The organism is Nonomuraea sp. NPDC004186 (assembly GCF_053603495.1).
The window spans coordinates 1-53,802 of sequence record NZ_JBSGFQ010000023.1 but is presented as its reverse complement, the minus strand read 5'-3'; the positions used below and the strand labels follow the sequence as shown (position 1 = coordinate 53,802).

At 69.3% G+C, this 53,802-nt stretch carries 59 protein-coding genes and 1 pseudogene (1 of these 60 only partly in view); 31 read left to right on the top strand and 29 right to left on the bottom strand.

Going from position 1 to position 53,802, the window contains the following annotated elements; translation table 11 throughout:
* Both ACWEPL_RS20590 and ACWEPL_RS20585 read right to left on the bottom strand, forming a co-directional pair.
* Positions 1 to 105, bottom strand: the 5' end (the start) of a protein-coding gene (locus ACWEPL_RS20590) for a DUF1048 domain-containing protein (RefSeq protein WP_363983696.1). It extends 297 nt beyond the left edge of the window; 105 of the gene's 402 nt are visible here — the first part of the coding sequence; its start codon is at positions 103 to 105; its stop codon lies off the left edge, out of view.
* Positions 106 to 107: 2 nt separating this feature from the next.
* Positions 108 to 437: a PadR family transcriptional regulator gene (locus ACWEPL_RS20585; RefSeq protein WP_350737154.1), complete on the bottom strand. Its 330-nt coding sequence runs from the start codon at positions 435 to 437 to the stop codon at positions 108 to 110.
* Between the two features lie 390 nt (positions 438 to 827).
* Between ACWEPL_RS20585 and ACWEPL_RS20580 the strand changes: the two genes are divergently transcribed.
* On the top strand, positions 828 to 2,774 hold the full coding sequence (locus tag ACWEPL_RS20580; RefSeq protein WP_452437126.1) for a potassium transporter Kup: 1,947 nt from the start codon (positions 828 to 830) through the stop codon (positions 2,772 to 2,774).
* Between the two features lie 35 nt (positions 2,775 to 2,809).
* Here ACWEPL_RS20580 and ACWEPL_RS20575 read toward each other — a convergent pair whose 3' ends face one another.
* Complete coding sequence (locus tag ACWEPL_RS20575) at positions 2,810 to 4,138, bottom strand: erythromycin esterase family protein (protein WP_452437125.1); 1,329 nt, start codon at positions 4,136 to 4,138, stop codon at positions 2,810 to 2,812.
* Positions 4,139 to 4,200: 62 nt separating this feature from the next.
* On the opposite strand from ACWEPL_RS20575, the gene ACWEPL_RS20570 reads away from it, so the two are divergent.
* Both ACWEPL_RS20570 and ACWEPL_RS20565 read left to right on the top strand, forming a co-directional pair.
* On the top strand, positions 4,201 to 4,752 hold the full coding sequence (locus tag ACWEPL_RS20570) for a helix-turn-helix domain-containing protein (RefSeq protein WP_363983703.1): 552 nt from the start codon (positions 4,201 to 4,203) through the stop codon (positions 4,750 to 4,752).
* Positions 4,753 to 5,327: 575 nt separating this feature from the next.
* A complete protein-coding gene (locus tag ACWEPL_RS20565; protein ID WP_452437124.1) occupies positions 5,328 to 5,474 on the top strand; it encodes a hypothetical protein in 147 nt (48 codons plus the stop codon).
* A 202-nt stretch (positions 5,475 to 5,676) separates the two neighbouring features.
* Here ACWEPL_RS20565 and ACWEPL_RS20560 read toward each other — a convergent pair whose 3' ends face one another.
* On the bottom strand, positions 5,677 to 5,907 hold the full coding sequence (locus ACWEPL_RS20560) for a hypothetical protein (RefSeq protein ID WP_363983709.1): 231 nt from the start codon (positions 5,905 to 5,907) through the stop codon (positions 5,677 to 5,679).
* Positions 5,908 to 6,042: 135 nt separating this feature from the next.
* Between ACWEPL_RS20560 and ACWEPL_RS20555 the strand changes: the two genes are divergently transcribed.
* From ACWEPL_RS20555 to ACWEPL_RS20545, 3 genes are all read left to right on the top strand, one after another.
* A complete protein-coding gene (locus tag ACWEPL_RS20555) occupies positions 6,043 to 6,297 on the top strand; it encodes a hypothetical protein (RefSeq protein ID WP_452437123.1) in 255 nt (84 codons plus the stop codon).
* Positions 6,298 to 6,310: 13 nt separating this feature from the next.
* Positions 6,311 to 6,958: a nitroreductase family protein gene (locus tag ACWEPL_RS20550; RefSeq protein ID WP_452437122.1), complete on the top strand. Its 648-nt coding sequence runs from the start codon at positions 6,311 to 6,313 to the stop codon at positions 6,956 to 6,958.
* A 213-nt stretch (positions 6,959 to 7,171) separates the two neighbouring features.
* Positions 7,172 to 8,515 (top strand): sensor histidine kinase, encoded by a 1,344-nt coding sequence (locus ACWEPL_RS20545; protein ID WP_363983715.1) that lies wholly within the window; start codon positions 7,172 to 7,174, stop codon positions 8,513 to 8,515.
* 102 nt (positions 8,516 to 8,617) lie between these two features.
* On the opposite strand, the gene ACWEPL_RS20540 is transcribed toward ACWEPL_RS20545, so the two are convergent.
* A complete protein-coding gene (locus ACWEPL_RS20540) occupies positions 8,618 to 10,651 on the bottom strand; it encodes a heavy metal translocating P-type ATPase (RefSeq protein ID WP_452437121.1) in 2,034 nt (677 codons plus the stop codon).
* Between the two features lie 65 nt (positions 10,652 to 10,716).
* On the opposite strand from ACWEPL_RS20540, the gene ACWEPL_RS20535 reads away from it, so the two are divergent.
* A complete protein-coding gene (locus ACWEPL_RS20535; protein ID WP_363983717.1) occupies positions 10,717 to 11,118 on the top strand; it encodes an ArsR/SmtB family transcription factor in 402 nt (133 codons plus the stop codon).
* Positions 11,119 to 11,232: 114 nt separating this feature from the next.
* Here ACWEPL_RS20535 and ACWEPL_RS20530 read toward each other — a convergent pair whose 3' ends face one another.
* On the bottom strand, positions 11,233 to 12,024 hold the full coding sequence (locus ACWEPL_RS20530) for a hypothetical protein (RefSeq protein WP_452437120.1): 792 nt from the start codon (positions 12,022 to 12,024) through the stop codon (positions 11,233 to 11,235).
* Between ACWEPL_RS20530 and ACWEPL_RS20525 the strand changes: the two genes are divergently transcribed.
* Positions 12,023 to 12,433 carry a hypothetical protein gene (locus ACWEPL_RS20525; RefSeq protein ID WP_363983721.1) on the top strand — a complete coding sequence of 137 codons (411 nt, stop codon included), beginning with the start codon at positions 12,023 to 12,025 and terminating at the stop codon, positions 12,431 to 12,433. The two genes, ACWEPL_RS20530 and ACWEPL_RS20525, sit on opposite strands and share 2 nt — an antisense overlap.
* A gap of 103 nt (positions 12,434 to 12,536) precedes the next feature.
* Positions 12,537 to 13,754 carry a phage baseplate protein gene (locus ACWEPL_RS20520; protein WP_452437119.1) on the top strand — a complete coding sequence of 406 codons (1,218 nt, stop codon included), beginning with the start codon at positions 12,537 to 12,539 and terminating at the stop codon, positions 13,752 to 13,754.
* On the opposite strand, the gene ACWEPL_RS20515 is transcribed toward ACWEPL_RS20520, so the two are convergent.
* Genes ACWEPL_RS20515 through ACWEPL_RS20500 form a run of 4 tightly spaced genes read right to left on the bottom strand, consistent with a single transcriptional unit; the run spans position 13,744 to position 17,509 of the window.
* Complete coding sequence (locus ACWEPL_RS20515; protein WP_452437118.1) at positions 13,744 to 14,868, bottom strand: LLM class flavin-dependent oxidoreductase; 1,125 nt, start codon at positions 14,866 to 14,868, stop codon at positions 13,744 to 13,746. The two genes, ACWEPL_RS20520 and ACWEPL_RS20515, sit on opposite strands and share 11 nt — an antisense overlap.
* The gene (locus ACWEPL_RS20510; RefSeq protein ID WP_452437117.1) at positions 14,868 to 15,695 is read right to left on the bottom strand and encodes an ABC transporter ATP-binding protein; all 828 of its coding nucleotides are present in this window, start codon (positions 15,693 to 15,695) and stop codon (positions 14,868 to 14,870) included. Before ACWEPL_RS20510 ends, ACWEPL_RS20515 begins: the two co-directional genes overlap by 1 nt.
* On the bottom strand, positions 15,679 to 16,713 hold the full coding sequence (locus tag ACWEPL_RS20505) for a taurine ABC transporter substrate-binding protein (RefSeq protein ID WP_452437116.1): 1,035 nt from the start codon (positions 16,711 to 16,713) through the stop codon (positions 15,679 to 15,681). The genes ACWEPL_RS20510 and ACWEPL_RS20505 overlap by 17 nt, the downstream gene beginning before the upstream one ends.
* A 16-nt stretch (positions 16,714 to 16,729) precedes the next feature.
* Entirely contained in the window at positions 16,730 to 17,509 is a 780-nt protein-coding gene (locus ACWEPL_RS20500; RefSeq protein ID WP_452437115.1) for an ABC transporter permease, read from the bottom strand.
* Positions 17,510 to 17,852: 343 nt separating this feature from the next.
* Here ACWEPL_RS20500 and ACWEPL_RS20495 point away from each other — a divergent pair, with 343 nt between their 5' ends.
* Positions 17,853 to 19,142 (top strand): dicarboxylate/amino acid:cation symporter, encoded by a 1,290-nt coding sequence (locus tag ACWEPL_RS20495; protein ID WP_363983733.1) that lies wholly within the window; start codon positions 17,853 to 17,855, stop codon positions 19,140 to 19,142.
* Positions 19,143 to 19,225: 83 nt separating this feature from the next.
* Here ACWEPL_RS20495 and ACWEPL_RS20490 read toward each other — a convergent pair whose 3' ends face one another.
* On the bottom strand, positions 19,226 to 20,131 hold the full coding sequence (locus ACWEPL_RS20490) for a TIGR03564 family F420-dependent LLM class oxidoreductase (protein WP_452437114.1): 906 nt from the start codon (positions 20,129 to 20,131) through the stop codon (positions 19,226 to 19,228).
* A 90-nt stretch (positions 20,132 to 20,221) separates the two neighbouring features.
* Here ACWEPL_RS20490 and ACWEPL_RS20485 point away from each other — a divergent pair, with 90 nt between their 5' ends.
* The 6 genes from ACWEPL_RS20485 (at position 20,222) to ACWEPL_RS20460 (ending at position 24,681) form a co-directional block, all read left to right on the top strand.
* Complete coding sequence (locus ACWEPL_RS20485) at positions 20,222 to 20,746, top strand: TetR/AcrR family transcriptional regulator (protein ID WP_363983737.1); 525 nt, start codon at positions 20,222 to 20,224, stop codon at positions 20,744 to 20,746.
* Positions 20,747 to 20,975: 229 nt separating this feature from the next.
* On the top strand, positions 20,976 to 21,452 hold the full coding sequence (locus tag ACWEPL_RS20480; RefSeq protein ID WP_350737102.1) for a Chromate resistance protein ChrB: 477 nt from the start codon (positions 20,976 to 20,978) through the stop codon (positions 21,450 to 21,452).
* The gene (locus ACWEPL_RS20475) at positions 21,449 to 21,880 is read left to right on the top strand and encodes a chromate resistance protein ChrB domain-containing protein (RefSeq protein WP_452437113.1); all 432 of its coding nucleotides are present in this window, start codon (positions 21,449 to 21,451) and stop codon (positions 21,878 to 21,880) included. The genes ACWEPL_RS20480 and ACWEPL_RS20475 overlap by 4 nt, the downstream gene beginning before the upstream one ends.
* A complete protein-coding gene (locus ACWEPL_RS20470) occupies positions 21,877 to 23,058 on the top strand; it encodes an MFS transporter (protein WP_452437112.1) in 1,182 nt (393 codons plus the stop codon). Before ACWEPL_RS20475 ends, ACWEPL_RS20470 begins: the two co-directional genes overlap by 4 nt.
* A 170-nt stretch (positions 23,059 to 23,228) precedes the next feature.
* Positions 23,229 to 23,501, top strand: coding sequence for a hypothetical protein (locus tag ACWEPL_RS20465; RefSeq protein ID WP_452437111.1), 273 nt, complete (start codon positions 23,229 to 23,231; stop codon positions 23,499 to 23,501).
* Between the two features lie 136 nt (positions 23,502 to 23,637).
* Positions 23,638 to 24,681, top strand: coding sequence for a cupin domain-containing protein (locus ACWEPL_RS20460; RefSeq protein ID WP_363983744.1), 1,044 nt, complete (start codon positions 23,638 to 23,640; stop codon positions 24,679 to 24,681).
* A 13-nt stretch (positions 24,682 to 24,694) separates the two neighbouring features.
* On the opposite strand, the gene ACWEPL_RS20455 is transcribed toward ACWEPL_RS20460, so the two are convergent.
* The 8 genes from ACWEPL_RS20455 to ACWEPL_RS20420 all read right to left on the bottom strand — a co-directional run bounded on the left by ACWEPL_RS20455 (position 24,695) and on the right by ACWEPL_RS20420 (position 32,806).
* Positions 24,695 to 24,952 (bottom strand): hypothetical protein, encoded by a 258-nt coding sequence (locus tag ACWEPL_RS20455; protein WP_452437110.1) that lies wholly within the window; start codon positions 24,950 to 24,952, stop codon positions 24,695 to 24,697.
* A 20-nt stretch (positions 24,953 to 24,972) separates the two neighbouring features.
* A complete protein-coding gene (locus tag ACWEPL_RS20450; RefSeq protein WP_452437109.1) occupies positions 24,973 to 26,166 on the bottom strand; it encodes an Nramp family divalent metal transporter in 1,194 nt (397 codons plus the stop codon).
* Positions 26,167 to 26,521: 355 nt separating this feature from the next.
* Positions 26,522 to 27,094 carry a DUF6506 family protein gene (locus ACWEPL_RS20445; protein WP_452437108.1) on the bottom strand — a complete coding sequence of 191 codons (573 nt, stop codon included), beginning with the start codon at positions 27,092 to 27,094 and terminating at the stop codon, positions 26,522 to 26,524.
* Positions 27,095 to 27,264: 170 nt separating this feature from the next.
* Positions 27,265 to 28,353 carry a mandelate racemase/muconate lactonizing enzyme family protein gene (locus tag ACWEPL_RS20440; RefSeq protein ID WP_397373110.1) on the bottom strand — a complete coding sequence of 363 codons (1,089 nt, stop codon included), beginning with the start codon at positions 28,351 to 28,353 and terminating at the stop codon, positions 27,265 to 27,267.
* 14 nt (positions 28,354 to 28,367) lie between these two features.
* Complete coding sequence (locus tag ACWEPL_RS20435; protein ID WP_452437107.1) at positions 28,368 to 29,258, bottom strand: carbohydrate ABC transporter permease; 891 nt, start codon at positions 29,256 to 29,258, stop codon at positions 28,368 to 28,370.
* The gene (locus ACWEPL_RS20430; RefSeq protein ID WP_397373108.1) at positions 29,255 to 30,178 is read right to left on the bottom strand and encodes a carbohydrate ABC transporter permease; all 924 of its coding nucleotides are present in this window, start codon (positions 30,176 to 30,178) and stop codon (positions 29,255 to 29,257) included. The genes ACWEPL_RS20435 and ACWEPL_RS20430 overlap by 4 nt, the downstream gene beginning before the upstream one ends.
* Positions 30,178 to 31,530 (bottom strand): ABC transporter substrate-binding protein, encoded by a 1,353-nt coding sequence (locus ACWEPL_RS20425; protein WP_452437106.1) that lies wholly within the window; start codon positions 31,528 to 31,530, stop codon positions 30,178 to 30,180. The genes ACWEPL_RS20430 and ACWEPL_RS20425 overlap by 1 nt, the downstream gene beginning before the upstream one ends.
* Positions 31,517 to 32,806 (bottom strand): alpha-L-fucosidase, encoded by a 1,290-nt coding sequence (locus tag ACWEPL_RS20420; RefSeq protein WP_452437105.1) that lies wholly within the window; start codon positions 32,804 to 32,806, stop codon positions 31,517 to 31,519. Before ACWEPL_RS20420 ends, ACWEPL_RS20425 begins: the two co-directional genes overlap by 14 nt.
* A 133-nt stretch (positions 32,807 to 32,939) precedes the next feature.
* On the opposite strand from ACWEPL_RS20420, the gene ACWEPL_RS20415 reads away from it, so the two are divergent.
* Positions 32,940 to 33,641 (top strand): GntR family transcriptional regulator, encoded by a 702-nt coding sequence (locus ACWEPL_RS20415; RefSeq protein ID WP_363983762.1) that lies wholly within the window; start codon positions 32,940 to 32,942, stop codon positions 33,639 to 33,641.
* Between the two features lie 83 nt (positions 33,642 to 33,724).
* The gene (locus tag ACWEPL_RS20410; protein WP_452437104.1) at positions 33,725 to 34,255 is read left to right on the top strand and encodes a GNAT family N-acetyltransferase; all 531 of its coding nucleotides are present in this window, start codon (positions 33,725 to 33,727) and stop codon (positions 34,253 to 34,255) included.
* A 142-nt stretch (positions 34,256 to 34,397) separates the two neighbouring features.
* On the opposite strand, the gene ACWEPL_RS20405 is transcribed toward ACWEPL_RS20410, so the two are convergent.
* The 4 genes from ACWEPL_RS20405 to ACWEPL_RS20390 all read right to left on the bottom strand — a co-directional run bounded on the left by ACWEPL_RS20405 (position 34,398) and on the right by ACWEPL_RS20390 (position 36,819).
* Positions 34,398 to 34,703 carry an ATP-binding cassette domain-containing protein gene (locus tag ACWEPL_RS20405; RefSeq protein WP_452437103.1) on the bottom strand — a complete coding sequence of 102 codons (306 nt, stop codon included), beginning with the start codon at positions 34,701 to 34,703 and terminating at the stop codon, positions 34,398 to 34,400.
* A gap of 54 nt (positions 34,704 to 34,757) precedes the next feature.
* Entirely contained in the window at positions 34,758 to 35,411 is a 654-nt protein-coding gene (locus ACWEPL_RS20400; RefSeq protein WP_452437102.1) for a response regulator, read from the bottom strand.
* A complete protein-coding gene (locus ACWEPL_RS20395) occupies positions 35,404 to 36,108 on the bottom strand; it encodes a sensor histidine kinase (protein WP_452437101.1) in 705 nt (234 codons plus the stop codon). The genes ACWEPL_RS20400 and ACWEPL_RS20395 overlap by 8 nt, the downstream gene beginning before the upstream one ends.
* 63 nt (positions 36,109 to 36,171) lie before the next feature.
* Positions 36,172 to 36,819, bottom strand: coding sequence for a class I SAM-dependent methyltransferase (locus ACWEPL_RS20390; protein WP_363983768.1), 648 nt, complete (start codon positions 36,817 to 36,819; stop codon positions 36,172 to 36,174).
* A 115-nt stretch (positions 36,820 to 36,934) separates the two neighbouring features.
* Here ACWEPL_RS20390 and ACWEPL_RS20385 point away from each other — a divergent pair, with 115 nt between their 5' ends.
* The gene (locus ACWEPL_RS20385; RefSeq protein ID WP_363983770.1) at positions 36,935 to 37,489 is read left to right on the top strand and encodes a TetR/AcrR family transcriptional regulator; all 555 of its coding nucleotides are present in this window, start codon (positions 36,935 to 36,937) and stop codon (positions 37,487 to 37,489) included.
* On the opposite strand, the gene ACWEPL_RS20380 is transcribed toward ACWEPL_RS20385, so the two are convergent.
* Positions 37,480 to 38,601 carry an MFS transporter gene (locus ACWEPL_RS20380; RefSeq protein WP_452437166.1) on the bottom strand — a complete coding sequence of 374 codons (1,122 nt, stop codon included), beginning with the start codon at positions 38,599 to 38,601 and terminating at the stop codon, positions 37,480 to 37,482. The genes ACWEPL_RS20385 and ACWEPL_RS20380 overlap by 10 nt on opposite strands.
* 103 nt (positions 38,602 to 38,704) lie before the next feature.
* Between ACWEPL_RS20380 and ACWEPL_RS20375 the strand changes: the two genes are divergently transcribed.
* Positions 38,705 to 39,907, top strand: coding sequence for an acyltransferase family protein (locus tag ACWEPL_RS20375; RefSeq protein WP_452437100.1), 1,203 nt, complete (start codon positions 38,705 to 38,707; stop codon positions 39,905 to 39,907).
* 166 nt (positions 39,908 to 40,073) lie between these two features.
* Here ACWEPL_RS20375 and ACWEPL_RS20370 read toward each other — a convergent pair whose 3' ends face one another.
* The 4 genes from ACWEPL_RS20370 to ACWEPL_RS20355 all read right to left on the bottom strand — a co-directional run bounded on the left by ACWEPL_RS20370 (position 40,074) and on the right by ACWEPL_RS20355 (position 42,720).
* Positions 40,074 to 40,247 (bottom strand): hypothetical protein, encoded by a 174-nt coding sequence (locus ACWEPL_RS20370; RefSeq protein WP_452437099.1) that lies wholly within the window; start codon positions 40,245 to 40,247, stop codon positions 40,074 to 40,076.
* Between the two features lie 88 nt (positions 40,248 to 40,335).
* A complete protein-coding gene (locus ACWEPL_RS20365) occupies positions 40,336 to 40,902 on the bottom strand; it encodes a gluconokinase (protein ID WP_452437098.1) in 567 nt (188 codons plus the stop codon).
* On the bottom strand, positions 40,902 to 41,996 hold the full coding sequence (locus ACWEPL_RS20360; RefSeq protein ID WP_452437097.1) for a D-2-hydroxyacid dehydrogenase: 1,095 nt from the start codon (positions 41,994 to 41,996) through the stop codon (positions 40,902 to 40,904). The genes ACWEPL_RS20365 and ACWEPL_RS20360 overlap by 1 nt, the downstream gene beginning before the upstream one ends.
* Before the next feature lie 7 nt (positions 41,997 to 42,003).
* Complete coding sequence (locus tag ACWEPL_RS20355) at positions 42,004 to 42,720, bottom strand: FadR/GntR family transcriptional regulator (protein WP_357754311.1); 717 nt, start codon at positions 42,718 to 42,720, stop codon at positions 42,004 to 42,006.
* A 259-nt stretch (positions 42,721 to 42,979) separates the two neighbouring features.
* Between ACWEPL_RS20355 and ACWEPL_RS20350 the strand changes: the two genes are divergently transcribed.
* From ACWEPL_RS20350 to ACWEPL_RS20330, 5 genes are all read left to right on the top strand, one after another.
* Positions 42,980 to 44,146 (top strand): ABC transporter substrate-binding protein, encoded by a 1,167-nt coding sequence (locus ACWEPL_RS20350; protein WP_363983782.1) that lies wholly within the window; start codon positions 42,980 to 42,982, stop codon positions 44,144 to 44,146.
* Positions 44,147 to 44,238: 92 nt separating this feature from the next.
* Positions 44,239 to 45,075, top strand: coding sequence for a carbohydrate ABC transporter permease (locus ACWEPL_RS20345; RefSeq protein WP_452437096.1), 837 nt, complete (start codon positions 44,239 to 44,241; stop codon positions 45,073 to 45,075).
* Entirely contained in the window at positions 45,072 to 45,950 is an 879-nt protein-coding gene (locus ACWEPL_RS20340; protein WP_363983786.1) for a carbohydrate ABC transporter permease, read from the top strand. Before ACWEPL_RS20345 ends, ACWEPL_RS20340 begins: the two co-directional genes overlap by 4 nt.
* Entirely contained in the window at positions 45,947 to 47,554 is a 1,608-nt protein-coding gene (locus tag ACWEPL_RS20335; protein WP_452437095.1) for an alpha-amylase family glycosyl hydrolase, read from the top strand. The genes ACWEPL_RS20340 and ACWEPL_RS20335 overlap by 4 nt, the downstream gene beginning before the upstream one ends.
* A 100-nt stretch (positions 47,555 to 47,654) precedes the next feature.
* The gene (locus ACWEPL_RS20330; protein ID WP_452437094.1) at positions 47,655 to 48,233 is read left to right on the top strand and encodes a TetR/AcrR family transcriptional regulator; all 579 of its coding nucleotides are present in this window, start codon (positions 47,655 to 47,657) and stop codon (positions 48,231 to 48,233) included.
* Positions 48,234 to 48,252: 19 nt separating this feature from the next.
* On the opposite strand, the gene ACWEPL_RS20325 is transcribed toward ACWEPL_RS20330, so the two are convergent.
* Entirely contained in the window at positions 48,253 to 48,849 is a 597-nt protein-coding gene (locus tag ACWEPL_RS20325; RefSeq protein ID WP_452437093.1) for a DUF2218 domain-containing protein, read from the bottom strand.
* A 179-nt stretch (positions 48,850 to 49,028) separates the two neighbouring features.
* On the opposite strand from ACWEPL_RS20325, the gene ACWEPL_RS20320 reads away from it, so the two are divergent.
* The 6 genes and pseudogenes from ACWEPL_RS20320 to ACWEPL_RS20295 all read left to right on the top strand — a co-directional run bounded on the left by ACWEPL_RS20320 (position 49,029) and on the right by ACWEPL_RS20295 (position 53,641).
* On the top strand, positions 49,029 to 49,811 hold the full coding sequence (locus ACWEPL_RS20320; protein ID WP_452437092.1) for an alpha/beta fold hydrolase: 783 nt from the start codon (positions 49,029 to 49,031) through the stop codon (positions 49,809 to 49,811).
* Between the two features lie 99 nt (positions 49,812 to 49,910).
* Positions 49,911 to 50,682, top strand: a pseudogene (locus tag ACWEPL_RS20315) (SPFH domain-containing protein).
* 5 nt (positions 50,683 to 50,687) lie between these two features.
* The gene (locus ACWEPL_RS20310) at positions 50,688 to 50,942 is read left to right on the top strand and encodes a hypothetical protein (RefSeq protein ID WP_452437091.1); all 255 of its coding nucleotides are present in this window, start codon (positions 50,688 to 50,690) and stop codon (positions 50,940 to 50,942) included.
* Positions 50,917 to 51,573: a GPP34 family phosphoprotein gene (locus ACWEPL_RS20305; protein ID WP_452437090.1), complete on the top strand. Its 657-nt coding sequence runs from the start codon at positions 50,917 to 50,919 to the stop codon at positions 51,571 to 51,573. Before ACWEPL_RS20310 ends, ACWEPL_RS20305 begins: the two co-directional genes overlap by 26 nt.
* A gap of 65 nt (positions 51,574 to 51,638) precedes the next feature.
* Positions 51,639 to 52,535, top strand: coding sequence for an ABC transporter ATP-binding protein (locus ACWEPL_RS20300; RefSeq protein ID WP_452437089.1), 897 nt, complete (start codon positions 51,639 to 51,641; stop codon positions 52,533 to 52,535).
* Entirely contained in the window at positions 52,532 to 53,641 is a 1,110-nt protein-coding gene (locus ACWEPL_RS20295) for an ABC transporter permease (protein WP_452437088.1), read from the top strand. The genes ACWEPL_RS20300 and ACWEPL_RS20295 overlap by 4 nt, the downstream gene beginning before the upstream one ends.
* Positions 53,642 to 53,802: the final 161 nt, after the last annotated feature.

The following is a 53,802-nucleotide window of genomic DNA, read 5'->3' as shown; positions in this document are numbered from 1 at the left end:
GCGCGCCTTGTACTGGCGGTAGCGCCGCTTCTCCTCGAGCGACCCTGTGACCACCTCCAGGTACTGCAGGTAGCGACTCTTCTGCTCGTTCGGCTCTGTGGCCATGCCTACTTACCTCCTTCGTGGAGCTGTTCGAGCCGTTCTGCGAGGAAGCTCCAGGTCCTCCAGAACTCCTCCAGGTACGCCTGTCCCTGAGCGTTGAGGGAGTACACCTTGCGCGGCGGCCCCTTCTCGGACGGGACCTTCTCCACGTCGACGAAGCCGCGCTGCTCGATCCTGACCAGCAGGGCGTAGATGGTGCCCTCGGCGATGTCGGAGAAGCCCTGATCCCGCAGCCACGCCGTGATCTCGTAGCCGTACGCGGGCCGACCGGACAGGATCGCCAGGACGATGCCCTCCAGCACGCCCTTGAGCATCTCCGTCATCTGCTTGCCCATGGAACATCCTTCAGCTACTCGGTAATGCTAGCTACTGGTACATAGTAACGCTGAATAGCTGAAAGGCAAGCCGGGATGTCGATCCCCGGATTCGCCGGCGCGGGTGCTCATGGCGTCCACCATCGCCTGCCGCGCTGACATGAGGCCGTTGCCGTGCTGACATGGAACCTGGGGCGATGACGTTCGTGAGTTCCATGGCGGGCTGGAGGAGGTGGATGCGGCTGCTCAGGCCCGGGGGTCGAGGAAGCAGCGCGGTCGAACGCCTCGGGGGTGATCGTCTCGACCGAGTCGGCGGATGCATGGTGTCGACATGGTCGGTGCGGGTGATCTGGGCTACCGGCGGTTATGTTGAGGCATCGGTATCGTCCGGTCGCGCGATGGGGGAGCGTTGTGAGCGATCGCCGGCACGTGCCCGCGCCGGAGGCGGCTCGTGGTCCGGGCGCGCATGACGCGGTGCGGCTCGCGTTGGTGGTCGGTGCCCTCGGCGTGGTGTTCGGCGACATCGGGACCAGCCCCATCTACACCCTGCAGACGGTGTTCAACCCGAGCGACCCGCATCCCGTTCCGGTGAGCACGGAGAACGTGTTCGGGGTGGTGTCGCTGGTCTTCTGGTCAGTGATGATCATCGTCACGGTCACGTACGTGTTGCTGGCGATGCGCGCCGACAACGACGGTGAGGGCGGCATCATGGCGCTGATCACGCTGGTGCGGCGGTGGAGCACGCAGCGGGGCCGGCGGACCGTCGCCGTGCTGGCGGCGCTGGGCATCTTCGGCGCTTCACTGTTCTTCGGGGACAGCATGATCACCCCGGCGATCTCGGTGCTGTCCGCGGTCGAAGGGCTCAAGGTCGTGGAGCCGTCACTGGAAGGGCTCGTCGTGCCGATCACCGCGTTGATCATCGTGCTGCTGTTCCTGGTGCAGCGCCGGGGGACCGCGGCCGTCGGCCGGGTGTTCGGGCCCGTGATGATCGTCTGGTTCGTGACCATCGGCGCGTGCGGCGTGGCCGGCATCGCCGAGCACCCGGACATCCTCAAGGCGCTGTCGCCGACGTACGCGATCGGCTTCCTGACCGGTCATTTCGGCGTCGCCTTCTTCTCCCTGGCGGCGGTCGTGCTCGCCGTGACCGGCGCCGAGGCGTTGTACGCCGACATGGGCCACTTCGGCCGCCGGTCGATCAACCGCGCCTGGCTGATCCTCGTGTTCCCCGCGTGCGTTCTCAGCTATCTCGGCCAGGGCGCGCTGATCCTCGCCGATCCGGCCAACATCAGCAGCCCGTTCTTCCTGCTCGTTCCCGGCTGGGGGCGGCTGCCGATGGTCCTGCTGGCCACGGCGGCGACCGTGATCGCGTCCCAGGCGGTGATCACGGGCGCGTACTCGGTCGCATCCCAGGCCGCACGACTCGGCTACCTGCCGCGGCTGCGGATCGCGCACACCTCCGAGTCCACCATGGGCCAGATCTACGTCCCCTGGATCAACTGGCTGCTGATGGTCTCGGTGCTCACCCTGGTCTTCGCCTTCCGCAGCTCCACGGCGCTGGCCTTCGCGTTCGGCATGGCGGTGACCGGGACGATCACCATCACCACCCTGCTGTTCTTCTACGTGGCCCGCGCGAAGTGGGGCACACCGGTCTGGATCATCGGCCTCGGCGCGACCGTGTTGTTGTCGGTGGACCTGCTGTTCGTCGCGGCCAACCTGACCAAGCTCGTCCACGGCGCGTGGCTGCCGCTGCTGATCGGCCTCACCGCGTTCACCGTCATGACCACCTGGCAACGGGGCCGCGAGATCATCACCGCGGAGCGCGAACGGCGCGAAGGCTCGCTGCGCGAGTTCGTCGGCCGGCTGCGCACCGGGAAGGCGGCGACGCGGCGGGTCCCGGGCACGGCCGTCTTCCTCAACCGGGGCAAGGAGACCGCGCCGCTGGCCATGCGCGCCAACGTCGAGCACAACCACGTGCGGCACGACCACGTCCTGATCATGTCCATCGAGACGGAGCCCGTGCCCCGCGTTCCGGCCGATCGGCGCATCGCCGTCGACGACCTCGGCTACGCCGACGACGGGATCTTCCACGTCACCGCCCGCTTCGGCTACATGGAGACCCCGGACGTGCTCGGCGCGCTGGCGCTGCTCGACCCGGCCATGACCGAGGGGCGGCTGCGGCTCGACCAGGCGTCCTACTTCCTGTCGAAGGTCGAGCTTCGGCGTGGCACGGCTCCGACGATGGCGCCGTGGCGCAAGCGGTTGTTCATCGCCACCTCGTACATCACCGCCGACGCCGCCGAGTTCTTCGGCCTGCCCCGAGACCGCACGGTCATCATGGGCTCGCAGATCGAGGTATAGCGCGACGGGGGCGACCTCGCGGGGGATGCGCCCGGCTACCGGGGCTTGTAGTGGGAGAACACGTCCCGCACCTCCTGCGGCGAACAGGCGAGCGCGGCCTGGTCGGGGTCGGCGCCCGTGACGTGAGGCAGGTGCACGACGATGTCGTACGCGTCCAGCGCGCTCACAGGGGAGTAGTACGCGCCGACACCGGCGCGTTGCACGGTGGCACCCCGGACGGCCTCGGCGTCGGCCGGCGACAGTCGCCGCAGATCGGTGGCGAAGGGGCCGTCGTGGCCGGCGTGCATGAGGGCGTCGAGGCTGCCGGGCTCCGGAGCCTCCATCGGCGCGAAGAGGACGCCGGCCTGGAAGGCGGCGAAGTCGGAGTTGAGCATGTGACCGGTTCCCGAGGTGGCGCCGATGACCAGGTAGTCCTTGCCCAGCCGGTCGGCCAGGTGCATCCCCATCGGGGTCACCGGGTCCATACCGGGGAGCGTGGCGGGCCCGCGCTGGACGTGGCCGTTGTGGGCGGCCAGGACGATCCGGTCCTGCCGGCGCAGAATCCATTCGACCGTGTCGGCGATCTCGGCGTCGCGGTTGTACATCACGCTCTGCTGGTCGCCGCCGGTCATGCCGCGGATGACGGACTCCAGGGTGAGCGCGTGGTGCATGGATCGCAGCGCGCGCTCGTACTCCTCGGCGGTGGTGCGCCGGACGTACTCCAGGCGCCGGCCCTTCATGCGCGCGGCGAGGCCGGTGAGGCCCGCCGTCAGCGCGTCCTTCGTCTCGGGCGGGAGCTGGGCGTAGACGGCCATGGTCGCGGGAGCGGCGAACGCCGACGTCGCCGCGAAGGCCGAGGCCGTCTCCCGGATGGCCGGGTCGAGCTGGAAGCCGGGATCGGCCTGCGCGAGGTAGGCGAGCACGGCGTCGAGGGCGGGAATCAGGGAGGCGTTCTGGCCTCCCAGATCTATGCCGTAGAAGCCGACGGGGCGCCCGGCGGTGGCGTTGTGCCGGCGCATCCACTCCAGGTGGGCTCCCATCTGCCGCCAAAGTCCCGTGAGTGAGGTCAGGCCGCTCGCCATGATCTCGCCGAGCCGGTCCTCGCCGCCTCGAACCCAGGCGTCGGTACGCCGGCCCTCCGTGAATCCGGTCTCCATCGCGTACGCGCCGAACCCGTGCCGCTCGGTCAGGTAACGCAGCAGGCGGTGGCGCAGCTCGTAGAACTCCCGGTTGTAGTGCGCGCTCTCGCCGATCGCCACCACCCGCGCGTCACCGATCGCGTCGTCCAGCCATTCCAGGTCGTCCAGCGCGGCGCCCGGGTCCAGCGTGCGCAGGGGGATCACCGCCTCGTCGCTGAGCCGTGCCGGTGTCGTGGCCGCGGTCATCGATTGCCCCTCTCGAATAGTCCCAACTTTGGGAACAGTACCAGTTATGGGAATATTGGAGAATGGACACGCTTGAGTTGATCTTGCATCCCGTCAGGCTGCGCATCATGTGGGCACTGTCGGGTGGGCGCACCCGCACCACGTCCGACCTGTGCGAGAGCCTGCCCGACGTGCCCAAGACCACCCTGTACCGGCACGTCGGCCTGCTCGCCGACGCCGGGCTGCTGGAAGTGGCCGACGAGCAGCGGGTACGGGGGATGGTCGAGCGCTACTACCGGCTGCGGCAGAACGCCGCGCACATCGATCTCGACACGGCCAGGGCGATGTCACTTCAGGACCATCGCCACGGGTTCGCGGCGGCCATGGCGGCGCTGCTCGCCGAGTTCAACGCCTATCTTGACCGGCCGGGCGCCGATCCGGTCGCGGATCGGGTCGGGTATCGGCAGGGGACGCTGTGGCTCACCTCGGAGGAGATGGAGGAACTCGCGGTTGAGCTGCGGGAGGTGCTCAGGGCGCGGACGGGGAACGGGCCCGGACCGGAGCGGCGACCGCACGTGATCAGCGCGATCTTCTTTCCGACGGAGGAACGGGGGCAGGACGAAGGAAGCCCGTGAACTCGTCCCGGACGGCAATGCCCAGCGCGGCGAGGTCAGTCGTCGATTGCCTGGTAGAGGGTGGGTCCAGAAGTCGTGGATGGCCCGTGCCGAGTTCGGGGTGGACATCCCGGTCTGGGTGAGCAGGATGCCGACGAGCTGGTTGCGCGGGTCGGCGTAGGTGGTGGTGCCGGCTCCGCCGTCCCAGCCGAACTGGCCGATGGGCGCGTAGTCGCCACGGTAGGTGCGCACCGCCATCCCGAAGTCCCAGCCGCCATGCTGTCCGGTGCCGTACGCCAAATGGGCGACGCCGCGGGCCCAGGCCTCTCGGGCGGCTTGCTGCTCGGGCGTGAGGCGGTTGGTGGTCATCAGCTCGACGGCGGGCCGGGACAGGATCCGCTCGCTGCCGTGCATCCCGTGGTTGAGCACCTGCCTGTACGTCACCGACTCCGGCACCCTCACCGCCGCCGACCTGGTCCATCGCCTTCCTCGAACAGCAGGGACTGCTCAAGCGGGAACGAACTCCCGGCGGGCGCCGCGAACGCTATGTCGTCGACGACGAGCTCTGGGTCCGATCCACCCTTGCGGCACTGGAAATGAACGACACCCTGATCGCCGCATCGCAGCGCGCGGCGGAGATCCTCGGGGCCACGACCCCGGCCGGCGCCCGCTTCGGCTTCTCTGCCGAGTTCCTGCTCCTCGTGAACGTGCCCCTCCGGCAGGCCATGGAGCAGTGGCAGTAGGGCCGGGCCGACCGGAACGCCGAGCACCAGTCATGATCTCTCGCGGCTTTCGTTGAGGGCCTTTCCGGCCACCCCGCGCACGGCCAACCCCAACACCCAGAGCGCCTACGCCCCGGCCGCAGGAGTTTGGCGAGGATCGCGCTCAGCCGGCCGCGCTCGTCGGAGGTGAGGGCTTGGAAGGCGTCATCAAGGAAGGCCGGAATCAAGGCTTGGGCCCCGGCGGGCCGGCGGCGGCCTGAGCCGGTGATGGTGACTGCGTAGGACCGCCGGTCGCGCGGGTTGCGTTCCCTGCGGACGCGGCCCCCGCGGCGTGCACTTCGGCGGCGCGGGTCACGGCGGCCGAGGCCCGGTGCGGCGCGATGTCCAGCCGCTCGGCGGCGAGTCGCGGAAAGTAGGCCGTCCCGCGCCCCGTCGTCCTGGTCGTTGCCGCCATCGCTCTCCTCTTACGTCCACCCGGCAGCCTATCGCAGATCAATCTCCAGACAGATTGTTTGACAGCAGATGATTTGTAGGCATACGGTCCGAACCGTCTGTCCGCCAATTGTTTGCATGCAGATGGAGAGTGACCGTGATCCGAACCGACGGCCGCCACCAGGTGGCCCTGGCGTTGTTGTGCGCCGCGGTGTTCCTGGACTCGATGGACCTGTCGTTGATGGGCGTGGCCCTGCCCGCCATCGGGCGTGATCTGTCGCTTCCGGAGAGCGCCCTGCGGTGGCTGATGTCCGGCTACGCGGTCGCCCACGGTGGCTTCCTGCTGCTCGGCGGCCGCATCGCCGCCTACGGCCTGCGCTCGCGCCGCCCCGTACCCGTCCCCACCGCCTGACAGGAGACCCATCGTGACGCTGGACCTCACCCCCGACGAACTGCTGAGCACCACCCGGGCCGTGCGCAAACGCCTGGACTTCACCCGGCCGGTGCCTCGCGAGCTGATCGAGCAGTGCGTCGACCTCGCCGTGCAGGCGCCCACCGGGCGCAACCGGCAGCGCTGGCACTTCATGGTCGTGACCGGGGCCGAGCAGCGCCGGGCCGTGGCCGACATCTTCCTGCGCGCCCTGACGCTGGCCACGGGGCAGCCGCTGACCGAACGTGATCTGTGGCGCATGAGCTACCATTCCGGCTCCACCGAGCGGGTTTTCGATGGCCTGCGGTACCTGGCCGCCAACATCCACCGGGTGCCCGCGTTCGTCATCCCCGGCGTGGAGGGACGCACCGACCATGAGCCGGTGGCCGTGCAGGCGGGGGCGTGGGGGTCGATCCTGCCCGCGGTGTGGAGTTTCATGCTGGCCGCCCGGGCGCGCGGGCTGGGCACGGTGTGGACCACCGCGCAGGCGCCGCTCGAACGCGAGCTGGCCAAGGTGCTCGGCGTGCCGTACGAGGAGGTCATGCTGGCGGCCTTCATCCCGCTGGCCTTCACGCTCGGCACCGACTTCAAGCCCGCTCCCCGCATCCCACGGGAGGAGGTTCTGCACTGGGACCGGTGGTGAGCGCGCCGGCCAGACCGCCCTGACCCAGGTGCGGCCTGGTGAGCTCGGCCGCTGACCCACCGCACCCGGGCGCTCGGTGGTCCGAGACTTGGAAAGGTCTTGGAACGTCCCATGCCATTACCCGAACGCCTCGTGCACAGCCTGCTACGGCCCGCGTGTTCAACTGGGGCGGAGGGATGGCGCATGAAGACTCCGCGACGTTGGACGATTACGGTGCGTATCACGGTGTTCGCGGGGGCGGTGGCGGCCCTGCTGTCCGCGCTCCTCGCCACGATGGTCATGATCGCGATCCATCGGGTCGCCATGGGAGACCTCATGGGGGAGCTCGCCGCCGCTGGTGGTCGTGTGGCCCATGAGGTGGAGCACAACGAGGTGGTCACGCCGCTGGTCGAGTACAAGGGCCGCAACCTGCAGATCGTCGACGGCACGGGGAAGGTCGTTGCGGCGACGCCGCAACTGCAGGGCAAGCCGGTCATGGCCGGCATCACCCCCGACCGCAAGAACGTCTCCAGCGGCGTCGTCTGCGGCGGGGTCTTCCGTTCCGGCGAGTGCAACGTCGTGGTCGCGCAGTCGGCGTACCGGCCGGGAGACGACTGGGTCGTCTACAGTTCCTCTCCCACGGTCCCTCTGTACGTCGATCCGTGGCTGGCCGCGACGGTGATCGGCGCCGCCGTGGCGATGGCCGTGGCCATCACCACGATCGGCCATCGGATCGTCACCGAATCGCTCAGACCGGTGAACGCCATCCGGATGGAGCTCGACAAGATCACCGAGACCCGTCCCGACCGGCGGGTGCCTCTTCCGCGGAGCCAGGACGAGATCCACGAGCTGGCCGACAGCGTCAACCGGACTCTGGCGCGGCTGGAGGCCGCCATGAAACTGCAGCGGCATTTCACCTCGGACGCCTCCCACGAGCTGCGTACCCCCATCGCCGCGATACGGGCCGAGGTCGAGGACGCCCTGCACGCGCCCGAGGAGACCAGCGTGCCCACGCTGGGCAACACCGTTCTGAGGAGCGTGGACCGGCTCGAGGCGATCGTGGGCGACCTGCTGACCATCGCGCGGCTGGAGGCGGGCAAGGAGGTGGAACGCGAGCCGATCGACCTGGCCGAATTCGTGACCTCGGAGTGCGAGAGGCGCCCGAAGCAGGACAAGCGGTTCGAGTTCTCGCTCGAGCGCGGTGTGGTGGTGACCGGCGACCGGGTTCAGCTGTCGCGCCTGCTCACCAACCTGATCGACAACGCCGAGCGGCACGCCGCCACCACCGTCGCCTTCCACGTAAGGCGCTCGTTCTGCCCCAAGCGCGACATCCAGCGCTTCCCGAACGGCATCGCGATGCTGGAAGTGATCGACAACGGTCCGGGCATCGATCCGGAGAAGCGCGAGCTGGTCTTCCAGCGCTTCACCCGGCTGGACACCGCCCGTGACAGGTACGCCGGCGGCACCGGGCTGGGCCTGCCGATCGCCCGGCAGATCGCCGAGGCGCACGCCGGCACCCTTCGGATCGAGGACAGCCCCCACGGCACACGGTTCATCCTCCGCCTTCCGCTCGGCTAGGCGTGGCCGGGTGGAGGGTGGTCCAGAAGTCGTGGACGGCCCGCGCGGAATCCGGGCTGGGCCGACCGGGCGGCATTGGCTGCGGGGCTCAGGGCCCGTGACTCAATGTTCGAGCGGCACACGCCTCCACGCCGCATCGCGCAGCAGGCGCAGGCCGTTGAGGCCGACGATGACGGTGGAGCCCTCGTGCCCGGCCACCCCCAGCGGCAGCGGCAGCTCACCGAACAGATCCCAGGCCACCAGCACGGCGATGAACGTGCCGGCGATGACAAGGTTGGCGACCACCAGGCGGCGGGCGCGGCGGGCCAGGGCGAGGACCGCCGGGACGGTGGACAGGTCGTCGCGGGTGATGACGGCGTCGGCGGCCTGCAGGGTGAGGGCGGCCCCGGAGCCACCCATCGCGATGCCGGCGTGCGCGCCGGCCAGAGCGGGGGCGTCGTTGACGCCGTCGCCGACCAAGGCCGGCCGGGCGCCTTGCCGCCGCAGTTCGTGGACGGCCTCGACCTTGTCCTGCGGCAGCAGTCCGGCCCGTACGTCGGTGATGCCGGCCTGGTCGGCCACGCGGGCCGCAGCACGGGGGTTGTCACCGGTCAGCAGGACGGGGGCCGTCCCGGTCAGGCCGGTCAGCTGCGCCACCGCCCGTGCTGCGCCGGCACGCATGCGGTCGGCCAGACCGAGCACCGCGATGGGACGGCCGTCCAGGAGCAGCAGCACGGCGCTGTGCCCGTCCTCCTCGACCTCGGCCACGACCTGGCGGGCCTGCTCGGCATCGCCGGACATGGCGCCGCCCGCGGTCTGGTCCAGCAGGCGAGCGGGGCTGCCGATCTCGACCAGGCGTCCATCGACGCGGGCGCGGACGCCGCGCCCGGGCAGGGCGGCGAAGTCAGCCGCCGCGGGCAGCGGCAGGCGCTGGTGGCGGGCGGCGGCGACGATGGCGCGGCCGAGCGGATGTTCCGAGCCCTGCTCGGCCGCCGCCGCCAGCGCGAGCAGCCGATCGGCCTGCACCCCGGCCCCGCCCTCTGATCCACTTCTCGCGGTGGCCGCCGTGCCGGTCAGGACACGCAGGCAGGTCAGGTACGGCCGGCCCTCGGTCAGGGTCCCGGTCTTGTCGAAGGCGACCAGGTCGACGTCGGCCAGGTGTTCCATCACCACCGCGGACTTGACCAGCACGCCGTTGCGGCCGGCGGTGGCGATCGCGGCCAGCAGCGGCGGCATGGTGGCCAGCACCACCGCGCACGGCGAGGCCACGATCATGAACGTCATCGCCCGCAGCAGGCTGTCCTGCACCGAGGTGCCCCACAGCAGGGGCAGCGTGAACAGAGCGAGGGTGGCGGCGACCATGACGATCGAGTAGCGCTGCTCGACCTTCTCGATGAACAGCTGGGTGCGGGCCTTCGTGGCGCTGGCCTGCTCGACCATGGCCACGATCCGGGCGATCACCGTCTCGCCGGCGGGCCGGGTGACCTGGACGCGCAGCGCGCCGGTGCCGTTCATCGTCCCGGCGAACACCTCATCGCCGCTCTGCTTGTCGGCCGGGAGGCTCTCGCCGGTGATGGAGGCCTGGTCGACGTCGCTGACCCCGGCCACGACGCGCCCGTCGGCGCCGATGCGCTCGCCCGGCCGTACCACGATGACGTCGCCCACCCGCAGGTCGGCGGCCGCCACGACCTCCTCGTCACCGTCGGAGTCGATGCGGGTGGCCTGGTCGGGGGCCAGGTCCAGCAGGCCGCGCACCGAGTCCTCGGTGCGTTTGGTGGCCACCGCCTCCAGCGCGCCGGAGGTGGCGAAGATGACGATCAGCAGCGCGCCGTCGAAGACCTGACCGATCGCCGCGGCGCCGATCGCGGCGACGACCATGAGCAGATCGACGTCCAGGGTCTTCTCGCGCAGGGCCTTCAGCCCGGCCAGGCCCGGTTCCCAGCCGCCGGCGGCGTAGCAGGTCAGATACAGCGCCCACCACAGCCAGGCGGGCGCGCCGGCGAGCTGGGCCAGGCCGCCCGCGGCGAACAGCGCGGTGGCCGCCAGGGCCCAGCGCACCTCCGGCAGTGAGCCCGCCCCCGAGCGCCACCAGCGCAGTGGTCTGGATGCGGGCGCCGGGCGTGCGGCGGCTTCGAACGTGGTCAGATCAGTGGTCACCGAAGCATCGTATATGCGCAGTCACGCAGATACGCATGCAGTGAGGTTCGGGGTAGGCTTGCCGTATGCACACCTCGCTGCCCGACTTCGACATGCCGAACGAGGAACAGGTGCATCTGGCCGCCGAGTCGTTCCGCCTGTTGTCCGATCCCACCCGCATCAAGATCCTTTGGGCGCTGCTGCAGGGCGAGTCCAACGTCGCCTGCCTGGCCGAGCTCGCCGACGCCGCTCCCACCGCGGTCAGCCAGCACCTGGCCAAACTCCGGCTGGCCGGACTCGTCAAGGGCCGCCGCGAGGGAACGTTCGTGTACTACAGCGCCGCCGACGAGCACGTCCGGCGCCTGCTGGCCGAAGGACTGTTCCACGCCGACCACCTCGACCGAGCCGGCCAGGCTGAAGGGGCCGGTCAGGCCGAGGCTCGGCTGGACGCGCCGCCGGGCGAACGAGCGGCAGCGCACGCACGCTGACCCGTCCAGCCGTCGCGGGTAGGCGTTGTGGACGCTCCAGCGGCATCGATCATGAGTCCGGAGACGCTTTAGATCACAACAGGTCAGCGCGGTGCAAGCGGCAGGATCGAAATTTCAACCGCCGACGGGCAGACGGTCGAGTGTGTGCATGATGGCGGCTTGGCCGGTGCGCACGGGGGCGCCCGGGTCGGTCTCGACCGGTTCCTGCCGGCGGAGGTAGACCATGGTGGTGCCCTGGCGCACGCCCACGGCGACATGAGCAACCGAGTGGCGGTAGGTGCCCTTGGGCCGACGCGATGGGTCGGGGCGCTGCACGGCGAAGGTCCTGATCTCGCCCGTCCACGGGCCACTGGTGAAGGGTTCGAGTCGGGGATCGATAGAACGGATACTGCAGTGGCGGCTTCTCCACGTTTTCCCGGACGACGCGCTCGCGTCCGGGAGAACATTGAGGAACACCTGGAACCCCCCGTCCCCGGCGAAGGAACCTCGGCAGGTTGGCGGAAGTGGCCGATGCCGCGGTGTGGAGAAGTCGGCCACCAGGGACTGTTTCTCCTGTTCACGCCGGGGGTCTTTCATGAGCAGGAGGTCGGACGTGACTTCGATGGGCTCCTCGGCTCCCGGATCGAAGGGCCCTTCACGAACGGCCCAGAACGGCCGGAAATCCTGGCGCGACCGCATCCACTGGGAGATGGTGAGCGCTCTGGCGGGCATTGGCGGGTTGATCGTCGCTCTTGCCGCGCTTCGGGCGGGTGGAGAACCTGGATCAGGAATCACGTCGGCGTCACCGACACCGACGGTGACGGTGACCGAATCGGCGGCCCCGTCTTCCCGCTCTCGTTCCAGGACGCCGAAGCCGACGGCCGAAGAGGACCCGTCGACCGAGCCGACGGGGTCGGCGTGCGTCATGACGACGGGCGAGTGCCGGCTGGAGAAGATGCTCGGCTCGGCGGACTTGCGGAACTGCCGGCCTGCCGCTCGTCCTCCGGCCGGTGCGGTGGCCGCGCTCGACTGCACGGCCGTCCGGTCGGGTCCGGTTCACGATCCGATGATCGTGCTGTTCCGCAGCGACGCCGACGCCGAGACGTGGGTGGAGTCGTACTGGTGGGCCCTGCACGACGGCCGGGGAGGCAACTGTGCCACCGGGGCCGAGTACAAAGGCACCTGGGTCAGGGGCAAGCTGCTCTGCACCCTCAACGGGCCGTACTACGCCATGTCCTGGACGTACACAGGTCGGTCCGTGGCCATGACCGCCGAGGCCTGGACGCCACAGCCGCTGTACGCCTGGTGGCAGGGCCTTTCACTGCTGAGCAACTGAGCCGGCCAGACTGTCTTGAGCAGGAGTCGCTGTCGCAGTTCACCGAGTCGGGATCGTGCCTCGCCTGGGTGCGCGAGCTCGGGACGACGCACCTGATCGTCCGATGCAAAGCCCGATCCCGGCGGGTGCTGATCGGCTGCTGGCGCGTGAAGTGCCCATATTTCGGCCGCAGTTCCTGTTATCGACACCCATCGGTCCGATTGCTAGGTTCGTCGTGATCAACCAAATCAGCCGAACGACCGGCAGGGTGATGCACTTGCGCGAAAATGCCCACATCGGCGGAGCATCGGCCATAAGTCGTCGCACGCTCCTCCGAACCGGTACAGGGATAGCAGCCGCCGCCGCCGGCGGCGGCCTTTCCTTGTTCGCGGCCGAAGCGGCGTCCGCGACCGTCCCGACATCGCAGCGTTTCGTGTTCGAGGGGGCCGGCGGCGATCCCGTTGTGCGGGCCACGCTTCACCAGCCTTACTGGCCGATGCAGTCCTTCGCCTTCGACCACGTCCACGGGCACATCTACTTCGCGCAGAGCAAGGTCGGGAGCACGAACGGCGACCTCTGGATGGCCAGGACCGACCTGAGCGGCAAGGTGCTGGGCGCCATGGCGCTCCACGGGTTCGACCACGGTTCGTCGATGGCGATCCAGCCGGACACGTCCGGGTCTCCGTATGTGTGGCTCGCGGGCGACTGGAGGAGTTTGTCCCCCGATACGGCACCGAACAGTCACACGATCTGCCGCATCAAGTACAGCGACGGGGGCGTGCTCGACTACGCCAACGGCGCGGGGGTCCGGAACTTCCCGGTCCGCCTCTCCGATTTCCTGGACTGTCCGAGACCGTCGATCGATCCCTGCACCAACCGGCTGCTCGTCCGGTACATGGGGACGACGAGCCCGTGGCGCTTGGCGCTGTTCGACCTCGCCGCCGTCCTCGACAAGGGCATCGGCGACACCACTCCCGTCCTTGCCATGCGCGCTCTGCCGACCAACGCCCAACTCGGTCTCTCCGGCTCCGACCTCTTCCAGGGCGTGACCTCGTACGGCCAGTACGCGTACCTCTCCTACGGCGGTCCGCCCGCGCAGCCCTCGGACCCGGCCAAGCCGTCCTACCTGGTCCGTCTCGACATGAACAAGACCGGGGGTTCGGTTGAGGAGGTGTACCGGACGAGAGCGGGCGAGTCGCTGCCCGGTCGCGAACCTCAGGGAATGGCGATCTGGCGCTCGTCGGACGGCCCGCGCCTCGCGTTCGGCTTCTCCAGCAAGATCAGTGGCAGTCCTGACCAGTTCCAGGCGACCGTCTTCTACAAGAGCCAGCTCACCGGGTAAGTCGCCCAGGGAGCCGGCGCACGTCCGTGGAGAAGCCAAGCGTCGCTACGCGCGCCAGGCGGGGGAGTACGTGCTCGCCGACCCGGTACGCCTCCTCCAGATGCGGCCAGCCCGACAGCACGAACTCGTCCACCCCGGCGGCGGCGTATTCCCGGAGCAGGGCGGCGACCTCGTCGTACGAGCCGACCAGCGCGGTTCCCGCCCCTTCGCGCACCAGCCCGATCCCCGCCCACAGCCCCGGGTGGATCTCCAGGTCGCGGGTGTCGCCGGTGTGCAGATCCACCATGCGGCGCTGGCCGACGGAGTCGTAGCGGGCGAAGCGGTGCTGGGCGGCGGCGATGCGGGCCGGATCCATGCCCGTCAGCAGCCGGTCGGCCTCGGCCCAGGCGGCGGCGCCGGTGTCGCGGGCGATGACGTGCACGCGGAGGCCGTACCGGAGCTCCCGCCCGGCTGAAGAGGACAGCGAGCGCAGGCGGGCGATGCGCTCGGCGATCGCGTGTGGTGGCTCGCCCCACATCAGCACCACGTCGGCATGCCGGGCCGCGACCTGCTCAGCCGCCGGGGACGCGCCGCCGAAGTACAGCTCGGGTGCCGGGTCGAGGGGCTCGGCCAGCCCACCGCCCTCGACGCGGTAGTGCTCGCCGTGGTGGTCGAAGGGCACGCCTTCCCAGGAACGGCGCAGCACCTGCAGGAACTCGGCGGTCCTGGCGTAGCGGGCGTCGTGGTCGAGGAAGTCCCCGTACGCGCGCTGCTCCACCGGGTCGCCGCCGGTCACGACGTTGAGCAGCAACCGCCCGCCGGAGACCTCCTGGAAGGCCTGGGCCTGCTGGGCGAGCAGGGTGGGCAGCGCGTAGCCGGTGCGGAAGGCGACCAGCATCTTCAGGCGCTCGGTGTGCTGGGCCAGCGCCGCGCACACGATCCACGGGTCGGGGCAGCCCGCACCGACCGGGGTGAGCGCGGCCTCGAACCCGGCCTGCTCCGCGGCCCTGGCGACCTGGGTCAGGTAGGCGACGGTGGCGGGGCGGGCCGAGGGACGGAACGCGTCGGTCGTGGTGATGGCCGAGCGGACGTCGTGGCCGTCGCCGGTCGTCGGCAGGAACCAGTGGAAGCGCATCAGGTCACCTCGGGATCGGAGGAGGCGGCCCGCCGTACGGCTGCCGCCACGGTCTCGCGTACGGCGGGGAACTCCGGGTGGGTGTGCGGGTCGAGCGCGTGCGGGAGGTCGGAGGGCTGATCGAGCACGATGCGGCCGGGCCGGCGGCTCATCACCAGCAGGCGGGTGCCGAGGTAGACGGCCTCGTCGACGCTGTGCGTGACGAACAGCACGGTCTTGCCCGTGGCCTGCCAGATGCGCCGGATCTCCTCCTGCAGGCGCTCCCGGGTGAGCGCGTCCAGCGCGGCGAACGGCTCGTCCATGAGCAGGATCGCGGGGTCGGGGGCGAGCGCGCGGGCGATGGCGGCGCGCTGCTGCATGCCACCCGACAGCTCGTACGGCCGCCGCCCGGCCACGTCGTCCAGCCCCACGAGGTCGAGCAGTTCGGCGGCCCGGGACCGCCTGACCGGCGCCGAGACCCCGGCCATCCGCAGCCCGAACTCCACGTTGCGGCGGACGTTCAGCCACGGGAACAGGCGCGGCTGCTGGAACACCACACCCCGGTCCGGCCCCGGTGCCGTCACCGGTTCGCCTGCCACGGCGATCTGCCCGCCGGTCGGGAACGCGAACCCGGCGACCAGCCGCAGCAGCGTGCTCTTGCCACAGCCCGACGGCCCGACGATGGTCACGAACTCGCCCGCACCGATGTCGGCGCCGATGCCGCGCAGCGCCTCGACAGGCTCGGACCTGGACCAGCGGGAGCGTGGGCCGTATGTCAGCGAGACCTCGCTCAGCCGCACCGCGGCCGCGGTGCGCGCCGCGGTGAGCGTCTCATCCTGCGAACGCATCGCGTAGCTCCTCGGTGGCCAGCCCCTTCTGGAAAACGGTCAGTTCGGGTACGGCGGGGAGCTTGTTCTGCGACTTGAGGAACTCGGCGGCGCTGCGCAGGTTCTCGGCGAGCGCGCCGGGCTTCTCGGGCGTGCCCAGGTAGTCGGGGCCGGCCTGCTCCTTGCCGTCGAGCAGGATGAGTTCGTCGATCTGTTCGGCGGCCGCGGCCGGGTCGAGGTTGAGCTGGCGGCCGACGGCCGCGGCGGCTGACGCCTTGTCCGCGCGTACCAGCTTGACCGCCCGGTCCTGCTGCCGCAGCCAGGTCCGCAGGGCCGCCGGGTACGTCGTGGCGAACTGGGTGCGGACCACGGCCAGGTCGGCGGTGAGCTTGCCCTTGGCGGCCAGCTCCTTGCTGGTGACCAGCACCTTGCCGGACTTGCGCAGCTCGCCGAGCACCGGCGTCCAGACGTAGGCGGCGTCGATGTCGCCGCGCGTCCAGGCGGCCTGGATGTCCGGCGGCTCCAGGTCGACGACGGTGACGTCGGACTCGGCAAGCCCGGCCTCCTGCAGGGCGGCCAGCAGGCTGTAGTGGGAGGTAGAGGAGAACGGGGTGGCGATCTTCTTGCCCTTGAGCTCGGCGACCGAGGCGGCCTGGCGGGCCACGAGCGCCTCGTTCTCGCCGATGACGTCGAAGATCCACGGCACCTGGTATGGGATGTTCAGCGGCGCGGACAGGCCGCGGGTGACCGGGCTGCTGCCGGCCAGGCCGATGTCGATGCTGCCGGCGACCATCGCGGTGTTCACGTCGCCGCCGGAGTCGAACTTGATCCAGCTGATCTTCGTGTTCGGCAGCGAGGTCTCCAGCCATCGCTGGTCCTTGACGATCAGGTCGCCGTTCGGAATGAGCTGGTAGCCGATGCGCAGTTCCTTGGGGCTGCCGTCGGCGTTGGGCGCGGCGCTCGTCGTGGCGCCGGTGCCGCTGGAGCACGCGGCCAGGCACAGGGCGAGCGCGAGCGCGGGGACGAGGCGGTGTTTCATGGCTGATGCCTTCTTGTCATGCCTTGCCGCGCCAGGGCACGAGCAGGCGCTCAGTGAGTTGCAGGAGAGCGTCGATGAGCAGGCCGGAGGCGCCGATGACGAGCAGCCCGAGCACGACCACGTCGGTCTGGTTGTAGCGCTGCGCGTCGCGGATCATCCCGCCGATGCCCGGCACCCCGTTGACCGTCTCGGCGGCCACGACCGTGGTGTAGGCGACCCCGACGGCCACCCGGATGCCGGTGATCACTTCGGGCAGGGCCGAGGGGAGCACGATCCGGTACGGGAGCTGCCAGCGCCTCGCCCCCAGCGACCGGGCCGCGTGCAGATAGTCCTCGTGCACGCCGCGTACCGCGTCCGCGGTGGCCACCGCCACGGGTGGCAGCGCGGCCACGAACAGCAGCGTGACCTTGGGCGGCTCGTCGATGCCCAGCCAGATGATCAGGAGGCTGAAATAGGCCAGCGGCGGCAGCGTCCGCACGAACGTGATCAGAGGGTTGAACAGGGCCCGCACGGTCGGCACGAGCCCGACGACCAGGCCGAGCGCGATCCCGCCGGCGATGCCGTAAAGGCTGCCCAGGGCGATGCGGCGCAGGCTGGCCAGCAGGTGCTCCGAGAGCAGGTAGCCGCTGTAGCCGCGCTGCCCGTCGTGCACGGAGGAGGTCAGGAACAGCTGCTCCCACACGGAGCCGGGGGAGGGGACGAACACCTCGGGCCACAGGTGGGCGGCCGAGACCGCCCACCAGATCGCGGCCAGCAGGACCACACCCGCCACCCGGAGCCCGACACCACGGATCACCGGCTCTTCCCCTATTCCCCAAAAGCGACTGGTTTAGTGGGAATTACGGTAGATGATTCCACCTGGGCCGCGCAACCTGCTGTCGGCGGGTGCGCGGCGAGCTCGCCGCGGCTCGGCCGACGTCCGACTCTTAACTCCCTACCGGGAAAGTCTTGATTTGCGAAGTAGATCACTCTTACAGTCGAAATACTGACCCATTCGTACGACTTACTCGCCTAGTGAGGTCTATCGTCCTGTCTGCGTGGCTTGTCTGACCGGCTCCCCCTGTCACTGATCGCGCTCTGACGTAGCGCTCGATCCCACCCCCCCTTCTCGCACGCCTTCTTTCGGAGCCTTCCTCATCGTGAAGAGATTCTCTTTCTCCCTGCAGTTGCTGCTGGGCCTGGTCCTGGGAGTCGCTCTCGGCTTCGCCGCCCGCATCTGGGACCTTGCCTGGCTGGCCACGACCCTCACCGAAGTCGGAGCAATCTTCGTCCAGCTGCTCAAACTGGCAGTGCCGCCGCTGGTGTTCACCGCCGTTGTGGTCAGCGTCGCCAACCTCCGCAACGTCAACGGCGCGGCCAGGCTGGCGGGCAAGACGCTGTTCTGGTTCCTGGCCACCGCGCTGATCGCCGTCATCGTCGGCATCGGTCTCGGCCTGATCATCAATCCCGGCCAGGGCGTCACCCTGAGCACGGCGGGCGCCAAGGCGCCCGAGCACGTCGGATCCTGGGTCGACTTCCTCACCGGCATCATCCCGACGAACATCGTCACGGCATTCACCGAGCTCAACGTCCTCCAGATCGTCTTCCTGGGGATCGTCCTCGGCGCGGCGGCCATCGCGATCGGCGAGAAGGCCGAGCCGTTCCTCAACTTCAGCCGCTCGATCCTCGAACTGGTCCAGAAGGCGCTGTGGTGGGTCATCCGCCTGGCCCCCATCGGGACCGCCGGCCTGATCGGCAAGTCGGTCGCCACGTACGGGTGGGATCTGCTCGCGCCGCTGGCCAAGTTCAGCCTCGGCGTCTACGTCGGCTGCTTCATCGTCCTGCTGGCCGTCTACCCGGCGCTGCTCTCGCTGGTCGGCAAGGTCAACCCGATCACGTTCTTCCGCAACGCGTGGCCCGCGATCGAGCTGGCCTTCGTCTCCCGCTCCTCGGTCGGCACGCTGCCGCTGACGCAGAAGGTCACGATCGAGCGTCTGGGAGTCGACCGCGACTACGCCTCCTTCGCCGTGCCGTTCGGTGCGACCACCAAGATGGACGGCTGCGCCTCGATCTACCCGGCGCTGGCGGCGATCTTCGTGGCGCAGGTGTTCGACATCCCGCTGGGGGTCGGCGAATACCTGCTCATCGCGTTCGTCTCCGTGGTCGGCTCGGCCGCGACGGCCGGTCTGACCGGCGCGATCGTCATGCTCACGCTGACCCTGAGCACGCTGGGCCTGCCGCTCGAGGGCGTCGGCCTGCTGCTCGCCATCGACCCGATCCTGGACATGATCCGCACCGCGACCAACGTCGCGGGACAGATCGTGGTGCCGGTCCTCGTCGCCCGCGGCGAGGGCCGGATCGACGAGGCGGTGCTCAACGCTCCGCCACAGCCGCTCGACGAGTCTCCGGTGAGCGCGCCGCGCCCCTCCGGCGAACCGGCGATCGCATGACCTCCTCGCTCGGATGACCAGGCGGAGCGGCCCGCGCAAGGGCCGCCCCGCCTGGCCGTGGTCCAGCACACCAACCCGAGGCCTTACGTGGGTGCGTCGCGGCTGAAGGAGGCGAGGGTGCGCGCCTGCTCCTGCGCGTCGCCGACCGGGCTGACCAGGAAATCCGTTACGCCGGCAGCCGCGAACCTGGCGACCTCTTTCTCAACGGTGCGCTCGTCCCCGGCGATGACCGTTTCGTGCACACCCGACAGACCCTGGCGTTCCAGCATGGCTCGATAGCCGGCGAAGTCGCCGGCGAAGCCCAGGCGCGCGTGGACGTCACGCCGCACGCGGTCGGGGTCATGGGTGATCGCCACCATGGCGCCGGCGACCACGCGTGGTACGGGGCGGCCCGCCGCTCGCGCGGCCTCGGAGATACGGGGCACGATGTGGTCGCCGATGGCCCGGGCACCCGTCCAGACGGTGACCGTCCCGTCCGCCAGCTCTCCGGCGATCCGCAGCATCTCAGGGCCGAGCGCCGCCAGCAGCACGGGCGGGGCTCCGCTGCCGGGCGCGTCGATCTGGCCGGTGACCGACAGCGTCTCACCTCGGTAGTCGACCGCCTCGCCGCGCAGCAGTGGCATCAGCGCGGTGAGGTACTCGCGTACATGCCTGGCCGGGCGCTCGTACGACAGCCCGTACGAGCCTTCGATGATCTCCCGGTGGCTCGGGCCGAGGCCGAGAGTAAAGGCGTTCCTGCTGATCGCCCGTGCCGTGAGCGCCTGTCCGGCCAGCGCCAGCGGGTGCCGGGGGTAGGTCTGAACCACGGCCGTGCCCACCTCGATGCCCGGCGCCTGCCGTCCGGCCAGCGCGGCCACGCTGATCGAGTCCCATGACGTCAACTGGCTGAAGAAAGCGCTGTCGAAGCCGGAGCGCCTGGCCGCACTCACCTTCTCCAGGAGGGTGTCCAGATCCGCGCCACCGCTATGGAGGTAGACGCCCATTCTCATGCCGCACTCCTAACATGAATCGGAAATTCCGGTTCCGGTCCAGTACGGTACGGTAACCGGAATCCGGGATTCACATTAGAGGTGGGCATCATGCGGGCCGACGCGCGGCGCAACCGCGAACGCATCGTGACGACGGCGCTCGACTTGTTCGCCGAGCGGGGGCCCGGCGTCTCGATGGAGGAGATCGCCCAGGCGGCCGGCCTGGGCGTCGGCACCCTGTACCGCCATTTCCCCGACCGCCGCGCCCTGGTCGACGACCTGGCGGCGAGCACGCTGGAGGGCCTGCGGGCGTACATCCGAGCCCAGCTCGACGCACGGGCAGGCACGCACTGGGAGGTGCTGCTCCAGGTGGTGCGCTACTGCACGGGACAACCGCTGGCACTGATCACGTCGCTAGCCGGCTCACCGCCGGTGCCCGCCTCCCGGGCGGGACTCGTGGGCGAGATCGACGTACTGCTGGCGGAGATAGCCGGGCAGGCGCAGAAGGAGGGCTCGATGCGTCGCGACCTCGCTCCCGCACAAGTCGTCGCCCTGCTGAACGTCATGGTCTGCCGCCCCGGCGCCCACTTCGACGACCCGCTCACCACGGTCATGCTCGACGGCCTCCGGGCCTGAGAAGGCCTTCACCCTGCGCGTCCATTTTCCTGTAGGGGATTCGAGCGCGGCGTGGCGTCATGGACCGGCTCGCGGCGGCTGTAAGCATCGTGCGAGTCTCCCCGGTTCGCTCGGCGCCGCTTTCGGCTGCCGGACAGTAGCGGTCAGGGTTCGTATCTCTGACGACCATGCCTGGACTCATGAGCGCAACCATGGTTACAGTAACTGTGGTTGCAGCAAGGGAGGCCGGATGGCGGAGACGGTGGGGCAGTGGGTGCTGCTGGCGTACCGCATCCCGCGCCAGCCCTCGACGTTGCGGATCACGATCTGGCGCAAGCTGGACCGGCTCGGCGTGGCGCGGCTGGGTGACGGGCTGGTGGCGCTGCCCGCCGACGCCCGTACGCGCGAGCACCTGGAGTGGCTCGCCGAGGAGATCGGCGAGCTGGGCGGCAGCTCGACCATCTGGCTGGCCGCGCCGGGCAACGCGGCGCAGGAGAAGGCCATCGCCGTGGACATGCGCCGGGCGCGGACGGCCGAATATCGCGAGGTGATCGCACACGCCGAGGCCGCCGCGCACGCGCGGCCCGGAGAGCGCAGCCGGGCGGTCAAGCGGTTGCAGGCCGAGCTGCGCAGGATCGGCCGCCGCGACTACTTCCCGCCCGCCGAGCGCGAGACCGCGCAGCGGGCCGTGCGCGCTCTGGCCCGAGAGATGGAGAGCGCCGGATGAGGTGGGCCACGCGTGCCGGGGTGCACATCGACCGGGCGGCGTGTGCCTGGCTGATCCGCCGCCGTCTCGATGCGGAGGCGGAGTTCGTGTTCGTCGATGATCCGGCCGAGGTCCCCGCCGATGCCACGCCGTTCGACATGCGCGGCGTGGAGTTGTCGCACCAAGGCGGCGACTGCAGCTTCGAGACGATCCTGCGCCGGTACGACCTCGACGATCCGGTGCTGTGGAAGCTGGCCGAGATCGTGCATGAGGCCGATGTCGACGATGAGCGCTATGACGTGCCCGAGGCCGCCGGTCTGGACGTGATCCTCCGCGGGCTGTCGATGACCTGCGACGATCGGCGGGTTCTCGAGCTCACGGGCCCGCTCTTCGAGGGGCTGTACGAGTTCTACCGGCGCTCGATGCTGCTGGAACGCGAGCCGGCATGATCCGGAATGTCGTCGGCATCCTGCTTGCCGCCCAGGCGCTACGCGGCCTGGGGTACGGCGTCGCCGCGGTCCAGCTCGGTGTGATCCTGCGAGCCGACGGGTTGTCGCCGGCCGAGGTCGGGCTGATGCTGGCGGCGATCCTGGTCGGCACGTTCGCCTCCAGCCTCGTCCTGGCACGCTGGGGTGATCGTGTCGGCCGCCGCCGGGCGTACGCGGCTCTGTACGGCGCGCTGGCCTGTTGCGGGATCGTCATCGCGGTCGGGGCGCCCATATCGCTGCTGGCCGTGGTGGCCATGACGGGCGCACTGTCGGTCGAGGTGATCGAATCCGGGCCGTTCACCACGCTGGAGCAGGTCATGCTGGCCAGCACGGGGCGCCCGCAACGCGAGGTCGTCCGCGGGTTCGGGCTCTACAACGCGGTCGCGGCGGTCGCCGGGACGCTGGGTGCGCTCCTCGGCGCGCTTCCGGCGGACCGGCGGCTGCTCGGCGGTGTGCTGATCATGGCAGGGGCCGTCGGCGCGGTGCTGGCGGCGCGGCTGCCCGCGAGCGTCGAGGCGCCGGTGACGCTGCCCGGTCTGCCGCGTCCGCGGTTGCTCGCTCGTTCCCGTGGGCCAGTGGCCCGGCTGGCCGCGCTGTTCGCGGTGGACAGCCTGGCCGGTGGGTTCGTGGTGCAGGCGTATCTCGGGTACTGGCTCAGCGTCAGCTACGGCGCCACCACGCAGACGATCGGGATCACCTTCGCCGCGCTCGGTGTGTTGCAGACCGCGTCCCTGCTGGCCGCGCCGGTGGTGGCGGGGCGCATCGGATTGCTGCGCACGATGGTGTTCACGCACCTGCCGGCCAACCTGCTGCTGGCAGCGGTCCCGTTCGCGCCTGTCCTGCCTGTCGCTATCGCACTGCTGCTGGCTCGTGCCTGCCTGTCGCAGATGGACGTGCCCACCCGGCAGGCGTACGTGATGGCGCTCGTCCCGGCGGAGGAGCGGACCGCGGCGGCGGGTGTCACCAACACCGCCCGCTACCTCACCCGGCCCGTCGGCCCGGCACTTGCCGGCCTGCTGTTCCCGCTCGGGTTGGCGTTGCCCTTCCTGATCGCCGGAGTCGCCAAGACCGGCTACGACCTGACCTTATGGCGGATCTTCCGATCCGTCCGCCTGCCCGCCGATCAGCCTTCTCCTTGATGAGGTCACCACGACCTGATCCCGTTTCGGGAGGCGTCATGCAGCGCACACTCGTCGAGGAGAAGCGCTGGATCGGCCGGCAGCGCTCTTCAACCACGCCTTGAACTACCGCATGCTGCTGCCTGGACCGGAGGCCCGGCAACTGGCCATCTACCACCCGAGGAGGGCTGGTGGCGGGCACCCTCTTCGTGCTGCCCGGCATGCCGGCGCTGCTGGTCCTGTCGGCCGCCTACATCCTGTGGCAGGACACCACGGTGGTGACCGTGCTGTTCTCCGGAATCGCCCCTGCGGTGCCGCCCGTCGTCGCGGTGGCCGCTTTTGCCGCGCCGGCGCTGTGCTGCCGGCGTGAATCGCAGAGCCATGCCTTTCGGCCAGTTGCACAACGTGGTCGAACGGGCGACACGCTGCACCACAATCCGCTGCAGCGGACACATCATGCTTAACCTTGGAAAACGGGAGCGGGCGAAGGCCAACTCATAGACCACCGGCGTGGACGCGCCACGCGACCCGGGGCGACATTTTCGCGGTGGCACGCATTTCGACCTTGAGCGTGCGGGTTGCGGCAACGAAGGGAAAGCCATGACGAACGCATCGCCGCACATCACCTCCTTGGCGACCGTGTCACCCGCATTCGAGAACGAGCTCGGCTCGGTCACCATGGTCGACGCCACCGTGCTGCCGATCCTCAACCGGCTCTCGCTCAAGCGCGTCGTCCTCGAACCCGGCGCGATCCGCGAGCCCCAGTGGAATGTCAACGCCAACCAGCTCGGCTACTGCCTTTCCGGCACGGTCCTGGTGTCGATCCTCGGCAACGCCGACGCCTTCTCCTCGTTCATCGTCAGCGCCGGTCAGATGTATCACGTCGAGTCCGGCGCCGTGTACCACATCGAGAACATCGGTGCCGAGCGCGCCGAGTTCCTCCTGGCACTGCGCAACGAGCGCCCGCAGCATTTCTCGCTGCACGACAGCTTCAACGCGATGACCGACGCGGTGCTCGGCAACACCTATGACCTGCCCTCATCGGCGTTCAGCGCCTTCGAGCGGTCTCCGGCCCAGCAGATCGTCCGCCGTACCGGTGCCGCCGACGTCCCGTCCACGGCCGGGCTGCCCAATGCTCACCTGTTCGACGCCGAGGGCCAGCACGCGCCGCTGTCCTACGCCTACGGTGACGCCCGCCTGGCCCGTAAGCAGTATTGGGCCGCCCTGGAGGACATCTCCATGTACTCCCTGCGCATCAGGGAGAGCGGGATGCGCGAACCGCACTGGCATCCGGTCACCGCCGAGATGGGATACGTCGAGAAAGGTCACGCGCGCATGCGCGTCCTGGACCCCGACAACACCCTCGACGAGTATCTGCTCGGCCCCGGCGACCTGTACTTCGTGCCGCGAGCCTTCCCGCACCATATCGAGGTCATCGGCGACGAGGACATCCACTTCCTCATCTTCTTCGATCAGCCCATGCCCGGCGACATCGGCTATCGGGCCACCGCGTCGGCGTTCTCCCGCGAAGTCCTCGCCGCGAGTTTCGGCATTCCCGAGCGTGAGCTTCCTCAATTCCCCTTCACGCCGATAGACCCGCTCATCGTCGCCCGGGCCAACCCCAGCGATCCTGTTCGGCAATGACGGCCGGCGGCTCTCATCGCCAGTCTCGTTTCGGCGGCATGAGGAAAAGGGAACGGACCAGCTCCTTCCCTCCTATGATCGCCACGGCGAGCAGAATCGCGGCACACGTGAGCAGCAGCGTGAGGGTGAGCCATACGGTCGCACCGAAAATCGCACAGCCGACGGCCAGTCCGGCGAAGACGAAGAACTTGACCCGAATTCTGGCCAGGGAAATCGGAATCACTGTCTCGGGCGGGGTGCGGTCCTCGTCGGGCCCGGTGTGGTCGTGCATCGAAAGACCCCGTTCACAGGTCAGAACAGCAGGAGAACCGGCAGCGAACAGCCGAGAAGAGCGACGATCGCCGCGGCGGTGCCTGCGATCCAGGTCGTGTGCGGGGCATTGACGAGCGGACCCATCAGCGACCGATCGCGGCAGAAACGGACGAGCAGGAACAGCACCACGGGCACGCCGAGGGAGATGACCACCTGGCTGAGAATCAGCAGGTCGGTCAGCGGCGCGCCGGAGAACAGCGCGAGGACGGCCGGCGTCATGGTCACGATCCGGCGCACGGGCACGGGCACCCGCCGGCCCAGGAAGCCCTGCATCACGATGTCGCCTGCGAGCGTTCCGATCCCGGAGGAGGAGATCCCGGACGACAGGAGCGCGATGGCGAAGGCGAGGGCGGCGGCTCCGCCTATCCGGGCGCTCAGTTCCGCATGGGCGGCCGGCAGGTCGCCGGCCCACGCGCCGCCGGTCTCGGCGCCGAGCCCGGCGCCGAGGGCGATCATCGACACATTGATGACCGTGGCGACGCCCAGGGCCAGTGAGCAGTCCAGGCGCAGGATCCGGCGGACGAGGTCCGGCTGCGAGCGGGCGGCAGCGGTCGTCATGCCGCGTCCCTGCACCAGCGCCGAGTGCAGGTAGACCGCGTGGGGCATGACCGTGGCGCCGACGATGCCCATGGCCAGGAGCAGCGCTCCCTCACCTCCGAGGCTCGGGATCAGCCCGGTGGCGAGTCCGCTCGCGGACTGGTTTCCCGTGACGATGATGTCGTACCCGATGCCTGCGCCGACGAACAGGAGAGCCGCGGCGCTCATGAGTTCGAACGGGCGGGTGCGGTCCTTTCGACGCAGTTCGAGCAGCGCGAGCGACACCGCCGCCGTCGCCACCGCCGACACCCCCACCGGCATGCCGAACAGGAGCTGCATCCCGATCGCCGCGCCGACGAACTCCGCGAGGTCGGTCGCGAGCACGACGACCTCGACCTGCAACCACAGCATGAGGCTGCCCGCCCGGGTGAACCGCTGCCGGCACAACTGCGGCAGGTTCTTCCCGGTCGCCATGCCGAGTTTCGCCGCCTGGAACTGCACGAGGATCGCGACGAGGCTGGCCGCCACGACGACCCATACCAGGGTGTAGCCCAGCGTCGCGCCCGCGGTGAGGTTGGTGGCCACATTCCCGGGGTCGACGTACGCGATCGCCGCGACGAAGGCCGGCCCCAGCATTTCCGGCCTCGTAGCGGCGGTGGCGGTGCGGAGTCTGCCGGACCACCTACTCGAATTCGTCGGCTTGAGGCGAGCAATCACCGAGCTTCCCTAACGATGATGTATTCGGCATTTTTCCGTGTCGCCAGAATTGGCATGCCGAGTCAGGGATACCCGCACAAAGAGGGTCGTGAAACGCGATCATTTCACGAAAGGGATCGGATCGATATCGTGGGAGTGCTAAATTGCCATCAATCCATTCGAAGAGCTCTATCTTCAGGTTTCCCTGCAAATCGAGGCGATCTGGGTATGTGGCACGGGGGCCTCAACCGGAACACCCGCCGGCCCCGTACTCGGCGGTGCCAGGCACCCTCCTCTAACGCCGGTACGCGCTGACGCCGACCGGCACCTGGCCGTCCACGGCGCGGATGATCGGCTCGGCACCCTCGGGCCCGGACCCGCCGTACAGCTCGATCAGCTGCAGGTCGCCGGCCATCTTCCCGGCCACCTCGCCGGCGACGGTCTCGTCGGGCACCGCCACAAAGGTCGTCCTGCTGCCGTCGGCCTTCTCGTGCACCACCACGTCGACCGCTGGATCGGCTCCTTCGTGCACGATGATGAACGCCTCGGACAGCGTCTCCCCGGCCTCGAAACGGGTCTTGTACGAGGCCACGCCGGTCAGCGACTCGAACCCGTAGTAGATGGCCCCCACGGGGACCTTCCCACCGGCCGCCCGGCCGGCCGCGGCGTGCCAGACCGCGCCGAACCCGCCGCAGAGCTCGACCTGGGTCGCCCCTTCGCCGACCAGCCGGGACACGAGCTCGGTCATCTGCCCCGGCTCGCCGACGGCCCGCACCCGCGTGCGCCCGCCCTCGTTCTGGATCGTCATGACGTCGGTCCACGGGTCGGCGCCGGTCTCCTCATAAATGATCACTCTGTCTTCGCTCATGTCCACGAGTCTGCTACCTCAACCAAACTTGAGGTCAACTCGGCGGACCCACCCTGAACCGGTCTCGGCGCTGGGTGCTGGCGGCGCTGTGCGGGGCGACCGGGGCAGCGGGTGGGCGGTCCCGCTGCCCCGGTCCGTCGCCACCCGTGTCATCGGCCCCCTCGTCCCGCTCAGGCGACGCGGTGGTCGTCGAGGGCATCGGGATTCCAGTCGATCCCGATGCCGGGCATGTCGGGCGGTGTCACATGGCCCTCCTCGATCACCAGAGAGCTGCGGGTGATCGCCTGCAACTGCGGGATGTGCTCGACGTACATCCCGTTCGGCACGGCGGCGGCCAGGCTGACGTGCAGTTCCATGAGGAAGTGCGGGCTCACCGCGACGTTGAACGCCTCGGCGGCGTGGGCGACCTTCAGCCATGGGGTGATCCCGCCGATGCGGGCCACGTCGACCTGCACGATGCCGACCGCGCCCGCGGCCAGGTAGTCGCCGAACCGCTGGACGGAGTAGAGGGATTCGCCGACCGCCACCGGCACCGAGGTGGAGGCGGCCAGTCTTCGGTGCCCGTGCAGGTCGTCGGCCGGCAGCGGCTCCTCGAACCAGGCGATGCCGAGCGGCTCGTAGGTCCGGGCGCGTCGGATCGCCTCCGCGGAGGTGAACGCCTGATTGGCGTCGACCATGACCTCGAAGCCCGGTCCCACCGCCTCGCGGACGGCCGCGAGCCGCTCGGCGTCCTCGGCGAGCGACGGCCTGCCCACCTTGATCTTCACCCCGCACAGCCCGGCCGTGGCCGCTCGCTTCGCGCCGTCCACCAGTTCCTCGACGGGCAGGTGCAGCCATCCGCCCTCGGTGTCGTAGACGGGCAGCCGCTCGTGCGCGCCGCCTGCCATCTGCCACAGCGACTCACCGGTACGCCGGCCGCGAAGGTCCCAGAGCGCGGTGTCGACGGCGGCGAACGCCAGCGAGGTGATGGCCCCGACGGTGGTCGCGCGGGTCTGGTCGAGCATGTGCCGCCACAGCGCCTCCACCGGCCGGGCGTCCCGGCCCAGAAGCGCCGGGACCAGGTGGTCGGTGATGAGCGACATGACGGCCCGCCCGCCGGTCCCGATCGTGTACGAGTACCCGGTACCGGACAGCCCGTCGGAGGTGTGCACGGTGACCAGCACCGTCTCCTGCTTGACGAAGGACTGCATCGCGTCGACGCGGACGGCCGCCGGTTGCAGGTCGACCAACTGGACGTCGATTCGTTCGATTCGGGTCATGTCATATGCCTTCTTCACTTGAGCGCACCCAGGGTGATGCCGCTCGTGACGTAGCGCTGGAAGATCAGGAAGAGGATGACGATCGGGAACGTCGCGATGACGAGGCCGGCGAAGAAGGCCCCCTGGTCGCTGACGAACTGGCCCTGGAAGGAGAGCAGGCCGACCGACAGCGTGCGGTTCTGCGGGCGGGTCAGCAGGACGACGCCGAACTGGACCTCGCTCCACACGAAGATGAGCCCGAGCAGCGTGACCGAGACGAAACCGCCCTTGCTGATCGGCAGGACCACGCGGAGCAGCGCGGCCAGCTCCCCGTAGCCGTCGATCTTGGCCGCTTCGAGCAGCTCCCGCGGTACGGCGGCGAACACCGACCGCATGATGAGGGCGATGGTGGGCGTCATGAACGCCGCGTAGACCAGCGAGATGCCCGGCACGCTGTTGAGCATCTGATACCTGCCCAGCAGCTCGAACGTCGGGATCAGCGCGACGACCAGCGGGACGCTCAGGGCGAGGACCATGACGCGGCTGACCGCGTTCGACAGGCCCCTGGTCGCGCGGGCCAGGCCGTAGCCGGCCAGGCTGCCGCAGGTCACGCCGATGGCCAGGCTGCAGAGTGCCACCAGCACGCTGTTGATGATGTACGTCGACAGCGGCGCGCCACCGACCACGCCCCGCCAGGCGTCGGCGTAGTTCGACAGCACCCACTCGCCGCCCAGCCCCAGCGGGTGGGCGTAGATGTCGCTGGTCGGGTGCAGCGACAGCAGCAGCATCGACACGAACGGCACGACCGTGATCGCCGTCCAGACCAGCAGGAGCGTGTAGCCGACGTACCAGAGCGGGCCGTGCCGCCAGGCAGATCGTCGCCGTACGGCCGGCCGTGCCCCGCCCGGGGTCCGCGGCGCCGTCATCGCGCGTCCAGGGTCTGCTGGCGGAAGATCCGCATGACCATGATCCCGATGACGGCGACGATCAGGGTCGTGATGACCGCGGTGGCCGAGCCGTAGCCGTAGTCCTGGTCGACGAAGGACTGCTTGTAGACCAGCACCGGGAGGATGCTCGTGGAGTTGCCCGGGCCGCCCCGGGTCATCGCGTAGATGACGCCGAACGCGTTGAACGAGAACACCGAGGTCAACGTCGTGATCGTGCCCAGCATCGGCACGATGTTCGGAAGGGTGATCCGGAACAGCCGTCCGGCCGCTCCGACGCCGTCGATCGTGGCCGCCTCGTGCACCTCCTGGGGGATGGCCTCCATCGCGCCCAGCAGGATCAGCATCGCGTACCCGGTCTGCGTCCACACCGCGACGAAGATCGCCGCGTACAGCGCCGTCGAGGACGACGCCAGCCAGGCGTGCCCGTCTCCGAGCCCGATCAGGCCGAGCAGGGAGTTCACCACACCGGTCGTGGGCTGGAACGCGTTCGACCAGAAGATGCCCGCGATGCTGACCGGGATGATCACCGGCAGGAACCAGACGACCTTGAAGATCCGGGCGCCGGGGACCTTCCGGCTGATCGCGTTGGCCAGCAGACAGCCCAAGGTCACCGTGAACACCACGGTCCCGATGAAGAACTGCAGGCTGGTCCCGATGGACTGCCAGACCAGCGAATCGTGCAGCAGCCGCCGGTAGTTGTCCAGGCCGTGGTAGACGACCGCGCCGACGCCGTCCCAGGAACCGAGGCTGATGCGCACGGATCCGGCGATCGGGTAGGCGACGAGCGCGAGCAGCAGCACCAGGGCCGGGGCCATCACCGCGATCGGGAAGATCCGTGCCCTCCGGCGAGGCGGCCGCGCCGTGGCGGCCGTCGCCAGAACGACTTTGTCGGCGGTCATCAGTCGGACGCCCCCGACACCTTGCCGGACTGCAGGTCCTCCAGCGCCGACTGGTACTGCTGCGCCGCCTGCTGCGGGGTCAGCTTGTCGGCCACGAGCTTCTGCAGCACCGGCACCGAGAACGCCTGCCCGAGGGTGGAGGGCACGGTGGAGTCCCAGATGTTGACCAATCCGACGGACTGCGACAGCTCGAACTGCTGCTGTACCAGGTCACCGAGGTTGGACAGGCTCGATGCGGGGATCGAGGTGAACACCGGGAGCGACCCGGTGGCGGCGATGACGCTGACCTGGTACTTGTCGGTCATGAAGAACTGGAGGAACTTCTTGGCCAGCTCCGGGTTCGCCGCCTTGGCCGGGACCACCAGGGTGTCCCCGTTGAAGGCGTTGAACGGCGTCTTCCGGCCCGGGGTGAGCGGGGGCAGCAGGAACCAGCCCATCTCGAACGACGGCTTGGCCTCCTTCAGGCTCGCGTAGGTGTAGTTGCCGCCCTGCAGCATCGCGAGTTTTCCGCTGGTGAACAGCCCCTGGGCCTGGTCGGTGTCCATGCCGAGCATCCCGTTCTGGTAGATGCCCTTCTTCTGCCAGTCCTGGATCGTCTGGAGCACCTTCACGAAGCCGGGGTCGGTGTACTTGACGTTCGTGGGGGATCCGGGCTTGAAGTTGGTGAGCATGGCGGCGTAGTCGTCGGCCGACACCGCGGTGGGCAGCAGCGCGTCCAGCGTGTGCCCCAGGTCGTACGGGCTCGAACCGCCCACGCCGAATCCCTCGTAACCGGCGGCCTTGACCTTGCCCACCATGGACTCGAAGTCGGCGACGGAGGCGATCTGGTGGTCGGCCGGCTCGGGGATGCCGGCCTTCGCGAAGGCCGCCTTGTTGTAGTAGACGGGGTTGATCAGCAGTTGCTCGTAGAGGACGCCGTAGTGGCGCCCGTCGGTCGTGTAGTAGTCGACCTGGCTCTTGGAGTACTTGTCCGCCAGGCCCGCGGCCTTCCAGACGTCGTCCAGCGGGGTCAGCTGCTTGTTCTTCAGCAGCGCGGACCAGACGCCCGTGCTGCGCTGCAGGTAGCCGATGTCCGGGGTGCCGGTCGAGCTGAGCAGGGCCACGTTGGGGCCGCGGGAGCTGCCGGAGTCGACGCCCTCGAAGGTGACCACCGTGCCCGGGTTGGCCTTCTCGAAGTCCTTGCCGACCTGCTGCATGGCGCTCGCCAGCGGTCCGGTGGGGATCTGGATCCGGAGCGACTTGCCGTCGCCGCCGCCCGGTCCGGTGCCGGTGCCGCACGCGACGGCGACGGCCGCGAGCAGGACGCCCGCGAGGACCGGCCTGACTGCCCTGAGAGTTCTAGAGAGTGGCACGGGACCCGTCCTTCCAGGGGGCTGACAGCTCTATGGCGATGACATCGATGAGCGCGCCGGTCGGTGGTGGCACGGTGATGAACAGTTCGCCGAGCGGCTCGTCGTCCGCGCCGTTCGCCTTGTGCACCTCCTCGTTGACGCTGTACGGCAGCTGTTGCTCGGTGCCGAGCAGGCGGACGCCGACGACCGAGCCGATGGGAACGTTCCGGACGATGAGCACCTCCTGCGGCTGCAGCAGCAGGTGGAGGTAGACGTTGTTGCCGCGCTGCGTGGCCGGGCCGTGGAAGTCGAGGCGTTCCGGCGCGGGCGCGGCCCCGACGATGCTCTCGCCGTGGCTGGCGAGCCAGCTGCCGAGCTGCTTGAGCGTGGCGACCTCGGTCGGCACCAGCGACCCGTCACCCCGCGGCCCGATGTTGAGCAGGAGGTTTCCGCCCCGGGAGACGACCTCGCTCAGGTAGGAGGCGAGCAGTCGCGGGCTCTTGTAGTCGAGGTCGTCGGGCCGGTACGCCCAGCTCTCGCTCATGGTGAGACACAGCTCCCACGGTCCGCCCGGTGGCCGGCGCGGCATGCCCTGTTCGGGGGTCGCGTAGTCGCCCTGGCCCGGCAGCCGGTCATTGATGATCACGTTCGGCTGCAGGGACTTGATCAGCTCGCGCAGCTCGGCGGCGTGCCACTCCTCCGCGGTGCGTTCCCACTCCCCGTCGAACCACAGCAGGTCGATGGTCCCGTACTCGGTGAGCAGTTCGGTGAGCTGCCCCTTGACGTAGTCGAGATAGCGGGCCCACTGCTCAGGCGCGGGCCGCCGGTAGCGTTCGTGCGGGTAGGGACGATCGGCGTCGGTGAACGCCGGGTAGTCGGGATGGTTCCAGTCGAGCAGCGAGTAGTAGACGCCGACGCGCAGGCCCTCGGCGCGCAGCGCGTCGAAGAACTCCCGGGTGATGTCATGTCCGTACGGCGACGCCGCGACGGAGAACTCCGACTGCCTCGTGTGGTACATCGAGTACCCGGCGTGATGGCGGACGGTGAAGACCACGTAGCGGGCACCCGAGTCGCGGGCGAGCCGCGCCACGTCTCGCGGGTCCCAGCGCCGCGGGTCGAACGTGGCCGCGCTCGACTGGTACTGCGTGATCGTGATGTCGGCTTCGGGTTCTGTCCGGCCCGGAAGGATCGAATGGCCGACCAGGGGCCAGCCGATCTCCACGCCTTGTTGACTCGCATGGTCCCAGTGCACGAACAGGCCGAAACCCGCGTCACCGAACCAGCCGGGAATGGTCACGAGCTCATCCTTCTGCGTTGGGCGAGCTTGCCCAGATCGGATACGATACGATTTGCATGAGGATGCAGGGCGGTTCGGGCATGTGTCAACCACGACGGCGAAGATGTCCGTGGTGGCCTCAGAGGGAGGGACGATGAGTGACTCCGCGCCGGTGGCAGGCGCATCCAGCGGCCCGGGTTCCGACGAGCGGGCCAAGGTCAGTGTCCGCGAATCGGTCTTCCAGGCGCTCAAGGCCCGGCTCATGGATCACGACCTGGAGCCCGGGACGAAGCTGTCGATCGACGGGCTCTCCCGCGAACTCGACGTGTCGCAGACACCGGTCCGCGAAGCGCTCGCGCGCTGCGAGTCGGAGGGGCTCGTCGTCCGCCGGCCGAACGCCGGCTATCTGGTGGCTCCGCTGCTCGACCGGGCCGCCCTCGACGACCTGTACGACGTTCGCCTGCTCCTCGAACCGTCCGCTGCGGCGCGTGCCGCACGGCACGCCACGGCCGCCGAGGTGGCCGCCATGCGGGAGGCGCTGGAGCAGATGATGTCGCCGCTGCTCGGCGACACGTACGAGGCGTACCGTGGCTTCGCGGAACTGGACGCCCTGTTTCACAACGCGATCGCCGAGGCCAGCCGCAGCCCGCTCATCGCCGACACGCTGCGCAGGTTCCGCGCGCACACCCATGGTTACCGCCTCTACTTCCGCCACGGGATCGCCACCCACGCCGCCGATGAGCACCGCGCGGTGCTCGACGCCATCTGCCGCAAGGATCCCGAGGCGGCGGCGAGCGCCATGACCGCGCACCTCGAGGCGTCGCGGTCACGGCTGACGAGCGCCTACGAAGCCTGACCCTGCCAGGTCCGCGGAGAGTGCGGCGTCGCGGGCCAGGGGCAGCGCAAAATGCCTGATCAGAGGCTGCTATCCTCGCCCGCATGCCCGAACTGATCACACCCACACGTCGACTCCAGTCCTCATGGCTCGCGGCGCGTGACGAGTGGCCTCCAGGTGCCCATCAGGACGGGACCGGCTTGCGCCTCGCACCTGAAGCCGAGCTGGACAGCCCCGAGGTCTTCTCGGCGTGGGTCAAGGAACTGCGGCAGCAGTCGGACAGGTCGGTCACCCTGGGAGACGGGAGCGTCCACGCCACCTACTGGTGGATCGTCGAGGGCGACGACTATCTGGGAGCCATCGATCTGCGGCACTATCTGAACGCCGTCCTCCTCGATATCGGCGGGCACATCGGCTACAGCGTCCGGCCCTCTGCCCGAAGGCGCGGCCTGGCCACGTGGGCCCTCGGGGCGGTTCTGCCCGAGGCGCGTGCGTTCGGTATGGATCAGGTCCTGGTCACCTGCGACGACGACAATGTCGGATCGGCGCGCAGCATCGAGCGCAACGGTGGCGTCCTGGAGGATGTCCGCACCACGGAGGTGGGCGTCAAGCGCCGCTACTGGATCACTCTGTAGGCAGTGGTTCGGGGCCGCCGGGAGGGGCTGATGAGCGATCTGGACCGCGACGCCGACGTGCCGGCGGGCATGGGTGAGGTGTGGACGCCCGAGCTTCACAGATCGGTGATGGGCCGGGTCCGGGGCCGAGGACGCGCACCGTTCACGAGTACGTCCTCGGTATCCACAAGACGCCTGCGACGTATCGGTCGGGACGGCGGACGGAGTTGCGCAACGATCGGGAGGTCATGGAGGCCACCGATCTCTGGGTGGAGGGGACCGACTCGGAGCTGGCCGTAGGCATCCTCGGCACGGGGTCGAGGCCGAGCAGGATGCGCAGCGTGGAGGACTTCCCCGCCCCGTTCGGGCCGAGGAACCCGGTCGCCCGCCCGGGCGCGACGGCGAAGGAGACGTCGCTGATGGCGACTTGGGCGCCATGACGTTTGGTGAGGCCGACAACTTCGATCATGGCCTGCAGCGTTCCAGCCGGGGCCGGACGGCCGCATCGGCCAAAGGTTGACAGCTACCGCAGGCCGTCCACGAAGCCGGACTCGTAGGCCAGGATGACGAGCTGGGTGCGGTCGCGCACGCCGAGCTTGAGGAAGAGCCTGCTCAGGTACGTCTTGACGGTGGCCCGGCTGAGGAACAGAGCGGCGGCGATCTCCTCGTTGGACATCCCCTGGACGACCGCGGCCACGACGTCGCGCTCGCGCTCGGTCAGCCCGGCCAGGCGGGCCGCGTCCGGGCGGGGGCGGGCGTAGCCGGCGATCAGCCGCCTGGTCACCTCGGGGGCGAGCATCGCGTTGCCGTGGTGAACGGTGTGGACCGCCCTGAGGATCTCGTCGGTGCCGGCGTTCTTCAGCAGGAAGCCGCCGGCGCCGGCGCGCAGGGCCTCGAAGACGTACTCGTCCAGGTCGAACGTCGTCAGGATGACGACCTTGACCTCCGGGCGGGCTGCGCAGATGGCCCGGGTCGCCTCCAGGCCGTCCATGACCGGCATCCGGATGTCCATCAGCACCACGTGGGGGCACAGCCGTGCGGCGGCCGCGACCGCCTCCCGGCCGTCACGCGCCTCGCCCGCCGCCGTCAGCGCGGGGCCGGAGTCGACGAGCTCCACGAGCGAAGCCCGCAGCAGATCCTGGTCCTCGGCGACCAGCACCCTGATCGGCTCAGTCACGCGCCACCTCCGGCATCGGGATCACGGCGCGCAGCTCGAACCCGGCCCCCTGCCGGTGTCCCGCGGTGAAGGCGCCGCCGAGCAGCTCGACCCGCTCCCGCAGCCCGACCAGCCCGAACCCGGGCTCACCCCGTCCAGCGAACGCGCCGCCGCCGTCGTCGACGACCGCGACGCGTAACTCGCCGTCCACGCCGCTCACCGTGACCGTGCAGCGCGCGCCCGGGGCGTGACGGGCGACGTTCGTCAGCCCCTCCTGGACGATCCGGTACGCCGCCAGCCCGGCTCCCGCCGGAACCCCCTCGGCATCCGTCACCGTCAACGTCACCGGAACGCCGCCCTCCCGCATCCGGTCCGCCAGCGCGGCCAGATCGCCGATCCCCGGCGGCGGACGGCGTTCGGCGGGCTCGTCGCTCTCACGGACGGCGCCGAGGGTCGTCCGCAGTTCCTCCATCGCCTGCCTGCTCACCTGCTCGATCTGGCCGAGCCTGACGCGCATGCGCCCCATGTCGTCCGCGCGGGCCGCGACCCCGGCGGTGACGGCGATCGTGCCGAGCGAGTGGGAGACGACGTCATGAACCCAGGCGGCGCGGCCACCACTGTCGATCGGCAGCCAGAACACCAGGACGCACAGTGCCACAGCCGCCAGGTCCCAGCCGGTGGAGCCGGACCGGTCGGGATCGAACCAGTGCTGAGCCATACCGCAGACCCTAACGAGCCCGCCGCACCGCACGCCCGTTCCTCCTGCCGAGGTGACTCCGTTCTATGGCCGTGTGGCGCGGACGTAGTAGAGCAGGTACGGCAGGCGGCCTTCTGATTCCACCTGGAAACCGGCGTCGGGGATCATGGTGCCGAGAAGGTGACGAGGGTCGTGCCGCATGGCGGGGCCGCTGAGGGCGCCGATGAGGTGTCTGGCCAGGGGGTTGGCAGGTGGACGGAATTCGGCGATGAGCAGGCGGCCGCCGGGCCGCAGCACGCGGAACATCTGGCGCAGCGCCTCGGGCCGGGCACCGGCGGGGATGTGGTGGACGGCGAAGCTGGAGACCACCAGGTCGAACGAGCCGTCGGGGAACGGCAGGTCCTGGCCCTCGCCTTCCACATAGGTGCAGTTGGCCGAAGCGTGCCGGGTGGCGTAGTCGATCATCGCGGGGGAGGGGTCCACGCCGGTGACGTGGCCGCTGGGCGTGACGACCGGGGCGAGGATCCGGCTGAGATAGCCGGTGCCGCAGCCGACGTCCAGGACGCGATCGCCTGCTCGTGGCCTGGCGGCTGCCGCCACGCGGGTGAAGGCGGCGCGGCGGCCGCCCAGGAAACCGATCGAGACGAGGGTCTCGTAGGCGCGCGGGTGGTCGATGGTGCCGCCGGCGTCGGCGTGCTCTTCGTGGGTGTGCAGGAGCTTTCCCAGGCCCATGGCATTGCCTCCCAATGATGAACAAGGTGTTCAGTTATGAATGATGCGTTCATAATGGTGAGGGGGCAACGAGCAGATCGGCCGTGTTGTGCGGTACCGAACAGAGGGTGGGGAAGTGTCCGGAGACAGGCGGGTGCGGCGTACCCGGCGGATCGTCCAGGAGGCGCTGGTGGCGCTGATCCTGGAGAAGGGGTATGACGCGGTGACCGTCACCGACATCATCGAGCGCGCGGACGTGGGCCGGTCCACGTTCTACTCGCACTTCACGGACAAGCAGGACGTGCTGTTCAGCAACCTCGACGAGCTCGCGTTCCTGCATCCCGTACCGGCTGCCCGGTCGGGGGAGCTTTTCGCGTTCAGCCTGCCGATGTTCGAGCACGTGCGGGAGCAGCGGCGGCTCGTGCGTGCGCTCCTGGGGCGGCGGGGCGGCGGCCAGGTGTACGCGCGCGGCGAGCAACTGCTCTCGGCCGCGGTCAGGAACGAGCTCATGGCCGCGGGCGCGCGGGCGTCGGCCTCGCTGGACCTGCTGGTGGTGTGCGTGGTCGGCGCGTTCATGGGGCTGATGCGGGCGTGGGTGGACGGCGAGAGCACCGCTACGCCCGCCGAACTGGACGCGGCCTTCCGCGCGGCGATCGAGCCGGGCGTGCGGGCGGCGCTGGGTCAGGAGTAGCTGAGGGTGAGGGGCACCACCAGGAAGGCCAGAGCCGCGGTCCAGAACGCGCCCGCACCCGGGGCGCCCGCCAATGAGCCGAACATCGCCGCCAGGCCTGGGACGACGGGTTGGGCGACACCCCAGGACGATCCCTGGAAGGCGAACCAGCGCGGCCGTTCGGGCTCGGGTGCGGAGTCGGCGACGAGGGTCTGCCAGCGGCCGAGCAGCAGTCCGTTGGCGGCCGTGGACGCGAGATAGGCCGCCGCGGTCAGCCCCGGCTGTGCGGTGAGTGCCATGGTCAGGGCGAGCAGGCCGAGCAGCACGGCGCCGCCACCGAGCACGATCCCGTGACCCAGGCGTGCCAGTCGCCGCCCGCCTGCCCACAGCGCGAGCGGGCTGAGCACCGCCGCGCCGGCGAGGGTGAGCCCGGGTGCCCAGGCAGGGGCGCCGCGTTCGAGCAGGGCCAAGGGGATGAACATCATCACGGCCAGACAGCCCACCGCGAAGGCGGTGCTGGCGAGCGTCAGCCGGAGCAAGGGCGCGGGAGGCCGCCAGCGCCGTTTCGGCGCGATGGCCCGTTCCTCGCCGCGTGGGAGGAAGCGCAGGGCGACTCCGGCGGCTACCAGGCACGTGACCGCATCGGTGATCACCAGCCACCGCACGCCCAGAGGCAGCAGGACGGCGGCGAGCAGGCCGGCCATCGCCCCCGCTGCCGACAGGCAGACTCCGAGCAGGGCGTACACCTGCTGCCGCCGTGCTCCGGTGGCGACGCGGGCGATGAGCTCCTGGGTGGCGGGCTCGTACAGCTCGAACGCCAGACCCACGAGGACGACCGCTCCCAGCATGTGCGGCGGGGTCCGGGCGGCGGCGAGGGCCAGCAAGGACAGGCCGGTCAGGCCGAGGCCCAGGCCGAGGACCGTCCGTGGCGGCATGCGGTCCAGGAGGAAGGCCCCCATCCAGCGTGAGATCAAGGCGGCGATCCCGAAGCTCGCCAGCGCGGCGGGTGCGAGCTCAGGGCCGGTGAGCACCGCGAGAAAGGCCAGGGCATAGGAGCCGAGCTGGTTGAGCACCCGTATCCACAGCAGCGTCTTCGCTGCTGCGGGGAACGGCTCTCGCTGCTTCTTGCCCATGAACACCGACGCAGGCTACCCGGCCGCTCCGACAAAAGGCTTCCTGACGCCGGCCTTGACGGAGCGATGTGGCGTTGGATCATCGCTCCGATACGTTTGGCATATGGTGACGGCCCCTCCGAAAACTCCTCAAGCCGCGCATACTGCGCCTACCCGACTGGCGTGGCTGGACGCGTTGCGTGGCGTCGGGGCGCTCGCGGTCGTGGGAGAGCACCTGACGACCTGGGCCATGCCCTGGCTGCGCCCCACCTCGTTCAATCTGGGCGTGTACGGCGTCTTGGTCTTTTTCCTGGTCAGCGGGTACATCATCCCGGCCTCGCTGGAGCGGCAGGGCGGCGTGCGCGCCTTCTGGATCGGTCGCCTCTTCCGCCTCTATCCGCTCTACCTCGCGGTCATCGCCGTGGTGCTGGCCCTGTCGTGGTGGATCCCCGTACGCGACGAGGTGCCCAGGGAGGCCGCGTCGGTGGCCGCGCACGCGACGATGCTGATGGACGCGATCGGCGTGGCCGGCGTGCTGAACACCATGTGGACGTTGTCGTACGAGATGGTCTTCTACCTGCTGGTCGCCGCGCTGTTCGTGACGGGCGTGCGTGACCGCAACGCTCTGCTCCCGGTCCTGTTCGGGCTGATCTGCGCCATCACCGGCCTGACTCTGTCCGGCGCGTCGCTGTCGGGCGGGTGGCTGGCCTGGCTGTCGTTCGCCGTGTTCGTGATCGGCCTGGCGGGTGTGATCTCCGGACGCGCGATCACCGTTGGCTCCTGTGCCCTGGGCGTCATGGCGCTGGCTCTGGTCCTGGTGAGCAGCCGTGTCCCGTGGTTCGCCGCCGCGATCCTCGCGGTCATGTTCGCCGGTACGGCGATTCACCGGTGGGAGCGCGGCGACGGCCGGCTGTGGCCGGTGGCCGTCGCCGCCGTCCTGGTGACGGCGACGCCTCTGTGGGCGATCAACGCGGGATGGTGGTGGGTTCAGCCTGATGTGTGGAGCTTGACCATCGTCCTGGCGGGCGCCACCTTCGCCGCTGCCATGGTCTGGCGCACGCGCCGCGTGCCCGTCTTCCTCACCTGGCTCGGGACGGTCAGCTACTCCCTCTATCTGGTGCACCTGCCGATCCTGCTCGTCGTCATGCAACTGGCGGGGGAGATGCGCTGGTCACCCCTGCCCCTGCAGATCGGCATCAGCGTGCTCTTCGTCAGTGTGCTCCTCCCGGCCAGCTGGCTGAGCCACCGATTCATCGAGCGGCCCCTGCAGCGATTCGGCCGCCGCCTGGCTGACCGGCGCTCCTCCGCGGCGCCCGTACTCACGTGAGGACCACCGGGTCGGGTGAGGCTCGTTGGCGATCAAGCCCCGGCGCTCGTAGTAGCGCGGCGTCTGGATGTTGACCCCGGCGAGCTCGGCTACTCGCCCGGTGCGCAGGTGGATGGATTCGGTCGGCTGCGTCGCGGTGATCTTGGAGCGGGGTTCGAGCCGGATGTCATGTCAGGCCGGCCGCCGCTTCGGCCCGCGCCTGCAGGGCATCCAGGACCTTTACGTGCTGCCCGGGCACCCGTACGTCGAACTCGGCCACGCGAAGCGGCTGCTCGGCGGTGGGCAGCGTGCACGCCGACGGCACCCACTGCTGGTCCAGGGTTATGGCCTCTCGTGTCATGCCTCGACGGTAAACCCGTACCTGGGTACCGAATACAAGTACTTCGACGAGCACCGTCCACGCCGGACGCTCATCCGCTACCTGGCGCTCAGCAGGGCGGGATGCGGGAGTCGCGCGGCAGGATCTCCTCCATGAGGTTCGCGACCACGCGGTCCGGCTCGTGAGTGCAGTCCACGCGGAATCCCGGTTCGTCCGCCTCCAACGGCTCGAGGGTTTTCATTTGCGAGTCGAACAGCGCCCCCGGCATGAAATGCCCGGCGCGTGCCTCGACGCGTCGGGCGATGAGGTCCGGCGGGGCATGGAGCTCGACGAACACCGCACTCGGGGCCTCGGCGAGAATGGTCTCCCGGTATTTTCGTTTGAGCGCCGAGCACGCGACGACCGCCCCTTCCGCTCGTAAGCCGGCGAGAGCGCCTCCGACCGCTACGAGCCACGGGAAACGGTCGTCGTCCGTGAGCGGGACGCCCGAAGCCATCTTGGCCACATTGGCCCGCGGATGGAGGTCGTCGCCGTCGAGGAAAGGCACTCGCAGCCGCTCGGCGAGTAAGCGGCCGACGGTGGTCTTTCCCGCCCCGGACACGCCCATCACTACAACAAGTGGTCGCAGCGGAAATCCCCTTCCTCGGTCTGATCGGCCGATATCGACCAGCGGCATCAGTAGAACTCGACCGTGTCGACGACGTTCACGAGCTCGTGCCCGTCCAGCAGCCGGGTGGCGTTGTCGGCGAACAGCTCCACGACGGCCGTCTCCTCGTCGACCGCGAGAGCCGCGGTGTGCGGACTGATCAAGACGTTGGGCATTCCCCAGAGCGGGCTCGCGGCGGGCAACGGCTCGGCCTCGAACACGTCGAGGGCCGCGAAACCGATCCGCCCGTCCTCCAGCGCCGCGATCAGAGCCGGCTCGTCGACCACGCTGCCGCGGCCCACGTTCACGAACGTGACCCCGCGTTTGACCCGCGCGAGCAGCCGTTCGCCCACGATCCGTCGCGTCAGGTCGGTGCCCGGCAGCGCGGACACGATCACGTCCATCTCGCCGACGACGTCGTCCAGTTCGTCGATGCTCACGAACCTGTCGACGTCCAGGTGTTTGGCGTCGGCGTGGCGTGAGGTCGCCGTGACGCTCATGCCGAGCGCGGAGAGAGAGCGGGCGACGGCCCTGCCGATCCCCCCGAAGCCGAGGATCAGCACCTTCTGCCGGGAGATCTGCCGCGACATCCACCGTTCGCCCCACTGACGCCGGCCTTTCTGCCGCAGCAGGCGGGGAAGATCCTTGGCACCGCAGAGGACGCCCAGCACCACGAACTCGGACAGCGGCGATCCATGCACGCCCGCCGAAGTGGTGAACGTGACCCTCTGGAAGTGCGACGGGCTCAGCCCGGCCTTCCCGACCTGCTGGCCGCCGCCGGCGGAGGTCGTGTGCACCCACTTCAGGCGCGGATTCGACTGCACCGTACGGGCCAGCGCCGCAGGATCGACGTCGGGGATCCCCAGCAGCGCGTCGGCGGAATCGAGGAGGGCCTCGAATCTTCGCTGTTGCTCCGGAGTCCGCCGAAACCCGGGATCGCCGGAGAAGTCCGCCTGGTGCCGGGCGGGCGGCAGCAACGAGGGATCGAACAGCAGGGTCACGCGCGGTTCGCGTTCCAGGATGAGCTGGTAGGACTCCTCGTGAAGGGGGTTGGCGACGGCTACCCGAAGGTTCTTCCGGCCGGGCGGGAGTCGGTCCCCGTCCGGCTTCTTGTGATCGCTCACTCGCCGATCAGCTCTCGACGAAGAGTCGCTGGGCGCGCTTCCACGCCTCTACGGAAGTGTCCATGTGCACCTTCATCGCGTGACGCGCCTTGTCGGGGTCACGCTGCTCGACCGCTCGCAAGATCTCCGTGTGCTCCTTCAGCGCAAGTGAGATCGCGCCAGGCAGACGATCGGTCAGCTGGCGCGCGTTCAGAAGAAGATCCCCCACACCCTCGAGCACGTTGCGGAACGCCACGTTGTGGCTCGCGACCGCCAGCGCCGCGTGGAAGGCGACGTCGGCGCGGTAGGCGCCCTGCCCGTCCCGGTGTGCGCGTTCGTAGTCGTCGAGGGCGACGCCGATCGCTTCGAGGTCGGCGGGACTCGCCTCGGTCGCCGCCCGCTCGGCTATCGCGGTCTCCAGCACGCGCCTCAGCTCATAGATGTCCCCAACGGCCTGCCCCTCCAGTAATGCGGAGATCGCCGCCGCCTCGACCGCCTCTTCGATCGGGACGGAGGTCACCCGCGCTCCGACGCGTGGGCGCACGTCGAGGTAACCCATGGTCACCAGCGATTGGACCGCCTCCCGGACGGTGTTGCGGCCAACCCCGTAAGCCTCCATCAGCTCCTTCTCGCCCGGCACCTTCGAGCCCGGTGGATACTGGCCACTCTTGATCTTGAACAGCAGGTCGTCGGCGATCGAGGCCGACAGGTTCCTCCTGGTCACCTTGACACGAGGTTCGATCATGTGATCTACTCCATTCATCCTACAAATAGGATTATTCGGATTCTAGCGAGAATCCCCTTCAACAGCAAACTCCCCGGGCCTGCTCGATTCGTGGCGCTACGACGACATAGCCCAGAAGTAATCAGAGAAAGCGGCAATGATGTTGACACGTGAACGACGTCTGCTCCGTGCCGTCACGGTAATCGGAGCGGGCTCAGCACTGGCCGTAGCGCTCACCGCATGTTCCGACTCCCAGCAGTCGGCCTCCACCAGTACGGCTATGGATCCGGCGCTGGCCAAGTCCGCGAAGGGAAATGTCACGGTCTGCGGGCCCACGGACTCGTCGGGCGTCTGGAAGGCCACGATGGAGGCCTTCAACAAGGCGAACCCGGGGACGGTGGCCAATTATGTGGAGCTGGGAGCGTCGGCCGACGACCAGCTGCAGCAGATTACGCAGCGAATGCAGACGAAGTCGACGCAGTGTGACGTCGTCCGCCTGGATGTGGTGTGGACGGCGCAGCTGGCCGCCCAGGGCTGGCTCGCGGACATGAGCAAAGTCATCTCGTCCAAGCTGGACAAACTCATTCCTTCCACGGCCGGCACCCTGCTCTACAAGGACAAATACTGGGGTGTCCCGTTCTATTCGAACACCGGTCTGCTCTACTACCGCACCGACAAGACGCAGGCTCCGCAGACCTGGCAGCAGCTCTACTCATATGGCGAGGCGGACTCCAAGAAGGGATTCCTCTACCAGGCCTCACAAAGTGAGTCGCTCACCGTGAGCTTTCTCGAGTTGTTGTACAGCGCGGGCGGCGAGGTGCTGAACGACAAGGGCGAGGTGGCCGTCAATTCGCCGCAGACGGCCGAAGTCCTCACGTTCATGCAGAACGGCATCAACAAGGGCGCCGCGCCGAAGGCGGTGCTGACGTACGACGAGGACGCCACCCGCCTCGCGTTCGAGTCCGGCGCCGGCGCGACCATGCGCAATTACCCCTACGCCTACGCGGCCGGCCAGAAGTCGGCCATCGCCGGCAAGTTCGCCGTGACGCCGCTTCCCGGGTGGAAGACGCCGGGCAACGGCGTCGGCGTGCTCGGCGGCAGCAACGTCGCGGTCAGCACGTTCTCCAAGAACCAGGCGGGCGCCCTCGCGATGATCGACTTCATGACCAGCGACAGCTGGCAGGAGCAGATCGCGGTCAAGAACGCTCTCGCCCCCGCCGTCGCGGCGGCCTACGCGTCCGAGCCGGTCAAGAAGGCGCTGCCGTTCTCGCAGGAGTTGCTGAAGGCGCTGACGAGCGCGAAGGCGCGGCCGGTGTCGCCCGTCTATCCGCAGATCTCGCAGGCGATCTACCAGACCGTGGGGAAGGTGCTCTCCGGAGAGCTGACTCCGCAGGCAGGGGCCTCGCAGATGGCGGACAAGGTCGGCACCGCCCTGAAGACGTTCTGATGGCGATGCGGTTCTTCCGATCCTCGAGGCACCTCTCGGACTCCACCGAGAGGCGCCTCGCGGCGCGTATGGTGGCGCCCGCGCTCATCCTCATGGCCGGCGTCGCCGGCTATCCCGTGCTCTACGCGATCTGGCTCTCGCTGCACCAGTACAGCGTCATCACCCCTGGGCTCTCGCGATTCGTCGGCCTGGGCAATTACGCCGAGCAGCTCACCTCGCGCGCGTGGTGGGAAGCCGTGCGCAACACCTTCCTGTTCACCGCGATCTCGGTCCCGCTCGAGTTGGTCATCGGGATCGGCCTGGCGCTCCTGCTGAACATCGCCTTCCGGTTCAGGACGCTGCTGCGCAGCATCGTGCTGCTCCCGTACGCGATCCTGACGGTCGTGTCCGCCATCACGTGGCGGACCATCTTCGACCCGGATCTGGGTCTCGTCTCCACGATGTTCAGCTCCCTCGGCCTCACCGACGCCGGCGTGGTCTGGCTGGGGCAGAGCGGATACGCGATGACGGTGGTGATCCTGGCGGACGTCTGGAAGACGGCGCCCTTCGTCGCGCTCCTGGTGCTCGCCGGGCTCCAGGTCATCCCCGCCGACCTGCGGGAGGCCTCGCAGATCGACGGCGCCGGCGCTTTGCGGCACTTCTGGAGCATCACGCTGCCTCTGCTGTGGCCCGCGATCGCGCTGGCGATGATCTTCCGTACGCTCGACGCTCTGCGCGTTTTCGACCTGCCGTTCGTGCTGACACGTGGCGCCTACGGCACGGAGACGATGTCCGTCCTGGCCTACCAGACCTTGCGCGGCAACCAGCTGATCGGCGAAGGGTCCGCGGTGTCGATCCTCACGTTCGTCATCGTCATGTTCGTGTCCTTCCTCTACATCCGCTTCGCCGGCGGCAACATCCGATCGGTCGTCAAGGGAGGTTCGCGATGAGCAGCACCGCCACCGGCCGGCAGCCGTCGCCACGGAGAAGGGCCCGGCGGCGCGGCCCGGAGCACAACCCGCTGGTCTGGTGTGCCATCGCCGTCGTCATGGTCTTCTCGATCGTGCCGGTCTACTGGCTGGTCAACACGTCGTTGAAGACCGGGCCCGACCTCTCGACGGCGAGTCTCACCCCTCCGCGCCCCACTTTCGAGAATTACCTGGCGGTGCTCGGCGACAGCCAGTTCGTGGGCGCGCTGGTCAACTCCGTCATCGTGGCGACGACGACCACCCTGCTCGCGCTCGCCGTCGCGTCGTTCGCCGCGTACCCTCTCGCGCGGCTCAGGATGCGCGGCAAGTTCCTCATCCTGAGCATCGTGCTGTCCGTGACGACCTTCCCGGGTATCGCGATCGCCGCGCCGATGTTCTCCCTGTGGAACGATCTCGGGCTCTACAACACGCTGGTCGGGCTGATCATCCCCTATCTGACGTTCACCCTGCCGTTGTCGATCTACACCCTCGTGTCCTTCTTCAAAGAGATCCCCGTGGAGCTCGAGGAGGCGGCGTACATCGACGGCACGTCCCCGTTCCAGGCCTACTACAAGGTCATCCTCCCGCTTGCCGCACCCGGTATAGCCACCGTGGGGATCCTCGCGTTCATCTTCGCCTGGAACGAGTTCCTGCTCGCGGCCACGCTGACGTACAGCCCCGAGGCCCGCACTGTCCCCGTCGCCATCGCGTTCTTCACGGGCGCGAGCGAGTACGAGCAACCGCTCGGCACGATCAGCGCCGCGTCCGTGATCATCTCGATCCCGCTCGTTCTCCTGGTTCTGGTCTTCCAGAGAAAGATCGTGTCCGGCCTCACCGCGGGAGCAGTCAAAGGATGAACGCCCAGAACGGACGGTGGTGGCGCGAGGGCGCCTTCTACCAGGTGTACGTGCCGTCGTTCCAGGACGGCGACGCGGACGGATTCGGCGATCTGCGGGGTGTGGAGCGGCGCCTCGACCACATCGCGGCACTCGGCGTGACCGCGGTGTGGCTGAGCCCGATCTATGCGTCGCCGCTGCTGGACTTCGGTTACGACGTGTCCGGTCACACGGAGGTCGGGACGGTGTTCGGCGATCTGGCCACCTTCGATCGCGTCGTTCGAGGGGCGCACGATCGAGGGCTGCGTGTCGTCCTCGACTACGTGCCCCAGCACACCTCCAGCGAACATCCCTGGTTCCGCGACGCGCTGTCGAGCCGAGACAGCACGCACCGGGACTGGTACCTCTGGCACGATCCGAAGCCGGACGGCAGCCCGCCCAACAACTGGGCCTCCGCCTTCGGCGGCCCCGCCTGGACCTTCCATGAGCCGACCGGGCAGTACTACTACCACGCGCACCTGCCCGAGCAGCCGAGCCTGAACTGGCGCAACCCGGCCGTCCGGGAGGCGATGTTCGAGGTCATGCGGTTCTGGCTGGACCGCGGGGTCGACGGGTTCCGCGTGGACGCGGTGTGGCGGCTCATCAAGGACGCGCGACTGCGCGACAACCCGATGATGGACGACGGCGGCGAGTCGTTCGAGATCGGCGGCGCGGGCGCCCACACGACGGTCCGGCAGATCCAGAAGTACACCGCCGACCAACCCGAGCTCCCGGGCCTGCTCGCGCAGATGCACACGGTCATCGACGAGTACGACGACCGGATGCTGATGGGTGAGCTCCACCTCAAGCTCGAACGCGTCGCCGCCCTCGGCACGCGGGGGCTGGACATCGCGATGAACTTCTCCCTCATCGACGCCCCCTGGAACGGCCTCGACCTGGCGAAACTCATCCAGCGCTACTACGCCGCGCTCCCGCCCGGCTCGCACCCCAACTGGGTGCTGAGCAACCACGACAGGTCCCGGCTCGCCAGCCGCATCGGGACGGAACGCGTCCCCGGCGCGCTGGCCCTGCTGCTCACGCTCAAGGGGACGCCGACGCTCTACTACGGCGACGAACTCGGCCTGCCCGACGCCCCGGTCGACGCCGGGCGCGCCCGCGACTGCGCCGAACTCCGCGCGCCCGGCCTCGGACTCGGCCGGGACCCCCAGCGGATGCCCATGCCCTGGGAGGCGACGCCGTCGCACGCCGGATTCACGCCCGACGACGTCGAGCCGTGGCTGCCCATACCCGCGTGGGCGGGGCAGTTCAGCGTCGAGAGCCAGGAGCTCGACCCCCGCTCGCTCCTCTCCCGCGTCCGGGAACTCCTGAAGCTCCGGCGAGAGCTGGCCGCGCTGCGTCAGGGCGGCATCACCGTGCTCTCCGCCGACCCGGACCATCTCGCCTACCTCCGTGGCGACGGCGAGAACTCACTCGTCGTGGCGGTGAACCTTTCCGACCGCGACCAGACGGTCGCGTTTCCCGGTTCCAGGAGCACGCTCTGGTCATCGCTTTCGACCGTCGGCGAGGGAGACCGGCTGCCCGGTGCGGTCACTCTCGCGCCTTTCGAAGCGCGACTCCTGCGGTGACAGTTCGGGGGTCGCGCGTGCTGACCAGGCTCGGCCTTCCGGACGGGCCGCCCGCGGCGACACCTCAGATGGCCCCTGCGTCGCCTCGTACACTGGCTGGGTGCCCAAACTGTGGAACGAGACGATCGAGGCGCACCGCCGTACCGTGCATGACGCGATCCTGGACGCCACAGTGGAGCTGGTGGGCGAGCGAGGGCTGCTGGCGGTGACGATGTCGCAGATCGCCGAGAAGACCGGCATCGGGCGGGCCACGCTCTACAAGTACTTCCCCGATGTCGAGACGATTCTGGTGGCCTGGCACAACCGCCAGGTCGCCGGGCATCTGGAGCACCTCGTACGGGCGGGGGAGCGTGCGAGCGATGCCGGGCAGCGGCTCGAGGCCATGCTGGAGACGTACGCGCTCATCCATCAGCAGATGGCAGGGCACGGTTTCAGCCCCGACCTCGTCACTCTCCTGCACCGATCGCACGACGCCGGCCACGCCCGGCAGCAGCTGCACGCCATGTTCCGCGATGCGCTGGCCGATGCCGCGCGGGCTGGCGTCATACGTGACGACGTGGCGGCGGACGAGCTGGCCACGTTCTGCCTCCACGCGCTTCAGGCGGCCGGCGCCCTTCCGTCCAAAGCCGCTGTCCAGCGGCTCGTCACACTCACTTTGTCCGGGTTGCGAGCCCGCTGAGCCGGACGCCCGCTCGGTCTCAGCGGGCTTTGACGGATGGGCGGCGGCGTCGCCAGACGTGGGTCGCCACCAGGGCCGCCTTCACCAGGAGGGCCACCAGAACGACGTCCGCGCCCAGTCCGGCCCAACGCGGAATCGCCAGAATGCCCGCGGCCAGGCCCGCGTGCACGCCGATCGCCAGGAGGGCGGCCACCGTAAGGCCGAGCACCGTGTGCCGGCCTCGACGCGGCGTGGCCTCCGCCACGGCGGGCGCCGTTCCGGCGTTCGCGTCCGTACGGTTCCAGTCCACGGCCAGGCCGTCCCTTCTGCCCATCCGCGTGATGTTCCTGGTGAGGAGGGTCTGGAGGCGCTGCAGCCCGTCCTCGTCCTCGGCCTCGATCCGTAATGTCAGGGCCTCGGGAGTGGCCTCCAGGACGCAGGATCCCCGGTCGACGGTGATGGTCCCGCTGGTTTCCGACCACTCGGCCTGGACATTCTTCGGCCTCTCGCTGCCCGTGTGCCGGTCGCGGCCGGGGTGAGCGGGGAAGCCGTGGCCCATCTGGGTGGCGTGGCGGCATAGCTGGACGAGGTATCGGCCGGCGCGTTCGGTTGCGACGCGGGCTTCGGCGGTCGGCATCGGCAGTCCTTTCGGGATTCGGTGAGGGTCGGATTCTGGTGAGCGCGGCGAGCCGGGCCAGGACGCCGTCGGGGATGCGACTGCCTCTCTGTCTCGGTCCGGAACATGTCGTACTATATACATACACTCTGTATCGCAAAATTCCGCAACACCGCGAACAGATGAGGAGTGCTGGACACGTGAGCACGCTCGAAGTCCCAGGAGCCCGTCTCTACTACGAGACCCACGGGAGGGGCCCTCTCCTCCTCCTGATCACAGGCGCCCCCGGCGTGGCGGACGTATATCGAGCCGTCACCCAGCACCTGACCGCCCACTTCACCGTCGCCATCTACGACCGCCGCGGCTTCTCCCGCAGCCTCCTCGAAGGCTCGCAGGACTACGACCGCCGCCTGGAAACCGACGCCGACGACGCTCGCCGTCTGATCGAGCACCTCGGCGCCGGGCCGGCGATCGTCTTCGGCGCCAGTTCCGGAGCCGTGGTCGGACTGGAACTCCTGGCCCGCCACCCCTCTGCGATCCGCACTCTCATCCCGTACGAACCGCCCGTGACGCGACTGCTCCCCGACGGCGACACATGGGTACGGTTCTTCTCCGAGGTCTACGACCTCCATCGGCGCTCCGGCCCCGAGCCCGCGATGACGCTGTTCCGGGAACGCACATTCGCCCCCTATGACCACCGGTACATGGCCAACGCCCCGAGAAACGACGCCAACGCCGCCTACTGGTTCGAGCACGAGCTACGCCAGTACCCGCCGGCCCCTCTCGACCTTGCCTCGCTCGCGGCGCACGCCGGTCATGTCACTCCCGCGGTCGGCCGCGAATCACGCGGACACCCCTGTTACGAGGCGACCGTGGCGCTGGGCATGCGTCTGGGCCGCGACGTGGCCGAACTCCCCGGCGGCCACATCGGCTTCATCACCGACGCCCCGGCATTCGCCGCCGCACTCGTCAAGTCGCTCTGACAGGCGCGGAGGGGAGAAGCTCAGGCCCGGCCTTCCACAGTCGCCCAAAAAGTGATATCACTTTGCTAGCAAGGTGAAGTCACATAGAAGGGGCGGACGATGGCGAACGCATCGGGCGAGACCGCACTTGAGACCGCCGTCGTGGACATGCCCGCACCGCGCACGAGCGAGCACCCGGTGCGGGTGGCCAACGGGTTCGTCATGCTAAGAGTGGCGACGGGGCTGGACCTGGCCGGGATCGCGCTGCTCGTCGTGGGGATCGTCCTGCTCGCCGCGGGGGCCGGGCAGGGCGGCATGTGGGTGGTCATCGCGAGCAGCCTGATGATCCTGCTCGGGCTCTTCATGTCCTTCGGCCTCACCGCGGTGGCGCCGGGGGAGGCCAGGGCGGTGCAGCTGCTCGGCCGGTACGTCGGCACCCTGCGCGCCCCCGGCTTCCAGCGGGTCAACCCGATCACGGTGCGCCGAGGCGACGGACGTGACGAAGGTCAACGACGCGACCGTGGTGGTCTGGCAGGTGCGGGACACGGCGCAGGCGGTGTTCGAGGTGGATGACTTCGTGGAGATCGGCGCCAGGGTGGCTTCGGCCGGGGTGAAGGTCATCGAGTCGTGCATCATCCACCTGGCGTACGCGCCGGAGATCGCCCACGCGATGCTCCGCCGCCAGCAGGCCGGCGCGGTGGTGGCGGCCCGGCAGCGGATCGTCGAGGGGGCGGTCGGCATGGTCGAGATGGCGCTGGCCAGGCTCGCCGAGCACGACGTGGTCGAGCTCGACGAGGAGCGCAAGGCGGCCATGGTCAGCAACCTGCTCGTGGTGCTGGTCGGCGACCGCGACACCCGGCCGGCGGTCAACACCGGCACGCTCTACCAGTAATCGCCGTGGAGCGGAAGAAGATCCTGCTGCGGCTCGACCCGGTGGTCCACGACGCGCTGGCGAAGTGGGCCGCCGACGACCTGCGCAGCACGAACTCGCAGATCGAGTTCCTGTTGCGCAGGGCCCTCTCGGAGGCCGGTCGCCTGCCCGACGGCGTGGGGCGCATGCGTCCCCGCGGACGGCCGAGGAAGGCGCCGGAGGACGACACACATCAGGAAGAAGGGGAGCAGGCGGATGGAGACGCAAGTGAAGCAGGGTGAGTCACTGACCCGATCGGCCTTCCTACTGGCCTTCGACCTGCGGAAGGAGAAGCTGACCCAGCGGGGAGACCTGGGTTATCTGCTGCGCGCGGCCACCCTCGCCGAGCTGCTGCTGGCGGGCAACCTGGCGGACGAGTCGGGCAAGGCGCGGGCTCTCACCGCCCCGGCCGCCGAGCCGGGTTCCCTGCGCGCTGTGGTCTGGGAGCAGATCTCGAACTCGCCGCCCCGCTCGTGGCGGCGGTGGGTGCAGAAGCACAACGGCAAGGCGGTCCGCTTGGTACGCGACGAGCTGGCGGCCGCCCGGATGATCAACGTGGAGCGACGCCGGATCCTGCTGTTCCCGGTCGAACGGATCACGCCGCGCAAGGCGTACCTGTCGCGCAGGCTGGCCGAGCGCGTCGGCCAGGCCATTCGCGGCGGGCAGCCGGTCGGGCTCCTGGATGAGGACGTCCGCGTCCTGGCGGCGCTGGCCATGGCGGCCCGGCTCAAGACGGTGGTTCCCTCCTGGCGGGAGGCGCGTCTGCGCCGGGACCGGATCCAGCAGCTGTCCGCGCCGGTCGAGCCGATCGCGACCGCATTGCGCAAGAGCGTCGATGAGGCCAGGGCGGCGGCGGCGAGCGGCGGCGGCTGACATGACGCATCACGTCGGCTCATCGCACAGTCCTTGACGGCACCCATGATGAAGGAGAGCACCTGATGCTCGAGATCAGCGAGTTACACAAGCGCTTCGCGGGCGGCCCCGACGCTCCCGACGGCAAGCTCGCCCTGGACGGGATCAGTTTCGCCGTGCGGCCGGGGGAGATGTTCGGGTTCGTCGGCGCGAACGGCGCGGGCAAGACGACGACCATGCGCATCGTGATGGGTGTGCTCCAGGCCGACTCCGGCTCGGTGAGCTGGCAGGGCCGCTCGCTCGGCTACGACGACCGGCGCCGCTTCGGCTACATGCCGGAAGAACGCGGCCTCTACCAGAAGATGCGGGTCGCCGAGCAGATCGAATACTTCGGCCGCCTGCACGGGATGAGCGCCGCCGTCGCCAAGAAGGCCACCGAGGACCTCATGGAGCAGCTGGGCGTGGCCGAGCGCAGGAACGACCCGGTGCAGGCGCTCTCGCTGGGCAACCAGCAGCGCGTGCAGCTCGCCGTGGCGCTGGTGCACGACATCGAGGTCCTGGTGCTGGACGAGCCGTTCTCCGGACTCGACCCGATCGCGGTGGACGCGCTGGCCACCGCTCTGCAGGAGCGGTGCAGGGGCGGAGTGCCGGTGATCTTCTCCAGCCACCAGCTGGAGCTGGTCGAGCGGCTGTGCGACTCGGTCGGCATCGTGTCCGCCGGGCGGATGGTGGCCACGGGCACGGTGGCCGATCTGCGCTCGGCCGAGAACGACACGCTGCGGGTGGTCGTCCGCGATCCGTCCCCCGGCTGGGCGGACGGCCTGCCCGGCACGGTCACCGTGTCCGGCCACCGGCACATTCTGCGTACGACGAACGGCGACGACCAGGAGATCCTGCGCCGCGCCATCAAGGCCGGGCATGTCGAACACTTCGGCCACGAGCGCCCGACCCTCACCGAGATCTTCAAGGAGGCCGTGGCGTGAACGAGTGGATGCTGGTCGCCCGCAGGGAGATCGTGACGCAGCTCCGTACGAAGGCGTTCGTCACCGGCCTGATCATCACGGCCGTGCTGGTGGCGGCCGTCTCCTTCGCGCCGAAGCTGCTCGACGGGCCTAATTCCTACACCCTCGGCACCGTCAACTCCCAGCGGCTGCCGCTGGAGGCCGCCGCCCCGGACTCGGAGTTCACCTGGCGCGCGTTCTCCGACGAGGCCGCCGCCAAGCGGGCCGTGCTCGCAAAGGACGTGGACGCGGTGCTGGTCAACGGCACCAAGGTGCTCACGGACGGGGAGATCGACGACCAGCTCGGCGTGCTCCTGCAGAGCGTCAACCGGGAGGCGAAGCTCGGGGCCGCAGGCGTATCGATCCCGCCGCTGAAGATGGTGTCCGTGGGGGCTGACACCCGCTATCAGGCCGCGCGCACCGGGCTCGCCGTGGTGCTGGTGATCGTGCTCTTCATGATGCTCATCGGCCAGGTCGGGATGGTGGCCATGGGCGTGGTGGAGGAGAAGGGCAGCAGGATCGTGGAGATCCTGCTCTCCACGCTGCGGCCGTGGCAGCTGTTCGGCGGCAAGATCGTCGGGCTGGGCGCGGTCGGCCTGATCAACCTGGTCACGATCCTGACGGTCGGCCTGGCCGCCTCCATGGCCTCGGGCATCGCCGGCGACTTCCCGCCCGGCATGCCGGGGCTGGTGGCCGGGGTGGTGGTGTGGTTCGTCCTCGGGTACGCCTTCTTCGCCACGCTGGCGGGGGCGTTCGCCTCGCTGGTCTCGCGCCTGGAGGAGGTCAACAGCGTGCTGACGCCGGTCATCATGGTGATCATGGTGAGCTACTTCGTGGCCTTCTACGCCACCATCGATCCCACGGGCACGCTGGCCACGGTCATGTCGTACGTGCCGCCGTTCTCCTCGATCGTCATGCCGGTGCGGATGGCCGCGACCGAGGTGCCGCTGTGGCAGGCGGGGCTCGCCATGGCGGCGATGGTGGCGGCGGTGCTCGCGGCGCTGGCCTTCGGCGCCAAGGTGTACCAGCGGGCGGTGCTGCGGACGGGCGCCAGGGTCAGGCTCGGCGACGTGGCGCGTATGCGCTGAATGGGACGATCTGACCAAGACCGCTGGTGGACAGGTCGCTAGCGTTGCCTCGGGCAGCTTCGGGGGCCGCTGTCCTGCCCGGCGCCGACGACGGTGACCTGGCCGGCAGGGATTTCCGGTGCCAGGGCGGCGGCCGTGCAGACGATCTGGTCGATGGCCAG

What these genes read in the sequence shown, in the direction of transcription:
- ACWEPL_RS20585 (WP_350737154.1), bottom strand. Translation starts at nt 437, where the DNA reads ATGGGCAAGCAGATGACGGAGATGCTCAAGGGCGTGCTGGAGGGCATC.
- ACWEPL_RS20575 (WP_452437125.1), bottom strand. Translation starts at nt 4,138, where the DNA reads ATGACCGCGGCCACGACACCGGCACGGCTCAGCGACGAGGCGGTGATC.
- ACWEPL_RS20570 (WP_363983703.1), top strand. Translation starts at nt 4,201, where the DNA reads ATGGACACGCTTGAGTTGATCTTGCATCCCGTCAGGCTGCGCATCATG.
- ACWEPL_RS20565 (WP_452437124.1), top strand. Translation starts at nt 5,328, where the DNA reads ATGAACGACACCCTGATCGCCGCATCGCAGCGCGCGGCGGAGATCCTC.
- ACWEPL_RS20560 (WP_363983709.1), bottom strand. Translation starts at nt 5,907, where the DNA reads ATGGCGGCAACGACCAGGACGACGGGGCGCGGGACGGCCTACTTTCCG.
- ACWEPL_RS20535 (WP_363983717.1), top strand. Translation starts at nt 10,717, where the DNA reads ATGCACACCTCGCTGCCCGACTTCGACATGCCGAACGAGGAACAGGTG.
- ACWEPL_RS20525 (WP_363983721.1), top strand. Translation starts at nt 12,023, where the DNA reads ATGACGACGGGCGAGTGCCGGCTGGAGAAGATGCTCGGCTCGGCGGAC.
- ACWEPL_RS20530 (WP_452437120.1), bottom strand. Translation starts at nt 12,024, where the DNA reads ATGACGCACGCCGACCCCGTCGGCTCGGTCGACGGGTCCTCTTCGGCC.
- ACWEPL_RS20520 (WP_452437119.1), top strand. Translation starts at nt 12,537, where the DNA reads ATGCAAAGCCCGATCCCGGCGGGTGCTGATCGGCTGCTGGCGCGTGAA.
- ACWEPL_RS20515 (WP_452437118.1), bottom strand. Translation starts at nt 14,868, where the DNA reads ATGCGCTTCCACTGGTTCCTGCCGACGACCGGCGACGGCCACGACGTC.
- ACWEPL_RS20510 (WP_452437117.1), bottom strand. Translation starts at nt 15,695, where the DNA reads ATGCGTTCGCAGGATGAGACGCTCACCGCGGCGCGCACCGCGGCCGCG.
- ACWEPL_RS20505 (WP_452437116.1), bottom strand. Translation starts at nt 16,713, where the DNA reads ATGAAACACCGCCTCGTCCCCGCGCTCGCGCTCGCCCTGTGCCTGGCC.
- ACWEPL_RS20490 (WP_452437114.1), bottom strand. Translation starts at nt 20,131, where the DNA reads ATGAGAATGGGCGTCTACCTCCATAGCGGTGGCGCGGATCTGGACACC.
- ACWEPL_RS20485 (WP_363983737.1), top strand. Translation starts at nt 20,222, where the DNA reads ATGCGGGCCGACGCGCGGCGCAACCGCGAACGCATCGTGACGACGGCG.
- ACWEPL_RS20480 (WP_350737102.1), top strand. Translation starts at nt 20,976, where the DNA reads ATGGCGGAGACGGTGGGGCAGTGGGTGCTGCTGGCGTACCGCATCCCG.
- ACWEPL_RS20475 (WP_452437113.1), top strand. Translation starts at nt 21,449, where the DNA reads ATGAGGTGGGCCACGCGTGCCGGGGTGCACATCGACCGGGCGGCGTGT.
- ACWEPL_RS20470 (WP_452437112.1), top strand. Translation starts at nt 21,877, where the DNA reads ATGATCCGGAATGTCGTCGGCATCCTGCTTGCCGCCCAGGCGCTACGC.
- ACWEPL_RS20460 (WP_363983744.1), top strand. Translation starts at nt 23,638, where the DNA reads ATGACGAACGCATCGCCGCACATCACCTCCTTGGCGACCGTGTCACCC.
- ACWEPL_RS20455 (WP_452437110.1), bottom strand. Translation starts at nt 24,952, where the DNA reads ATGCACGACCACACCGGGCCCGACGAGGACCGCACCCCGCCCGAGACA.
- ACWEPL_RS20450 (WP_452437109.1), bottom strand. Translation starts at nt 26,166, where the DNA reads ATGCTGGGGCCGGCCTTCGTCGCGGCGATCGCGTACGTCGACCCCGGG.
- ACWEPL_RS20445 (WP_452437108.1), bottom strand. Translation starts at nt 27,094, where the DNA reads ATGAGCGAAGACAGAGTGATCATTTATGAGGAGACCGGCGCCGACCCG.
- ACWEPL_RS20440 (WP_397373110.1), bottom strand. Translation starts at nt 28,353, where the DNA reads ATGACCCGAATCGAACGAATCGACGTCCAGTTGGTCGACCTGCAACCG.
- ACWEPL_RS20435 (WP_452437107.1), bottom strand. Translation starts at nt 29,258, where the DNA reads ATGACGGCGCCGCGGACCCCGGGCGGGGCACGGCCGGCCGTACGGCGA.
- ACWEPL_RS20430 (WP_397373108.1), bottom strand. Translation starts at nt 30,178, where the DNA reads ATGACCGCCGACAAAGTCGTTCTGGCGACGGCCGCCACGGCGCGGCCG.
- ACWEPL_RS20415 (WP_363983762.1), top strand. Translation starts at nt 32,940, where the DNA reads ATGAGTGACTCCGCGCCGGTGGCAGGCGCATCCAGCGGCCCGGGTTCC.
- ACWEPL_RS20410 (WP_452437104.1), top strand. Translation starts at nt 33,725, where the DNA reads ATGCCCGAACTGATCACACCCACACGTCGACTCCAGTCCTCATGGCTC.
- ACWEPL_RS20405 (WP_452437103.1), bottom strand. Translation starts at nt 34,703, where the DNA reads ATGATCGAAGTTGTCGGCCTCACCAAACGTCATGGCGCCCAAGTCGCC.
- ACWEPL_RS20395 (WP_452437101.1), bottom strand. Translation starts at nt 36,108, where the DNA reads ATGGCTCAGCACTGGTTCGATCCCGACCGGTCCGGCTCCACCGGCTGG.
- ACWEPL_RS20390 (WP_363983768.1), bottom strand. Translation starts at nt 36,819, where the DNA reads ATGGGCCTGGGAAAGCTCCTGCACACCCACGAAGAGCACGCCGACGCC.
- ACWEPL_RS20380 (WP_452437166.1), bottom strand. Translation starts at nt 38,601, where the DNA reads ATGGGCAAGAAGCAGCGAGAGCCGTTCCCCGCAGCAGCGAAGACGCTG.
- ACWEPL_RS20375 (WP_452437100.1), top strand. Translation starts at nt 38,705, where the DNA reads ATGGTGACGGCCCCTCCGAAAACTCCTCAAGCCGCGCATACTGCGCCT.
- ACWEPL_RS20370 (WP_452437099.1), bottom strand. Translation starts at nt 40,247, where the DNA reads ATGACACGAGAGGCCATAACCCTGGACCAGCAGTGGGTGCCGTCGGCG.
- ACWEPL_RS20365 (WP_452437098.1), bottom strand. Translation starts at nt 40,902, where the DNA reads ATGCCGCTGGTCGATATCGGCCGATCAGACCGAGGAAGGGGATTTCCG.
- ACWEPL_RS20355 (WP_357754311.1), bottom strand. Translation starts at nt 42,720, where the DNA reads ATGATCGAACCTCGTGTCAAGGTGACCAGGAGGAACCTGTCGGCCTCG.
- ACWEPL_RS20350 (WP_363983782.1), top strand. Translation starts at nt 42,980, where the DNA reads ATGGATCCGGCGCTGGCCAAGTCCGCGAAGGGAAATGTCACGGTCTGC.
- ACWEPL_RS20345 (WP_452437096.1), top strand. Translation starts at nt 44,239, where the DNA reads ATGGCCGGCGTCGCCGGCTATCCCGTGCTCTACGCGATCTGGCTCTCG.
- ACWEPL_RS20340 (WP_363983786.1), top strand. Translation starts at nt 45,072, where the DNA reads ATGAGCAGCACCGCCACCGGCCGGCAGCCGTCGCCACGGAGAAGGGCC.
- ACWEPL_RS20335 (WP_452437095.1), top strand. Translation starts at nt 45,947, where the DNA reads ATGAACGCCCAGAACGGACGGTGGTGGCGCGAGGGCGCCTTCTACCAG.
- ACWEPL_RS20325 (WP_452437093.1), bottom strand. Translation starts at nt 48,849, where the DNA reads ATGCCGACCGCCGAAGCCCGCGTCGCAACCGAACGCGCCGGCCGATAC.
- ACWEPL_RS20305 (WP_452437090.1), top strand. Translation starts at nt 50,917, where the DNA reads ATGGAGACGCAAGTGAAGCAGGGTGAGTCACTGACCCGATCGGCCTTC.
- ACWEPL_RS20300 (WP_452437089.1), top strand. Translation starts at nt 51,639, where the DNA reads ATGCTCGAGATCAGCGAGTTACACAAGCGCTTCGCGGGCGGCCCCGAC.